We start from the raw sequence: 56981 nt of genomic DNA on the forward strand, positions 1-56981 counted from the left end.
CCTGCGAAACCGCTTTGCCCATGGTGCACCTCCGCATCCATAGGAATCAGACTTCAGTCGAAAAGGGAATCCCAACGATTCACCCTATTCGCCCGACGCTCTAATCTCCTAAACTCTACTCACTGTTTCAACAATCTATTTTCAAAATCTGTTTTTCAGAAAGGTAATTTTATGCCTGTCAATGTCTCTATTTCCGACCGTTCAATGATCGCCAAGAATGTGGCCGACATGGGTGATGCCGAACGAGAGTTGCTTCGTCGTCGTGCCCATGAGACTGCCGATGCCATCGAAGGGGCGCTCTCGCCAGAGTTCAGCCGCATGGTCACACTCGCTCTTCTAGAACGGGGTGGTGCGACCGACGAGGGAGCCGTCGAGCGGTACCTCGATTCGATCAAGGTCAATCAAAAGCCGGTCAACACCAAATCGATCTTTGCCCAAAAAGGCGCAAGTCGGAGCGCTTTCTGATGAAGGCGCGTTCTGTGCGCATAACGGAGGGTCCCCAGCGGGGGCTCTTCGTCGTGCATGTCCCGTTGTCGCGCTTCGGCAAAGACGAGGCTGTTCTTGAACTCTCAGCCTACAACGAACTCGTCGCTCTGAAGCTCTATCCCAATTGGTCGATCCTAGGCGGGGGCGTCTATGCCAGAGGCCCGAACGGTCTTCGTCTTCTCGTCGCTCGTGTCCTGACGGATGCCAAGGCTGGCGAGGTCGTGGAGTACCGTGACGGCAATCCGCTTAACTTGTGCCTGGAAAATCTCGCAGTACGGGACGGGTTCTCTACCAAGCATGACCGTGCACTACTCATTGAAGCGAGGGATCGGTTAGAGGCTGAGAATGCCGAGAGCATCAAAGCCGGTTCCTATCATCCGCGATTCCGAAAGCCGTTGATCTTCCGTCCTGACAGCGTGGTGAAGTCCCGTCGTCGTGGTCGTGTCGTCTATTCGCAGCCACAGGGAGCGGTCCCACGATGAGTTACCACCATGCCCCTGCGTCCTTCTACCCGGAAGTTGCTGAATGCGCTGACCAGATGTTTACGGCGCTATGACCGAGACCATCGTCGTCGAATACACTGGCAGCTATCGGGCTACCCATCGCGACAGTGGCACTACCATCGATACGTCTGACTCGGCATCCGGTCGGCGCACTTACAAAGACCCGCTCGGCCCACTCTGCCGTGTCATCCGCGATGAGGTAGGATTTTCGCCCGATACCCTGATCCATGTCGAGCGGGATGGCGTCCCTGTCTTCAAGCGGGATCACAGCCTTGCTTATTGGGCTGATCACGATGTTGTCGATGAACAAACCAAGGTGGCGAAGCGGATAAAATATCGGTCTTTTGATGTTCCCGCTGTCTCGGATCACCCGATCCCGTTGGATGCGCTGAAAGGCCACCACCACCACCCAAACAAAGGCATTTTAGACGCTGGGGTGACCGCATGATGGTCAAGCTAAACAAGGTCTGGGGGGTCGTCGTGCGCGGCGACTCCTTCATTCTCCAAAAGAACGGACGAGACTTCAGGGCCTACGGCTCCGTCCGCGAGCTTTGGGAGAACGGGCGGAACCTATTCGGCAAGGTAGACGACACTGCAATAAATCGCCTGTTTATACTCAGATCGGTCGATCCTGCCATAATCCCAGACGGCGAAATCAAACCGGTGAAGCTGGGTTACTGGCTTCATCCTGAACAACTGCCCAAGAGAAAGGAAAGCCACGTTGGCGATAAACGGATTTGGCGACATCGCGCATGCACTAGGATTGAATGAATACGAAGCTCCTGAAGTGAGGATTTATCAAGAGGGGTCCGATGAAAGCCCCGTGGGTCGGCACGTAGTGCCACTAGAGGAGCGAAGCTCCGACCGAAAGGTCGTTTACAGGGTCGATGGTGTCGAGATCGGAGGGGTCAAAGAATACCTCGCCTATCTCGCTTGGAGAGAGAGCCACAAGCGTCCCCACGCCACCCTTGCCGAACAGACGATGGATGACCTGCGCGAGACGTTCAAACGAAACGGCCATCAACCATCGACTGCCCAATGGGTAGGCTTGAAGGATTTGGTTTCCAGCCTTGAGGCAATGGCCGACGGCAAAGCCGAGAAACTCTATTACCTTTCCCCGCTGGACCCCGGCGTAGGCAAGTCTCAGTCGATAATCCATTTCTCCCGTCGTCTGCTTAGGTCAGAAGCCCACAAAAATGTTTCGGTCCTGATCTGTCTTGGCCGTCTGGCAGAGATCAAGCCAATGATCGAACAGATGGGATTGGATGACGGTGATTTTGCTGTCCTTATCCAAGAGGCTGACCAAGACAAGACGAATGAAAGGACGGTGCTCCTTCGAGAATTGAACAAAGCCGGCAATGCCGACAAACGCAGAGCTAGGGTGCTTTTCACGACACAACAGATGGTCGATTCCCGGACTAGGCGTCACGACAGCTTTGAGGCGACGGAGGATTTCCATTACCAAGGCAGACCGCGACAAGTCCGCATATGGGATGAGGCCATATTGAGGGCCAGGGAGATGAGAATTTCCGCTGCTCTGATTGGTGGGATGCTACCCGCTGCGACCTATAGCGAAAGCCTCACCAAGGCATTGAACACCGTCAAAGCCGGCATCGAGACCAAGGACCATGGGGCGGAATTCTGGGTTCCTGATCTGCCTGCGGAAACTGATCTAGACACAAACGACATCCTCGCCCGCTATGGGGACGAGAAGGATGCAATCAAGGAAGCCGCAAGCGACCTATGGGAGTTGTCGAACACTCCCGTGATTGTAGAGAAGATCGGAGCAACCAGCGCCGCTATCCACTACAAGAAACACCTACCCGATGACCTTAAGCCAATGGTCGTCTGCGACGCCTCAGGCAGGGTCAGGAAGACCTACCAGCATTGGGAAAAGGATGTTGGAAAGGAACTAGTCACCCTCTCTCACGGTGGCAAAAACTACCGAGACCTGACTGTCCACATTTGGAGGCGTGGCGGAGGCAAGGCTTCGTGGGATGAAGATGGCGCGGAGACCCTGCTAGAGGGTATTGTTAGGACCATTGATGAGAAGCCGGACGCAAGATTTCTCATCGTCCACCATAAGGCTTCCAAGCGTGTCGCCGATGTCGAGAAAGCGATTCGGAGACGGGTCAAGGATTCGAGACGACTGAAGTTCACGTACTGGGGTGGGTCCGATTTCAAGGCGACAAACCAGTATCGGGATATCGAGAACGTCATCCTCGCTGGAACGCTCTTCTATGACCAAGAGACCTATATCGCTAGAGCGAGGATGTCATCGGGTGTCCGGTCCCAAGAGCAGTTAGACAAGGCTAAGCTCGCGTCGATCAAACATGGCGAACATGCTGACCTGATCCTTCAAGCTCTGTGCCGTGGCGCGGTCAGGAAGAGCATCGACGGGGTTTGTGGGAAGTGTGACGCCTACATCATTGCCGACCCTCAGACAGGCATCCCTGCCATGTTGGAACACAAGGGCGATATCGACATATTCCCCGGATCGAAAGCCGTTGATTGGTCGCCGGTCGAGCGTCAGTTGACCGGCAAGGTCGGAGAGGCTGTCAGCTTCATAGTCCAGTTCTTCAGGGACAACCCCGGTCATGGGGACAAACTACCCGCTCCGCTGGTGGCGAACAAACTCGGCATGACTCGACAAGATTGGAGTAACGACGTTCTAAGTCACCGGGACTTCGAGGGGGCACTTGCTGCCCAAGGAATCCGCCTCGTGCGCATGAGAGGCAAAGGTGGAAGCCACTTCGCAAGAATGTAGGGAGAACAGGTTTCGACATCCCTCATGGTCTTGGTTTTTGATTGTTCGACATATAAGGAATCTAATGTAGGGATTTACTCATTATACTTAAGGGACATTTCCCTACATTAAACTCCTAGCTCCCGACAAGGGGTACTGAACTCCCGAAGGGTAGAGGACTTATCTCCTTCGATCTTTGGAGGTGGTTTACTCTAGTGAACCTGCGGTGCTTGTTTTGGCCCTCTAGCTCTCGCCTTCTAGCTCTGGCCTTCTAGCTCTCGCCTTCTAGCTCTGGCCCTCTAGCTCTCGCCTTCTAGCTCTGGCCCTCTAGCTCTCGCCCAAGAGGTTTGCCACCTGTTTGCAGACCGCTACGTGTTACCAAATTAGGAATAAAAACAAAGCTTTAGAAGACGTTACCTCTAGGTTATTCCCGGTCACACTTGTCACACTCTGGTCACAACGAGGACCCTGTTCGTCGTCATCCCGCCGGGGAACCAAGCAAGGGGATTTTCTCCCCGCTCCACGTCGAGGGTCCCGTTTTCCGGTAAATTCTTGGAGAAATTTTCAGGGGGTCATACCTTAAGTCTTGGCCGGGGGCTGCCCCCCTTGTACCCCCATCGGGCGAGCCTCAGTTAAGGGTCAGAACGTTAGTATTGATGCATCAGACATTGCTATTGATGTCATAAACATCATTCGGACAGGCCATCAAGACCTAGATATTTTTGTCGAACAAACGGCTGGTGTCTACGCAGCGAGGGCTTGCCCATATAGACAGCCCGGAGGGTGTCGTTGAGGGAGCGAACCTGAGAGCGACCGTCGCCGTCAGCGAGCAGACTTGCGAGCGATCATGACGGATAATATGGGCAAGTCCGATGCTGCGCGACAAGGGTTCCTCGCTCCGCGACTGGCGGAATTGGATTGCGATCCTGCCATGCAAGCCTCTACCTTGTGTTAATGAACTCTCCGTTGATCACGCCTCATTGACCGCATCGCCATAGCTGGCCCAGCCGACAATGCTTGCACTTGGCGGCAGCATGCGACATGAGAAGCGCCGCGGCCGCTCCTGGCCGCGCCGATCCTTTGGAGAGACAAAAGGTCATGGCCTTTCTTGCCGACACCCTTTCCCGCGTGAAGCCTTCCGCCACCATCGCGGTGACGCAGAAAGCCCGCGAGCTGAAAAATGCCGGCCGTGACATTATTGGCCTTGGCGCCGGCGAGCCGGATTTCGACACGCCCGACAACATCAAGAATGCGGCGATCGAAGCGATCCGCCGTGGCGAGACCAAGTACCCGCCGGTTTCGGGCATCCTGCCGCTGCGCGAGGCGATCGCCAGGAAGTTCAAGCGCGAGAACAATCTCGACTACAGGCCCGAGCAGACCATCGTCGGCACCGGCGGCAAGCAGATCCTGTTCAACGCCTTCATGGCGACGCTGAACCCTGGCGACGAGGTCATCATCCCCCGCCCCTACTGGGTCAGCTACCCCGAGATGGTGGCGATCTGCGGCGGCACTTCGGTGTTTGCCGACACCTCCATCGACAATGGTTTCAAGCTGACCGCTGAAATACTTGAGAAGGCGATCACGCCGAAGACCAAATGGCTGCTGATGAACTCGCCGTCCAACCCGTCGGGTGCCGCCTATACCGAGGCCGAACTGCGGGCGCTGGCCGACGTGCTGCTGAAGCATCCGCATGTCTGGACGCTGACCGACGACATGTACGAGCACCTGACCTATGGCGATTTCGTCTTCAAGACCATCGCCGAGGTCGAGCCGACCCTCTATGAGCGCACGCTGACCATGAACGGCGTGTCCAAGGCCTATGCCATGACCGGCTGGCGCATCGGCTATGCCGCCGGTCCGGTCCAGCTGATCAAGGCGATGGACATGATCCAGGGCCAGCAGACTTCGGGTGCCTGCACCATCGCCCAGTGGGCATCGGTGGAAGCGTTGAACGGCCCGCAGGACTTTATCGCCAGGAACAAGGCGATCTTCCAAGGCAGGCGCGATCTGGTTGTATCGATGCTCAATCAGGCGCGCGGCATCACCTGCCCGTCGCCGGAAGGCGCCTTCTACGTCTATCCGTCCTGTGCCCAACTGATCGGCAAGAAGACGAAAGCCGGCAAGGTGATCGGCACCGACGAGGCCTTCTGTTCGGAACTGCTCGAGGCCGAAGGCGTCGCTGTGGTGTTCGGCTCGGCCTTCGGCCTTGGCCCCAACTTCCGCATCTCCTACGCCACATCGGAGGCGCTGCTGGAGGAAGCCTGCACACGCATCCAGCGTTTTACGGCATCGCTGACCTGATCAGATAGGCCTGAGGAGGCGGCCGCCGTCTCCGGTCAGGACTCAGCTGCCATACTGCTCGCCGGAAACCGCTTCCAGCCAGTCGACATGGACGCCGTCGAGTGCCTCCTGCATGGCGATATGCGTCATCGCGGTTTTCGGCCCGGCACCATGCCAGTGCTTCTCGCCCGGGGCGAACGAGATGGTATCGCCAGCCCTGATCTCCTGGACCGGGCCGCCCCATGCCTGGGCAAGCCCGGCGCCCGAGGTGACATGGAGCGTCTGGCCGAACGGATGCGTGTGCCAGTGGGTGCGTGCGCCCGGCTCGAAGGCGACCAGCGTGGCCCTGAGCCGCGCCGGCACCTCCGTCTCGACGATCGGCGTCTGCAGAACCCGGCCGGTGAAATACTTTTCCGGCGCGATAATGGTCGGCACGCTGCCGCAAGCAATGATCTTCATCGTCTGGTCCTGAAACTGGTGGTGAAGCGACCGGCGGCAAATGCCGCTGCTGATCGAGGCGAAACACATTCTCGGCCGATATCGGCCGGCGCGCAACCGGCGGTTTCGCCCAGGTGAGGAAGATTCCGGTTTTTTCTCCTTAACCATGAATTTCCCCCGCATGGGGCCGAGAGGCGAAATGACGGCGAATTCAATGTCTTCTTAACGGCTGCGCACTAGCCGTGAGCCTGCATCGCGGGGGCTGGCGGATGAGCATACTGGCAACGATCAAGAACCACAGCGGCCGGATCTACCGCGGCATCCAGGCGCTGCTTGTGCTCAGCATCGGCGCGGCAGCGCTTGGCGCTTTCAATATCTCGCGGGACCTGCCGCCGGGCTGCGCCTTCGCCGTCTCGATCCTGGCCACGAGCCTCGCTTTGCTGGCGTTGATGTATATGCGCAGCAGCGTCGTCCATCGCTTGCGGTCGGCGGAGGCGGCGGAGGCGGAAAAACATCATTTCCTGACCAGGGACGCGATGACCGGGGCGATGACAAGGCGCTATTTTCTCGAAGCGCTGCGCGACAGCCTTGGCACCATGCGCGAGCGGCGCGAGGCAACCCTGCTGCTGATCGACCTCGACCATTTCAAGCAGCTCAACGACACGTTCGGACATCAGTTCGGCGATCTCACCCTCATGCATCTGGTCAAGACCGCCGAACGCATCTTTGCCGGCAGCATGGTCGGGCGCCTCGGCGGCGACGAATTCGGCGTCATCATCCCGCACGCAGACCTCAACGCCATCAACAAGAATGTCAGGCAATTGCTGGATGCCATGCGGGCGGGCAAATCGCATGAAGGCAAGATCATTCCGCTCTCCATTTCGCTCGGCGTGGCGCTGGCGCCCGCCCATGCCTCGAACACGACGGAACTGATGCTGGTTGCCGACCTGGCACTCTATGAAAGCAAGGCGGCCGGCCGAGGCCGCGTCACCGTGTTCGACGAGGAGATGCTGTCCGACAAGCGTTACCGCCGTCTGGTCGAACGGGAATTGCGCGCGGCGATCTATCTCGGTGAACTCGAACTGCACTACCAGCCCATCGTCAACCCGGACGGTTCCACCCATGCCTTGGAGGGGCTGATCCGCTGGCGGCACCCGGTTCGCGGCCTGATCTCGCCGGCCGAGTTCATTCCGATCGCCGAACGCTCGACCTTGATCGACATGCTCGGCGAATGGGTGTTCAAGCGGGCTTGCGCCGATGTCGGCTATTTCCCCGGGCGCCGCATCTCGATCAACGTCTCCGGCGAGCAGCTCAAGCGCGACGAAATCGTCACCATGTGCGACCGCGTGCTGAAGGAGACCGGCCGCCCGGCGGCGCAATTCATCATCGAGATCACCGAGACGGTGGCGACCGCGGCCACGCCCGAGATCCTGCGGCGCCTGGAAGCCTTGCGCGGCCTCGGCTTCCACATCGCGCTCGACGATTTCGGCACTGGCCATTGCGGCTTCAACTATTTGAAGGCCTTGCCCATCGACATCATCAAGATCGATCGCTCCTACATACGCAGCCTCGCCCATGACCAGGTGGCGCAGATCTTCGTCTCCGCGCTTGGGCAGATCGCGCGCATCCAGGACGTCACCATCGTGGCGGAAGGCGTTGAGACCGCGGAAGAATTCGCGCTGGCCAAGGCGGCGGGCTGCAACCGCTTCCAGGGCTATTATTTCGGACGGCCGACGCCGCGCGACAAGCTTGCTCCCGTTCGCACCGTCAATGTCGACCCCCTGGCGCTGAGCGCCTGACGCTGCCCGGATTTCTATTTTCCTTGCCCTGCCGGCAAACAAGTGGGACGATGCTTTTGGGCAGGTGGCGCTTGAAAAGAACCCCGCCCGCGACGGTCGAACAGGCCGGCCGCCGCTCGGGACCGATTGACCAAGCCTGAACCATGAATGCCAGTCGGTCCTACGGGAAACGCCTGAGTGGAGGTCAGTCATGGGTAATCGCGCCGGAGGACGACGCACGGGACCGAAATGCATTGCCATAGTCGGTCCCTTCGCAAGCGGTAAGACGACACTTCTAGAAGCCATATTGGCCCGCACGGGCGCCATCCCCCGCCAGAACCCGGTTTCCTCGGGCAGCACCGTTTCAGACCATTCGCCAGAGGCACGCGCCCACGCCATGAGCGTCGAGGCGACAATCGCCACCACCGAATTCATGGGCGAGCAGTTCACCTTCGTCGATTGTCCCGGCTCGATCGAATTCTCCTTCGAGGCCGAGCCGGTGCTGGCCGCCTGCGACGTAGCAGTGGTCGTGGCCGAAGCCGATGAGAAGAAGATCCCCGCCTTGCAGCTCATCATGCGCAAGCTCGACGATCTCGGCGTGCCGCGCATCCTGTTCCTCAACAAGGTCGACAAGGCGGTAGCAGGCGTGCGCGACACGCTGAAGATGCTGCAGCCGGCAAGCTCGGTGCCGCTCCTGCTGCGCCAGATTCCGTTGCGCAAGGACGGCGTCGTCATCGGCTCGATCGATCTGGCGCTGGAGCGCGCCTACATCTACCGCGAATATGCCGAAAGCGAGGTGGCTCAGATACCGGGCGACGACAAGGCGCGCGAGCTGGAGGCACGCTTCTCCATGCTGGAGACGCTGGCCGATCATGACGACCAGCTGATGGAACAGCTGCTCGAGGAGATCGAGCCGCCGAAGGACGCGGTTTTCGACGATCTGACCGCCGATCTGCGCGACGGCGTGGTGACGCCGGTGCTGATCGGCACCGCCGAGAAAGGCAATGGCGTGCTGCGCCTCCTGAAGGCGATCCGCCACGACGCGCCCGATATCGAGGCGACCCGCAAGCGGCTCGGTGCCCCGGATGGCAACGCCACCGTGGCCCAGGTGATGAAGACCATCCACACACCGCATGGCGGCAAGCTGTCGGTGTCGCGCATCCTGTCCGGCCAGGTCGCCGACGGCCTGGAGCTCTGGCTGCCGGGCGGCGGCACCGCCAAGGTCTCCGGCATCTACAAGATGCTGGGCAAGGACCAGGTCAAGCTCACCGCCGCCAAGGCTGGCGATACAGTGGCGCTCGGGAAGCTGGACGACGTCAAGACCGGCCAGACGCTGACCTCGGCCAAGGGCGGCACCAAACAGCTGTTCGATGTCGAGCCGCCACAGCCGGTCTTTGCCTTTGCGCTGCGCCCCAAGGAGCGCAAGGACGAGGTCAAGATGTCGGCCGCCATCCAGCGGCTGGCCGAGGAGGACCCCTCGCTCAGCCTGCGTCACAACCAGGACTCGGCCGAAACGGTGCTGTCCGGCCATGGCGAGATGCACCTGCGCGTCGTGCGCGAGCGGCTGGAGGGCAAGAACCAGATTGCGGTCGAAGGCCATGCGCCGGCCGTGCCCTATCGCGAGACGATCCGCAAATCGGCGCAACAGCGCGGCCGCCACAAGAAGCAGTCCGGCGGCCATGGCCAGTTCGGCGATGTGGTGATCGAGATCAAGCCGCTGCCGCGTGGTTCCGGCTTCCAGTTCACTGACACCATCACCGGTGGCGTCGTGCCGAAGACCTATATCCAGTCGGTGGAGACAGGCATACGCGACTATCTGAAATCCGGCCCGCTCGGCTTCCCCGTCGTCGACATCGCCGTCAACCTGTCGGATGGCTCCTACCACGCGGTTGATTCTTCCGACATGGCCTTCCAGATGGCAGCGAGGCTGGCGATGAAGGAAGGCATGGCTGCCTGCTCGCCGGTGCTTCTGGAGCCGGTGATGAAAGTGGAGATCGTCACGCCGTCGGACGCCACTTCCAAGATCATCGCGCTGATCCCGCAGCGGCGTGGCCAGATCCTCGGCTATGACGCGCGGCCCGACTGGCCAGGCTGGGACGTCGTCGAGGCGACCATGCCGCAGGCCGAGATCGGCGATCTGATCATCGAGTTGCGTTCGGCAACCTCGGGCGTGGCCAGCTATCGCGCCGCCTTCGACCACATGGCCGAACTCACCGGCCGCCTCGCCGACGAAGCGATGAACACCAACGGCAAGGCTGCCTGATTCTCATCCAATGCATGTCGCCCAAAATTGCGCAGCGGTTTGGGCGACGTGCATGAACAAGACCTCAAGCGCGTCGCTCTGATGCGAGGCGCTTTGGCGCAGCATCCGTTTTGTTCGGGGGACAAAACCAAAAACGACGCCCGGGGGGCCGGACGCCGTTTTGTTTGCGGACCGTTTTCTTGGGAGGAGAAACGGCAGGTCCGCCGCATGTGCAGTTGCCGATCTTCGGCGGAAAAGGTTCGGACGCGGTAGCCGCCTGAGCCCGGCCGTCCGAGTGATGCCCCCATCTCTCGTCCGAACCACACCGCGTCCTATCATCTACTTAGCAGGTCGAGGATGGCCTTGTCATGTTACCAGAGGTTACATGACACTGTTACGTGGCAATTCCGGCGAACTTTTCCGTCACCATGGTGGCATCCGGGCAACAAAAAAGCCGGATCAACGAAGATCCGGCTGAGTTTGATTGGAAGTGCCTGTTAAGGCTAACCTCCAGAGGGGAACACTCAAGGGCGCTAATGGGAGGAGAACGCGCCCAAGAGATGATCTATATATGTGCTCATCATGCCCAAGAAACAAGCATCTATTTTGCAACACACGCATGCAAAAAGACACAGGCTGTGGTCTAACCCATTCATGGTGCCAATAGGACCAGCAGATTCGTCAAAGATGGAGCACGCAACCGGGCAATTGCCGTCTTGAGAACGTCAATTCCGGACGACTTTGCTCGCAAATGACGAAAAACACCTGATGACCTGGAAAGAGGCAGTGGTCGTTTAATTCTGAGGCAGCCAGGCAAGGACATCCAATGCGCCCCTTTTCGGCGATCGCCGGCAGCGGCATCTTCCTGGTCGCGGCACCCGGCGTGGTCGCCGGACTATTGCCTGGCTCTGCGATCGCTGGGGGCCTGCCATTGTCAGCCATGCCTGGCTTTGTCCCTGCCGGCGGCGTTCTCATCGTTGCGGCAACCGGCGTGCTGCTGCATGCCTTCGCCCGTTTCGCGCTGGAAGGGCTGACGCCCTGGCGGGGCGGATAGACCACCACCGCCGGCGCTGCCCCCGTGGGCTAATAGGACCAGCTGCGCGCCTTGGCGATGATGAAGTCGCGAAAGACATGCAGCTTCGCCTGGTTCTTCATCGCGTCGGGATAGGCGAAATAGGTGTCGAAGGACGGCACTTCGGTTTCTGGCAGGAGCTGCACCAGGCCTGAGTCCTTGGAGATCACATAGTCGGGCAGCATGGCGATGCCGGCGCCGCCCTGCACGGCGCGCTTGATCGACAGGATGTCGTTGATCTGCAGCGTCGGCACACGCTGGCCGCCTTCGAAATCGCCGATCGTCTCCAGCCAGTTCAGCTCCGACAGATGCGAGGGCACCGGCACGCCGAAGGTGACGATGCGATGGCTCTTCAGCTCCGCGATCGAAGCCGGCTTGCCATACTTGGCGACATAGGATGGGGCCGCGTAGAGATGGAAATGCACGGTGAACAGGCGGCGCTGGATCAGGTCCGGCTGCTGCGGCTGGCGCAGCCGGATGGCGCAGTCGGCCTGGCGCATGGTGAGGTCGAGTTCCTCGTTGGCGAGGATCAGCTGCAGGCTGATCTCGGGATAGAGTTCGATGAATTCCTGCACGCGTTCGGTCAGCCAGCCGGCACCCAGACCCACCGTCGTCGTCACTCTGAGCACGCCGGAAGGCCGGTCCTTGGTCTCGGTCAGACGCGACTTGATGGTCTCGAGCTTCATCAGCACGTCATGCGCCGTGCGGAACAGCATTTCGCCCTGCTCGGTCAGCACCAGGCCGCGGGCGTGGCGGTTGAACAACGGCACGCCGACATCATGCTCGAGCGCGCTGACCTGCCGCGAGATCGCCGATTGTGAAAGATGCAATGTCTCGGCTGCGTGCGTAAACGACCCCGCTTCCGCCGCGGCGTGAAACACGCGTAGCTTGTCCCAGTCCAACGCCATGATACCCCTCGTTCTGTTTGGCGTCTGAATGAAAAATCAGGCTTTTACACGGCGTTTCTAAGCTGATTTTTTAACAATTTTACAAACGGCCTATTCCGCCGCCTCGCGATGCACCTCGATGCCCGCCAGATACTTCTCCGCCTCCAGCGCGGCCATGCAGCCGAGGCCCGCCGCCGTCACCGCCTGGCGGTAGACATCGTCGGTCACGTCGCCCGCCGCGAACACGCCGGGCACGTCGGTGCGGGTCGAATTCGGCGCCGTCCACAGATAGCCGTTCGGCTTCTGCTTCAGCTTGCCGACGAACAGCTCGACCGCCGGCGCATGGCCGATCGCCACGAACACGCCATCGACCCTGAGGTGCGTTTCGGCACCGGTCACCGCATGCTTGAGCTTGAGCCCTTCGACGGAAGGCGGCAACGGCGCCTTGCCGGGGCGCCCGGTGATCTCGTCGACGATCGTGTCCCAGATGACGCGGACATTGTCCTTCTGCAGCAGCCGCTCGCGCAGGATACGCTCGGCGCGGAAGTCCGAGCGCCTGTGGATGACCGTCACGCTCTTGGCGAGGTTCGACAGATAGAGCGCCTCTTCCACCGCTGAATTGCCGCCGCCGACCACGGCGACATCCTTGCCGCGATAGAAGAAGCCGTCGCAGGTGGCGCACGCCGAGACGCCGAAACCCATGAAGTCCTGTTCGGTCGGAATGCCGAGCCACTTGGCTTGCGCACCGGTGGCGATGATCAGCGCGTCAGCGGTGTAGGTCGTGCCGGAATCGCCCTTGGCGCGGAACGGCCGCACGTTGAGGTCGACCTCGGTGATGATGTCGTTGCTGATATCGGTGCCGACATGCTCGGCCTGCTTGAGCATCTGCTCCATCAGCCACGGCCCCTGGATCGGGTCGGCGAAGCCGGGATAGTTCTCGACATCGGTGGTGATCATCAGCTGGCCACCCTGCTGCAGGCCGGCGACCAGCATCGGCTTCAGCATTGCACGTGCGGCATAGACCGCCGCCGTATAGCCGGCCGGGCCGGAACCGATGATGAGAACGGGCGCGTGCTTGGTGGTCATTTGAAGCCTCTGCGGGGCAGACAGGGAGTGTGCCTTGGGAAATAGCATGGAATGTCGCGCCTAATGTAAGGGTTGCCAACCATGCCAGCAAGACGAACGGGCCGTCGTCCCCGGAAAGCTTCGGCCCGTGGGGTTATTCGCGCGATGGCCACTTTCGTTACCGGTCAAAAATCGCGTTGATGAGGGCTGGCGCCAACACAAAAGTCGTTTAATTACAAAATCGCGAAAGATTCTTGCGCCGAGCTGAGACAGCCATGCCCCTGAAAGCCGACCTCGACGCCATCGACTGGAAGATCCTGCGCGAGTTGCAGGCGGATGGGCGCATGACCAATGTCGAGCTCTCGAACCGGGTCGGCATTTCGGCGCCGCCCTGCCTGCGCCGGGTCAAGCGGCTGGAGGAAACCGGCATCATCCGCGGCTATCGCGCGCTGCTCAATGCCCCGGCGCTTGGCCTCGACGTCGTTGCCTTCTGCCTGGTCGGGCTGCACCATCAGGCCGATGCCGAGCTTCGTACCTTTGCCGAGCGCACGCGCGGCTGGCCGATCGTGCGCGATGCCTGGATGGTGTCGGGCGAATCCGATTTCCTGCTGCACTGCGTGGCAAGCGACCTCGGCGCCTTCCAGACCTTTGTCATCGAGGAACTGACCTCGACACCGAATGTGGACACGGTGCGCACCGCGCTCACCATCCGACGGGTCAAGGATGAAGGGCTGGTCTCGTTCGAGCGATCGTGAGGCCAGGCGACCGCCTGCGCGCCTGCCCCCGCGAATTCCTGGCCTTCGCCACACCGGCGCCGCGTTGGTGTTCGACAGACGCTCATGTACAAGGCTGGATCGCTCCGCCGACCTTCGCTGCGTGGTTGGTTTCTCAAGCAATTCCTGGAAAAATGTGTCACGGTTTTCCGCCCGGGACTGCGTAAGAACAGATAGCGCAAGCAGCGTTGTTCCGAGACGATCCGCCATGGAAGGGGACCATGACTCGATTTGCAAGCCCGGTCTCGGCGCTTATCATCTGCATGGACGAGGCCGATATGATCGGCCCGTGCCTGGAAAGCATCGATTTCTGCGCCGAGATCATCATCGTCGATTCCGGTTCGACGGACGGCACCGTCGAATGCGTGCAAAGCTATATCGCCAAGGGCTACCCGATAACGCTGCTGCACAATGACTGGCCGGGTTTTCCCCGTCAGCGGCAATTCGCGCTCGATCATGCCAATCAGCCCTGGTGTCTTTCCATCGATCCTGACGAGCGCGTCGACGACCGGCTGCGGCAGTCGATCGTGGCCATCACGCAATCGACCAACGGCAAGATCCGCGGCTGGTACATCCGCCGCCGAGACTGGCTGAAGGGCTACGGCTATGCGCACCGATGGGTGCTGCACAACAGGCTGATGCGGCTTTTCCGCCGCGAAGGCGCCATCATGGATCTCATCGCGCGGGTGCATGAATCCTTCGGAGTGCCGGGCGAAACCGGCACGATCGAGGACGGTTTCCTGCTGCATCGCCGCGAAATATCGGTCGAGGACGATCTTGCCCGGGCCAACGCCTATTCCAGCCTGAAGGCCGTCACGCTGGTCGAGAAGGGCAAGAAGCCCGGTCTGGTGCGGCTGGTGCTGTCACCGCTTGGCAACTTCCTCAAATTCTACCTGGCCAAGCGCTACTTCCTGTGCGGCCGGCACGGTTTCGTCTACTCGATGTCGGTGATGATCTATTCCTTCGCCACCGAGGCCAAGCTCTACGAAGCCTCGGAACGCCACGATCCTGTGTAAAGCGGCACGGTGCGCATGGCTTTGACCATCCGCTGCGTTAAGGACAGGGCCTTGTGGCGCTCGTCGGATGAACCTTAGGCCCTCCCAAGCTCAGCAACTGCATCGCAAAGCCTCCGATGATCATTGCCAGTCATCAGCTTCCGGGCGACAAAACTGCCGTCACCGGTCTTTCGATTGACCCTGCCGCCAACCAGCCAACCCTCGTGCAGCCCGGCCCGCCGTCCGGCTTCCATATCGTCGGCTTTGTCGCCAACGATGATGGATCGGCTTGTGTCCAAGTCCAACAGATCGCGAGCGCGCAGCAGCATGCCTGGACTAGGCTTGCGCATAGGATGATCGCCTATTGCCAGTTCACCCGTACCGCTCGAGTGGTAGGCACAGGCCAGCACAAGGTCGACCCGGCAATCGTGCGCCTCGAGCAGTGCCAGCAGCCGCGCATTGACCGCAGCGAATTCCGGCCAGCCGAAATAGCCCCGAGCGATACCGGACTGGTTGGACACGATGATGGCGGGAAGGTTACTAAGATTGGCCGTTCGGATCACTGGCAGCATCTCGGGCCGCAGGACTATTTGTGCCGGATCGCTTGGATAGCTGGTATCGACATTGATGGTGCCGTCGCGGTCGAGAAAAAGCGCCGGTCGACCGGCCGAAAAGGCTCTGCCTCCAATCCGCTCGACCCACAGGCCTGGCTCCGCGAGCGGATAGACTGAACCGCCGTCAGGCATTGCTGAGGCGGGCTTCCACCACCTCGCAAAGATGATGGTAGAGGCACAAATGCCCCTGCTGGATGATCGGCGTCGAGGTCGATGGCACGTTGAGCAGGATGTCGCACAGCGGCTTGAGCTTGCCGCCCGTGTCGCCGGTCAGGCCGATCACCGTCATGTCCATCATCCGCGCCTGTTCGGCGGCGGCGAGGATGCTCGGCGAATTGCCGCTGGTCGAGATCGCCAGCAGCACGCCGCCGGCCGAGCCATGCGCCTCGACCTGGCGCGAGAACACCGTGTCGAAACCGTAATCATTGCCCCAGGCGGTCAGCACCGCCGCATTGGCCGGCAGCGCGATGACATTGTAGGCCTTGCGCTCCTTGAGGAAGCGGCCGACCAGTTCGCCGGCGATGTGGATGGCATCGCTGGCCGAGCCGCCATTGCCGGCGATCAGAAATGCCTTGCCCGATGAAAGCGCCGTCACCACGGCGCTCACCGCGCGCTCCATCTCACTCGTCAGGTCACGCTCGACCATGGCCGTAATGGCGGCCGCCGAGCGGACCAGATAATCGTTCAAGTCCGACATGAAACCCTCAATTTGCCGAGCCGCCGGCGCGCATCTTGCCGATAGTGTTGGTGGTGCTCTTGCCGGCGACGAGATCGACCAGCACGACGCGCCCGCCGGCCTTCCGCACCACATCGGCGCCGACCACGGTGTCGATCGTGTAGTCCGCGCCCTTGACCAGAATGTCGGGAAGGAGCGCCTCGATCAGCGCCAGCGGCGTATCCTCGTCGAACACCACGACGGCGTCGACCGAGGCAAGGGCCGCGAGCACGCAAGCGCGGTCATGCTGGTCGTTGACCGGGCGGCCCGGTCCTTTCAGCCGCCGCACCGAGGCGTCGCTGTTGAGGCCGAGCACCAGCCGATCGCATTGGCTTCGCGCCGCGTGCAGCAGGCTGACATGGCCGGCATGCAGGATGTCGAAACAGCCATTGGTGAAGCCGACGCTCAGACCCTCCTCTTTCCAGACCGCCACCATGCGCGCGGCCGATGTGGCATCGAGGATGGCATCCTTGTGGGCCGTCGGTCCATGCGAGCGGAACAGCGCGCCGGTGAGTTCCTCGACTGTCAGCCGCGCGGTGCCGCGCTTGCCCACCACGACGCCGCCGGCGGCATTGGCAATCGAGGCCGCGGCGACAGGATCGGCACCGGCGGCAAGCGCCAGCGCGAAGGTCGCGATCACCGTGTCGCCCGCCCCCGAAACGTCGAACACCTCCCGCGCCTGGGTGGCGATGTGGCGCGCTTCATCGGGCCCGACCACGCTCATTCCCTTTTCGCTGCGGGTCGCCACCACGAAGTCGAAGCCATGCGCCGAGATCAGCTGGCGGGCGGCGGCGACAATCTCGTCATCGGCGAACACCGCATGGCCGACGGCCTCGCTAAGCTCCTTGCGGTTCGGCGTGATCGCGGTCGCCCCGGCATAGCGCGCATAGTCGCGGCCCTTGGGGTCGACCAGCACCGGCTTGCCGGCCTCGTGGCAGATGGCGATCAGTTCGGCGGCGACGCCGTCAAGCAGGATGCCCTTGCCGTAGTCGGACAGGATGACGATGTCGGCCTTCGCAAGTGCCGCGCGGAAATGCCGGATCAGCTCCGCCCGCTCCGCCTCGTCCAGCGGCTTGATCTCTTCCTCGTCGAAGCGCAGCACCTGCTGGTTGAGCGCGCTGAAGCGGCTCTTCGACGAGGTCATGCGGCCGCGTTGCTGCGCCAGACCTGTCGTGTCGGCGCCGAGTTCGCCAAGCATCCGCACCAGGGTGTCGCCGGCTGTGTCGGTGCCGATCACCGAGACCGGAACGGCACGCGCGCCAAGCGACACGATATTGGCCACGACGTTGCCGGCGCCGCCCATGGCGGAGGTCTCGCCGCGCCCGTGCAGCACCGGGATCGGCGCCTCCGGCGAAATCCGCTCGATGACGCCATTGACGAAGCGGTCGAGGATGATGTCGCCGACCACCAGCACGGCGACGTCGCCAAAGCGCGCAATGGCGCGGTGCAGTGGTTCGGGAGAAGGCGGATTGTGCTTGATCATGTCACTGGCAGCGCGCTGGGAAAACCGTCTCTGGACTATATGGGATCGGTTGGCGGGACCGATCGTTCGTGCCTGCCGATATACCGCAATTCGAGCCGGTGCAACGGCGGCGCCGCGTCAGCTCTTCTGCAGGGCAACGTGGACGCCGAGCCCGACCAGCACCGCGCCGCCGGCCCGCTGCATCAGCCGCTGCGCCCGGCTCGAACGCCGCAACCGGCCGATCACGAGACCAGCCAGGAAGACGCAGACGATGTCGGCCGAGGAGAACATCAGGTTGACGATGGTGCCGAGCACGACGAACTGCAGCCAGACCGGAAACGCCGCCGAGGCATCTATGAACTGCGGCAGGAACGCCATGAAGAAGATCGCGGTCTTGGGATTGAGCACCTCGACGGTGATGCTCTCGAAGAAGGCGCGGCGAGCCGACTTGCGCTCGATGACGGGCAACGCCGCGTCACCCTCCCCGCGCTTGCGAAACAGCGAGACACCGAGCCAGATCAGGTAAAGCGCACCGACCAGCTTGACCGCCATGTAAAGCGGCGGAACGGCGTGGAACAGCACCGACAGGCCGGCAGCAGCGGCAAAGACGTGCACATAGCCGCCCAGATGAATGCCGAGCGCCGCCGTCAGTCCCGACCAGCGTCCGCGCGCCATGGTCTGCGCGGCTGCGTAGAGCATGGCCGGACCGGGAATGTAGGCGAAGATCGCCGTGGTGGCGAAAAACGCGATGAGCAGTTCGGTCGACGGCATTCTGTTGTCCCTTATGATCCTGCCCTGTCCGATTGCAGACCTTTCAGTCAGCCCGTGGGGTGGCTTTGGATTGGCCTGCGCGAACAGCCGCAATGAAAGCCGATATGACTTTTTTTGTGGAACGACGGACTGAATGCGCCGATACGCGCACCCGGTTCGAAATAGGCCGACGATTCCAGAATATCATGGTTGTACTCGTCGACTATGACCCAAAGGGGGATAGGGTCAAGGCCGGCGCGGCGGCATTCAATTTCCGGAACGCCAACGGCGATGCGATCACGGCCCGGCTGCGTGGAGGTGATGGCAAGGATGAAAAGGTTCGTGCCTCCGGCTTTTCCGGGAAGAACGGCGACAAAGGCGACAGGCCTCATCTTGCGGCCTTCGGTCTGGCGGTCTCCATGTTGGCGATGCCACAGATATGGATATCGCCAGACGTCTGCGGCGACCGGTTTAGTCACCGTTCAGTTCCGCGGCGTACTCCTCCAGCATCTCGACATGTTCCAGCGGTGCATCCTCCGCCGCGTAGGCGCGACGGCTATCGGTGCCGAAGCGCGCTTCGTAGGTCTCGATGCTCATCAGGACGTATCTCGGCTTGTTGTGGCGAGTGATGGAGACCGGCTGCTGGCTGGCGGCCGCGAGCACGTCGCCGAGATTCTGTTTCAGATCAGTCGATGGATAGTGTTTCATTGGACACTCCGTTTTGCCCATAATAGACAAAATGGACAAAACAGACAAGCCCGAACGGGCGAGCCCGAGCGACCGCCTGCTTTGTCGACAGCCCGGCTGGGCTCCCTTATAAGGACCGGAATCGCAAGCAACCAGAGGCCTTCATGATCATCGTCACGGGCGGCGCCGGCATGATCGGCTCGAACATCGTCGCCGCGCTCAACGCCGAAGGCCATGACGACATCGTCGTCGTCGACGACCTCACCGACGGCCACAAGATCGCCAACCTCGCCGATCTCAAAATCGCCGACTACCTCGACAAGGACGATTTCCTGCCCCGCATCGAGGCCGGATCGCTCGGCCGCATCGAGGCCGTCTTCCACCAGGGCGCCTGCTCGACCACCACCGAATGGAACGGCAAGTTCATGATGGAGGTCAACTACGCCTATTCGAAGCGGCTGCTGCATGCCTGCCAGACGCTGCGCGTGCCCTTCCTCTACGCCTCTTCCGCGTCCGTCTATGGCGGCGGTTCCGAATTTCGCGAGGAGCCGGCGCTGGAGCGGCCACTCAACGTCTATGCCTATTCGAAGAAACTGTTCGACGACTATGTCAGGCGCACCGCCTTCGACATTGACCATTCGCAGGTCGCGGGCCTGCGCTACTTCAACGTCTATGGCCCGCGCGAGGCGCACAAGGGCGCCATGGCCTCGGTCGCCTTCCATCTGTTCAACCAGGTCGAGCGGGGCGAGAACCCGAAACTGTTCGGCGCCTATGATGGCTTCGGACCGGGCGAGCAGAGCCGCGACTTCATCCATGTCGGCGACGTCGCCGACGTCAATCTGTGGCTGTGGAAACGGGGGACTAGCGGCATCTTCAACTGCGGCACCGGCCGCGCCCAGCCGTTTCGCGCCATCGCCGAAACCGTGATCGACACGCTGGGCAAGGGCGAGATCGAGTTCATCGAATTCCCCGACCACCTCAAGGGCAGCTACCAGAGCTTTACGCAAGCTGATATGTCCCGTCTGCGCGCGGCCGGTTATAACGGTCAATTCCGGAGCGTCGAAACTGGCGTCAGAGACTATGTCGAATGGCTGAAAGCCCAACGATCCTCGTGATCGGCCCACGCTGGGTGGGCGATATGGTGATGGCGCAGTGCCTGTTCTCGGCGCTGAAGGAGCTCCATCCCAACGCCGTGATCGATGTGCTGGCGCCCGCCTGGGCCGCCCCGCTGGTCAAGCGCATGCCTGAAATACGCCAGCAGATCGACTTTCCGCAGAAGCCCGGCGCGCTCGAATTCACCCATCGCCGCCGTTTCGGCCGCCTGCTGCGCGGCCGCTACGACATGGCTTATATCCTGCCGGGCAGCTGGAAATCGGCGCTGATCCCGTTCTTTGCCCGCATTCCACGCCGTTTCGGCCATTTGCGTGAAATGCGCTATGGGCTGCTGACCGACATCGTGCCGCTGCCCGATGCCGTGAAACGGCGCACCGCGCAGGCCTATTTCGGCCTCGCCCAGGGCGGCACTTTCCGCGCGCCCCAGCTGACCGTGGATGCGCAAAACCAGGCTGTCCTGCTCGAGCGTTTCGGGCTGACGCCGCAAAAATTCGTGGCCCTCATGCCCGGCGCCGAGTTCGGCCCGGCCAAGCGCTGGCCGAGCGAAAGCTATGCCGGCCTTGCCCGCGAGTTCATGGGCAAGGGCTTGAAAGTCGCGCTGTTCGGATCGAAGAACGACCGCGACGTGACGGCGGAGATCGCGGCCCTCGCGCCTGGCGTCGTCGACCTCGCCGGCCAGACGCGGCTGGAGGACGCCATCGATCTGATCGCCGCCGCTAGGCTGGCTGTCTCTAACGACAGCGGACTGATGCATGTCGCCGCGGCTGTCGGCACGCCGATCGTTGCCGTCTATGGTTCGACCTCACCTGAAAACACGCCGCCGCTGGCGGAGCGCCGCGAACTGGTCTGGCTAGGCCTGTCCTGCTCGCCCTGCCACCGCAAGGTCTGCCCGCTCGGTCACCTCAATTGCCTGAAGACGTTGGAAGTCGGGCGGGTCGCGGCGGCGGCCGACCGGCTGCTGGAACTTCCGGCCACGGCATGAAGGTCCTCATCGTCAAGACGTCGTCGATGGGCGATGTCATCCACACGTTCCCGGCTGTCGAGGATGCCAGCCTCGTCAGGCCGGACATATCCTTCGACTGGTGCGTCGAAGAGGCGTTCGCCGGCATCGTGGCGCTGCATCCGGCGATCGGCAGGATCCATACGGTCGCCATCCGGCGCTGGCGCAAGGCGTTGTTCAATGGCGGCACCTGGCGCGAAGCGGCCGCCCTGCGCCGCACCTTACGCGCATGCCGCTATGACTTGGTCATCGATGCACAGGGCCTGCTGAAATCGGCGCTTGTGGCCCGGCAGGCCAGCACGCCGATTGCCGGCTTCGACCGGTCGAGCGCGCGAGAGCCTTCGGCCACGCTGTTCTATGACGTCACCTATAATGTGCCGCGTGACCTGCACGCCATCGAGCGGACAAGGCGGTTGTTCGGACTGGCGCTTGGCTACCAACCCGATCTTGCGACGCTCAATTCCGGCATTGTGCCCCCGGCTGGCACCATCGCCACCACCATCAGAGGCAAGACCGCCTTCCTGCTGCACGGCACCAGCCGAGAGGACAAGAAATGGCCGGTCGAAGACTGGATCGGAACCGCCCGGCTGCTGGTCGAACGAGGCATCACGCCGGTCACCACCTGGTCGAATGAGCGCGAGAAGATGGTGGCCGAGGCGATCGCCAAGGCCGTGCCACCCACGATGGTCATGCCAAGATCACCGCTCGCCGACATCGCCGGCGTCCTCGGCCGCTCGACGCTGGTCATCGGTGCGGACACCGGGCTGACCCATCTAGCCAGCGGCTTCGGACTGCCGACAGTCGCGGTGTTCCTGGCGACGGAGCCGGGGCTGACGGGGCCGCGCGGACCCTACGCGTCAACGCTGCTGGCCGCCCCCGGCGGTCGTGTTGCGCCAGCGGAAGTGATAGCGGAGGCGGAGAGATTGATGGAGCTTAGCCAGGCAAATATCGGCGAAGATTGATTTTTCGATCGAATCAATCGGAAAGGTCGGCGCAGCCCCTCATCCGCCTGCCGGCACCTTCTCCCCGTATAGTGACGGGGAGAAGAGAGCTGGCCGCAACCTTGGCGGCCTTCTTACAACGCTGGCGATTAGCGAAACGATCAATGACGGCGTTCCTTCTCCCCGTCACTATACGGGGAGAAGTGCCCGGCAGGGCGATGAGGGGCAGCGCCGACCTGGCTTGAAGCGCGGACAGGACGAAACCGCGCCGTCAAATTCGTTAAATGAACTGCACCTGGACGATCTCATAGCCGCGCGCACCACCTGGCGCATTGACCTCGATGGCGTCGCCGACTTCCTTGCCGATCAGCGCCCGCGCGATCGGCGAGGAGATCGAGATGCGGCCGGACTTCACGTCGGCTTCCTGGTCGCCGACGATCTGGTAGGTCTTCTTTTCCTCGGTGTCCTCATCGACCAGCACGACGGTGGCGCCGAACTTGACCTTGTCGCCGCTGAGCTTGGTGACGTCGATGACTTCGGCGCGCGCGATCAGGTCCTCGAGTTCGTTGACGCGGCCCTCGTTGAGGCTCTGCGCCTCCTTGGCGGCGTGATATTCGGCATTTTCGGACAGGTCGCCATGCGAGCGCGCTTCAGAGATCGCCTCGATGATGCGCGGCCGCTCTTCCTGCTGGCGCCAACGCAGTTCTTCCTTCAATGACGCGAACCCCTCGCCTGTCATCGGGACCTTGTTCATGATGCCTGACCTTTCTGCCGCCACCCCCCGCGTTTCGGGGGAAGCCTTGTCGTTGGGTACAAAAAGAAAACGGTCCGGCAGCCTCGGGCTAACGGAACCGTTTCACCGCAATTTCCCCCAATATAGCAATCTTCGCGAGTTTTTCACGCCCAAAAAAGTGGTTTTGCAAAAATCGTCACCGCTTTCGCGAGCCGGGTGACGGCGAGGCAAGGCGGCGACAAAAAACGGCCGCGATCGCTCGCGGCCGCTTCGAGAGCCTTGGAAGCCAGGTCAGCTCCGCATGAAATGGTTGATCTGCTCGGCCAGCATGCCGTATTCGCGCGACCCCTTGCCGGTACGCTTCTCGATCTCCACCAGCTGCTGCTGGGCGCCGGCCAGATCGCCAATCTGGAGATGCGCTTCGCCGAGATATTCCCGCACCAGCGTATAGTTGGGGTCGATGCGCAGGGCTTCCTCGTAATAGCCGAGGCCTACGGCGACACGGCCGGAATGACGGTGCGAATAGCCGAGATAGTTGAGGATGCGCGGATCCTGCTTGTTGGCGGCAAGGGTGAGCACCGAGATCGCCTCGTCATAGCGCCCGGCCATCGCCAGGTCGTGACCGGCTTCATAGATGCTGTCGTCGTCCAACATGCCTTCCTGGGGCGCGACGCACTTTTTCTTCTTCTTGTCCCAGACCTCGCCCTTCTTGCACTGGGTGACAGTCTGGCCGCCGCCCGAACTGTCGCCGCCCGCGGCGAACGCCGGAACGGCAAGAAACTGCAGAGCGATTAGCGCGCTCGCCGTCTGGATCAGCACTCTTTTATGCATCGAAGCCTCCTGGAGGGGTGAGAATAGAACACTAACGCCAAGTGGTTCGCGTTTCATCCCGGAAAAGCAGGCCTGGAGAACATGAGGTGACGGATGGCGCAAATTCGGTATCATCGCGGATCGAATGAAGACTGAGCCCACGGAGACGGCCCGTGCAGCAACGGCTTGAGAAGAACTGGGAACTTTCGATCGGCCCCGACACCGTGCGCCTGTTCATCCTCAAGGCCAAGGCGCTGAGTGCGGCCGTCAACGAGGATTATGCTGACGGTGCCGAACACGAGATCGAGTTCGATGGCGACACGCACGACAATCACCATCATGACGGCCTTGCCGAGGAGAGTTCGGAAAACCTGACCGAAGAGGAACTGCGCGAACTGATCAACGACCTCAATGTCGATGAAGCCGCCGAACTGATCGCGCTCGCCTGGGTCGGGCGTGGCGACTACGACCCCTCGGAATGGTCGGATGCCGTGACCGCGGCGCGCGAGCGCCCCAACAGGCGCACGGCAAAATACCTGCTCGGCATGCCGCTGCTTGCCGACTGGCTGGAAGAGGGGCTGGAAGCGATCGGCGCGTAACGCTGAAGTAACCGATTGTGATCGCCCGAAGCGGCCGCGCACGCAACTTCGGCATGCCGGTGCCGTTTCGGAGCGATGGCAACGCTGCGCTCTTCCCGAAGGTACCGGATCGCAATGGTCATGGCGGCGACAGTTCTGCTGGCGGCGCCGGCCGACGCCAAACATCGTCACAGGCATTACAAGCCGCTTTCACCGCGAGTGGAGCAGCCGCTGACGCCGCGGGTCGACCAGCCCCTGAAGCCGCGGGGGAAATCGCGGCGCAAGCAGCCGAAACCGAGGGGCGAGCAACAGATCACGCGCAGCCCCGCCCAGCAGACGACGCAGCCTCCGCTGCCATCGCCCGCCGATGTTCCCCTGCCGGAGCAACGTCCCGCAGGCTCGCCAAACACGGAAAAAAGCCCGAAAACGGAAGAACAGAACACCGAGGCCCCAAAGAGCGGCGGGGCTTCCAATCAGTTCAATGAAGAAAAATCCCGTTACAAGAAACAGGCGCTCCCCGAACCGCAAGCCAACATGGAAAGCGAGCCGGAGCCACCGGCCGTGGCGCCAATACCGACACCAAAGCCCGATGACCAGGAGCCCGAGGCCCAGCCGCCTGACGTCGCCCCGCAACCACCTCAGAAGCCGGCCGATAGCGGCGACCAGAAGATGCTTCCCGACCCGCGCTCGGCCGACCTGCCGGCGGACAAGATGCCCGCGGAGGAAGTTGCCTGCCGGGAACGGCTGAAGGCGCTCGGGGTCGAATTCGAGGAGCACAAGGCGGAAAGCAATCCCGAAATCGGCTGTTCGATTCCCTATCCCCTGGTGCTGAAGTCACTCGGCAAGTCGATCGCGATTGCCCCCGGCACCGAACTCAATTGTCCGATGGCCGAGGCGACGGCGCGTTTTGCCGCTGACGTCGTCCAGCCGGCGGCGAAAGCCGAATTCGGCGCCGACCTGAAATCGATCGGCCAGGCATCGGCCTTCGTCTGCCGGCCGCGACACGGCGCTGGGAAACTGTCGGAGCACGCTTTCGGCAACGCGCTCGACATCGCGAGCTTCACCCTATCGGACGGCAGGACAATCGAGGTCGGCCTGACCCCGCCGGAGAAGGAGGGCAAGTTCCTCGACGCAATCCGCAAGGCCGCCTGCGGTCCGTTCAAGACCGTGCTTGGACCCGGCGCCGACGCTGACCACGCCTTGCATTTCCATTTCGACCTCGAACCGCGCCGCCATGGCGGCACGTTTTGCCAATGAGCATTGGCTGTCAGCCGCACGTGCCGCAATTCAGCCGCAGGCATGAACGCGGCCGCTGAGTTTTCCTTTACCCTTGATCGTTAAAATACCGGATATCCGGACCATGATCCCGAAAACTGGAAACCGGTTTTCGGGAAAGATCATGATCAGGCAAAGGGTAGGACCTGGTCAGGATCAGGTTCGGGGACAGGATTCCGCCAATGGCCGGCAAATTTCGCGCCGTGTGTCTTCCCATCGCGCGCCAGCTGAAACCCGCGGTGCTGCTGGCTGCCGGCCTTGCGCTGGCCACGGTTTCGGCCTGCAACACCGGCAATGTGCTGTCGCTCGAACCGGCCGTCGACGTCGGCTCGCAGACCGCGGCCGTGCCGCAATATTCAGGGATGCAGAGGCTTGTTCCGTCCAATCCCTACATGACCCAGGCCGCCTATCCGCGCATGGATACCCCGATGTCACCGACCGAACAGATGCCGGCCAGCGAGACAGACTGCCGCCAGCAGCTGAAGCGCCTCGATGTTGCCTATACCGATCTGGCGCCGATCCATGAAGGCCAGTGCGGCATCGACTATCCGGTCAAGGTCTCGGCCATCGGCAGCGTCGAGATGAAGCCCGCCGCGACGCTGACCTGCGACATGGCCGCCACCTTCGCCGCCTGGACGAAGAACGAACTGGTTCCCTCCGCCCGCTGGCGCTACTTCTCCGGCGTCAAGACCATCCACCAGGGCTCGAGCTACTCCTGCCGCAACATCGCCGGCGAGGGCGTGCTGTCGGAGCACGGCAAAGGCAATGCGCTTGACGTTATGAGCATCGAGCTCAACAATGGCGATGATATCGACGTGCGCAAGCCCGGCCTGTTCGCCTTCCGCACGCGTGGCTTCCTCAACAATGTGCGTGCCGACGGCTGCCAGTATTTCACCACCGTGCTCGGCCCCGGTTACAACTACGACCACCGCAACCATTTCCATTTCGACATCAAGAACCGCAAGAACGGCTACCGCGCCTGCCGCTGATGCATGTCGCCCAAAAGTGACCTCGGTTTTGAGAAAACGACATGCATGAAAGCAAGAGTCCAAAGTGCGTCGGCCGCAATGGCGGTCGTGATCCCTACCCCACCGACGGCAAGGCAATCATCGGCGTGTTGAAGCAGCCGCGGTGACTCGCGTCACGTCGTGGCGATCGCGATCTTGCCGAATCGACAGCCCCACACATTGTCGTGCGCGCCGTCTGGCCGGTAACGCGCGCTCACGCCAAAGGTGCGGGTTGTCGTCTATGCCCTTGTCGAACACTTTTCGGCGCCGCCGTGAGACAAGGCCTGAAAGACACGCGTCATATTCTAAAAATGACGGCGGACTATTTTCGAGCGGCCCGACGCAATGCTATTGAGCCCTCATGCTATACGTTGAAATCGCTATCGTGGTCGTCCTCATTTGCGTGAACGGCCTTCTGGCAATGTCCGAGCTCGCCATTGTCTCGTCACGGCCAGCCCGGCTCAAGGCAATGATCGACCGCAATATCAACGGCGCCGGCCGTGCCCTGGCGCTCGGCTCCGATCCCGGCAAATTTCTGTCCTCGGTGCAGATCGGCATCACCCTGGTTGGTATCCTCTCCGGCGCCTTCTCCGGCGCCACGCTGGGGGATCGACTGGCGGTGTTCCTGGCCTCGACCGGCATCCGCGAAAGCATCGCCGACCCGCTCGGCGTCGGCATCGTGGTCGCCATCATCACCTATTTCTCACTGATTGTTGGCGAACTCGTGCCCAAGCAGATCGCCTTGCGCGATCCCGAGCGGGTTGCCGTCCGCGCGGCGCCCGCGATGACCATCCTTGCCACCGTTTCGGCGCCATTGGTGTTCCTGCTCGACATTTCCGGCCGGGCTGTCCTGTGGCTGCTCGGCCAGCGCGGCGAAAGCGAGGAGAAGGTCACCGACGAGGAGATCAAGATGCTGGTCGCCGAGGCCGAGCATCACGGCACCATCGAATCCGACGAGCGGCGCATGATCGCCGGCGTCATGCGGCTTGGTGACCGCGCCGTGCGCGCCGTGATGTCGCCGCGCACCGACGTCGACTGGATCAATCTGCAGTCCGACGATGCCACGATCCGCAAGCTTTTGATGGAGACGCAGCATTCGCGGCTGCCGGCCGGCGACGGCAGCGTCGACGCCATGATCGGCGTCGTCCAGACCCGCGACGTGCTGGCGGCGCTGCTTGCCGGCCGCGCGCTCGATCCGCGCAAACATGTGCGCGCGGCACCCATCGTCCACGACCAGGCCGACGCACTGGACGTGCTGCAAAAGCTGAAGGAATCCGACGTGCCGATGGCGCTGGTGCATGACGAGTACGGCCACTTCGAAGGCATCGTCACCCCTGCGGACATCCTCGAGGCCATCACCGGCGTCTTCCGCTCGGATCTCGAAGCCGGCGAGGAAGAAAACGCCGTCCAGCGCGACGACGGCTCATGGCTGCTCGCCGGCTACATGCAGGCCGACGAGATGGCCGAGGTCCTCGGCATCGACCTGCCGGAAAACCGCGATTATGAGACCGTCGCCGGCTACGTGCTGTCACACATGCATCATTTGCCAACGACCGGCGAATGCGTCGACGCTCAAGGCTGGCGCTTCGAAGTGGTCGATCTCGACGGCCGCCGCATCGACAAGCTGATCGCCACCCGTCTGCCGAGCGGCCACCGCGAGGTGGTACGCTGACAACGGAGGTCAAGCTGATCGAGATAGCCGCGAGGATCAGACCAGGGACCCTGCGGCTTGCCCAAGTTGCGTTAGCCGTCTGATTCGAGGGAACTCGCTCCCTCAAACCGTGGCTTCGATTGGTTCGGCAAGTCTGGGGTTTGAGCGCGTGGCGATCAGGCAGCTGGCCACGATGAGGCCTGCTCCGCCCAGCGTGGTCCAGGTCACCGCCTCGTCGAAGAAGAGGAAGCCGAGCGCGATCGCCCAGATGAAGGCCGAGTATTCCGTCGGGATCAGATATTGCGCTTCGGCGCGGGCATAGGCCCAGCTCATCAGGAATTGGCCGGCGAGTGACAGTGCCGTCACTCCGGCAAGCGGAAGCCAGAGATTGCCCGGCAAGGCAATGGCGAGCCAGGGCGCGGCAAAACCAAGGATCACCGCAACGCAAAGGTTCTGGAACAGCATGATCTCGATTGGCTTGGCCACCAGCGCCTGTTGCCGCGCAAGGATCAGATTGTAGGCGTAGAACACGGTCGACACGAGCACCGCGGCCGTCCCAAGCAGGGCATCGCCGGCATAGCTTCTCTGTCCGAACTGTCCGGCCACGATGATTGCGACGCCCGCCATCCCGGCCAAAGAGGCCCAGATCGCCTGCCGCTGTATCCGCTCGCCCAGCAAAAGCGCGGCCAGGAGAAGCGCAAACAGGGGCGCCACGAAACTAAGCCCGATCGCCTCTGCCAGCGGCAGCCTGGCAAGCCCCCAGAAGAAGGACAAAAGGACGATGCCGACAACAGCGGCCCGCAGCGCATGCAGCCTCAGCACCGAGGGAGCAGGAAGCGAGCGCGGCCCCGCCAACCAGCCCGTGCCCGCGACCACGGTCGCCAGCATGCTGCGCCACAGGACCGTGTTGTAGACGCCGACCGCGATGACCAGCACCTTCATCGCGGCATCCATGCCGGACAGGAGGAAGATGCCAAGCGCGCATACGAGCACCGGGATCATCGGGGAAACGGCGCCGGACAGGCTGGATGACTTCACGCGGGCTTACTCAGGTGACGGATGCAAGCTGACATATCAGGGCGAGATGGCTGGGCCAGATGGCAGCTCCGACCATATGGCGGTCCAACGATGCCGGCGCGCCTCGCGCTGCGCGGCCCGCACCGGCAAAGCGGGCCGATCCTGCTGCTCGACCAGACCGCAGCCGATGGAACTGGTCGCTGATCCGCCGCGATCTCGACGGCCTGAACCGCGCGATGACCCTGACACCGACACCCGGTCCCTATCTGCTGCAGGCGATGATCGCCGCCCGCCACCCCCGCGCGGTGACCGCCGCCGACACCGACTGGATCGCGATATCGGCCTATTACCAGGCTCTTGCCCTGGCCGGCTCGGCGCCGCCCCTCATCGCGCTGCCGGGCACTTCTCCCCGTATAGTGACGGGGAGAAGGCCGCTGTCATCGATGGTTTCGTCAAACAGAAACGTTGCAGAATATTAAGCCGAGATCGCGGTCAGCCCCTTCTCCCCGTCACTATACGGCGAGAAGATGGCGGCAGCCGGATGAGGGGCAGCGCGACGTTTGCTCGAGCAGCACTCATGGGGCCCCTCCAACGAAAAAGGGCGGCGCGAGCGCCACCCCATATCCCTTGGGAGGATAATCTCAAAGAGCGATCAGGCCGCCTTGATTTCATCGTCGACCACTTCGGCGTCGCGCGCCTTCTTCAGCGCCTTGGCCCACCAGGCGACATCGTTGACCAGCGCGGCGGCGGCCTGGTTCAGGTGCTCGAGATCCTCAAGCTTCTTCTCGCCCTGGCGCACGGCGAGGAAGTCGCCCCAGGCGATATGGACGGCGGACTTGACCGGCGCCATCTGCAGTTCGACGGCATGGAGGCGGAGCTGCTCGACGGCGCGGGCGCCACCGACACTGCCATAGCCGACGAAGCCGGCCGGCTTCTTGTTCCATTCGTTGGCGGCGTAGTCGATGGCGTTCTTCAGCACGGCCGTCGGGCCATGGTTGTATTCGGCGGCGGTGAAGATGAAGCCGTCATATTCGGCAACCTTCTTCTGCCAGCGCTGCGCCACCTCGTTGGTCGAAGGCACCCAGGCGGAGGAGGCAACTTCGTCGAAGAAAGGCAGCGGGAAGTCACGCAGGTCGACGACTTCCACGTCGATGTCGGCATGCGACTTGGCGATCTTGGCGATCCATTGGGTGGGCACATCGGCGAAGCGCGCGGCGCGCGTCGAACCAACGATAATGGCGATCTTGGGTTTTGACATGGGAGGCTCTCCATTCCGGTAAAAGCTGGTATCGTTTAGATACCGGCGCTATATGAGATACTGTCAACTCCAGACGCAAGGAGGCACCTTTTTGTTACTGAGGCACCCGCACCGCACCGAAGACTGCCGCGCCATTTCGGAAATCCTGCAGCGTGTCGGCGACAAATGGACCGTGCTCGTGGTCGGCAAGCTTGGTGATGGGCCGCTGCGTTTCAATGAATTGCGCGCCGCTGTCGGCGGCATCTCGCAGAAGATGCTGACCACCACCTTGCGCGGCCTGGAACGCGACGGTTTCGTCACCCGCACCGTGTTCCCGACCATCCCGCCGCGCGTCGATTACGAGCTGACCGAACTCGGCCACGAACTCCTGATTCCGGTCAGCGCGCTTGGCGAATGGGCACGCAGGAACACCCAGCGCGTCAAGGCGGCACGCGAAAAATTCGACGGCGTGCATGGCTGAAACCCTTGCGCGGCAAGGAGTCCGGTATTTCGCGATGAGCGACATTGCCTGACGGCAGGCGAACCCGTGACCTCTAAACGAGGCCGCCAAACTTTGCCTATCGCCGGCCAGCACACCCGCTACTTTGACGAGGATAGTCGTGAGCCTGAGGCAACCATTCAGGCTCGTGGCGCCATGTTCCCGCAAGGCGCCGGACTGCAGATCGCGCATGCCGCGGCTGGCACCCCGACGCCCTTGTCGCCCTGCAAGCAGGCGGTGCGTGGAAGGTCGTCTTTGACTTCGGCATAGGCGGTTACGCCGAGCAGGCAGACCAGAGCGACAAGGGCTGCCACGAGCCAGCCGTTCAGTATGTGTTGACGCATTGTCTCTCCTCCAACGCGGCAGAATCGGGCGTGAAGGGCAATCGTCGGATGTCGCGAAGCGCGGCGCCCGCACGGGCGATGTTACAATTTGGCCTGTCTGGAGAGAACGGGCTGTCGTCAACTCTCGGCGGGCACCGCCTTCGGCTTGCCCTCGCCGTCCAGCGCCACCATGACGAAATCGGCGTGCGTCACCTTTTCCATCAGGTCGGAGAGATAGCGCTGCGCCCAGGCCTCGACCTTGAGCGTCATGGACGTACGGCCGACGCGTTCGACATGGGTGTAGATGCACAGCGTGTCGCCGATCTTCATCGGCTTGGCGAAGGACATCTCCTTGACCGCCGCCGTCACCACGCGCCCCCTGGCGCGCTCGGCGGCGCGGATGCCGCAGGCAAGGTCCATCTGCGCCATCACCCAGCCGCCGAAAATGTCGCCGGCCGCATTGGCGTCCGAAGGCATGGCGAGCGTACGCAGCGTCAGGTCTCCGATCGGCCGTCCATCCGCGTAGTGCACCATGCGAGGAAATCCCTTGAGATCGATTGCCCTTGATCCCGTAGCGTCAGGGCGCAGGCACGTCAACGCGCCTTGGGACGGCGCGGTCCACGCCCGCCGCACCGGCGGCAAGGCACGCCTGTCCGTTAGAAGTAGCGCGCGAGGTTCGAGCGGATGCGATCAAGAACGGTATTTCCCGACATGTCGGGAACGAATGCCTTGCCCGTAATCGCCTCGTAGGCCTGCGTGTATATCCTGGAGGCCTGTTCGACGATCTCGTCGGGAATCTTAGGGATCGGATCCTTGTAGGGATCGCAGCGCGCCGCCACCCACGAGCGGATGAAATCCTTGTCGAAGCTCTCCGGCCGCGTGCCGCTTGCGAGCGCCTGTTCGTAACTCGCCGCGATCCAGTAGCGACTGCTGTCGGGCGTGTGGATTTCGTCGGCCAGGATGATGGTGCCGTTCCTGTCGGTGCCGAATTCGTATTTCGTGTCGGCCAGGATCAGGCCGCGCTCGGCGGCGCGTTCCTGGCCGCGCGCGAACAGCTTCAACGCGTAGCTCGAAACGGTATCCCACTGCGCCTCGGTGAGCAGGCCCTGCTCGATGATCTCGGCCCTGGACAACGGCTCGTCATGGCCGCCATCCGCCGCCTTGCTCGTCGGCGTGATGACCGGCTCGGCCAGCTTTTCATTGTCGCGCAGGCCGTCCGGCAGGCGCATTCCATACATGTCCCGCTCGCCGCGCCTGTAGCGGGTCAGGATCGAGGTGCTGGTAGTGCCCGCCAGATAGCCGCGCACGACGATCTCGACCGGCAGGATATCGAGCCTTGTGCCGACGACGACATTGGGATCGGGATATTCGAGCACATGGTTCGGGCAGATATCGGCGGTTTCCTCGAACCAGTAGCGGGCCGTCTGGGTCAGTATCTCTCCCTTGAACGGGATCGAGGTCAGGATGATGTCGAAGGCGCTGAGGCGGTCGGTGGCGATGATGATGCGCCGTCCGTCGGCCAGGTCGTAATTCTCGCGGACCTTGCCCTTGTAGTGACCCGGCAGCTCGGGAATGAAGGCATCCGACAGGGTCCGCATCTGATTCCTGCCTTCCGCAGAGTGGCCAGAGCATGGTTCCGAAAAGTTGCAGACTTTTCGGAAAAAATCATGCGCCAAGATAATTCCATCGCATAAGCTGTCGAGCCCATTCGTATCAAGCGCGATTGTCGGTATTCCCCGCAATCCGGCCCGGCATCGCGGTCGCTTTTTTCACAACCGATGCCGGAAGGCACGGCGACGCGGCAAGCCCGCCGCGTCTAGGCTGCGGCCAGATTTTCGGAGCCGCTTATTTCCATCATGCAGACTTATGACTTCATCATCGTCGGCTCCGGCTCGGCCGGCTCGGTGCTCGCCGACAAACTGTCGGCTTCGGGCCGCTTCTCGGTGCTGGTGCTCGAAGCCGGCGGCACCGACCGGCGCTTCTACGTGCAGATGCCGCTGGGTTACGGCAAGACCTTCTTCGATCCCAAGGTCAACTGGAACTACAAGTCCGAACCCGACCCCGGCCTTGGCGGCAATGTCGACCACTGGCCGCGCGGCAAGCTGCTCGGCGGCTCGAGCTCGATCAACGCCATGGTCTGGATCAGGGGCGCGCGCGAGGATTTCGACGACTGGCGCGCCGCCGGCAATCCCGGCTGGGGCTACGACGATTTGCTGCCGGTCTTCAAGGCGATCGAGGACAATGAGGCCGGCGCCGACCAATGGCGCGGCACCGGCGGCCCGCTGCACATCACCGACACCACGAAGGCCGTCCACCCGCTGACGAAGCGCTATCTCGCCGCCGGCCAGCAGGCCGGCCTGCCGCTCAATCCTGACTTCAACGGCGCGGCCCAGGAAGGCGTCGGCATCTACCAGATCTCGACTAGGAACGGCCGCCGCATGTCGGCGGCCCGCGCCTTCCTGCGCCCGGCGATGAAGCGCGGCAATGTCCGCGTCGAGACCAACGCGCTGGCAAGCCGCATCCTGTTCGAAGGCAAGCGCGCTGTCGGCATCGAATATCTTCAGAACGGCCAGACGAAAACGGCCCGCGCCGGCCGCGAGGTGATTCTTTCCACCGGCTCGATCAACTCGCCGCAGCTCATGCAGCTCTCCGGCATAGGACCCTCGGAGTTGCTGAAGCAGCTAGGCATCCCGGTCGTTCATGCCAACGAGAATGTCGGCGCCAATCTGCAGGACCATGTCGGCATCAACTACACCTTCAAGGGCAAACTGCCGACGCTCAACCAGATCCTGCGTCCCTGGTGGGGCAAGCTGCTGGTCGGCATGCAGTACATCCTCACCCGTTCCGGCCCGCTGTCGCTCTCGATGAACCATGGCGGTGGTTTCTTCCGCACCGACCCGGCGGCCACGCGGCCCAACATGCAGCTCTATTTCCAGGCGTTCTCGACCATCATTCCAAAGAGCGGCGAACGTCCGATCCTGACTCCCGATCCCTGGCCGGGCTTCTCCATCGGCCTCTCCAACTGCCGCCCGTCCAGCCGTGGCGAGATCATGATCCGCTCCAGCAACCCGCTGGATCATCCAAAAATCGTCGCCAACGCCTATTCGACCAATGCGGACATCGACGAAATGCTGGCGGCGGTGAAATTCGTGCGCAAGATCGCCTCGATGCCGGCCATGGCCGAGATCATCGCCGAAGAGGTCTTGCCCGGCCCTTCGATCGAGTCCGACGCCGACCTGATCGCGGATTTCAGGAAGCGCTCGGGCACCGTCTATCACCCGGTTTCGACCTGCCGCATGGGCCCCGATCCCTCGCGCGCCGTCGTCGATCCGCGCCTCAGGGTGCATGGGCTCGAAGGCCTGCGCGTCATCGACGCGTCGATTTTCCCGGACAACATCACCGGCAACACCAACGCCGCCTCCGTCATGACCGGATGGAAGGGCGCCGAACTGGTTCTGGAGGACCACAAATGAAGATCACCGACGTCAAGACCTGGGTTGTCGGCAACCCGCCGCCCGGCATCGGCGGCAAGTATTTCATCTTCGTCAAACTGACCACCGATGGCGGCGTAGTCGGTTATGGCGAGGCTTACAATGCCACCTTCTCGGCCCATGTCACGGCCAGGATGGTCGAAGACATGGCCGAGCGTTATCTCGTCGGCCGCGATCCGCACGACGTCGAGAACTTCTTCCGCCGCGCCTATTCCTCCGGCTTCACCCAGCGCCCCGACGTGTCCGGAATGGGCTGTTTTTCCGCGCTCGAAATGGCCTGCTGGGACATTATCGGCAAGGAGGCGAACAAGCCGGTCTACAAATTGCTTGGGGGCCAGGTGCATGAGACGCTGCGCTCCTACACCTATCTCTATCCGCACACCGGCAGCGTCCATTCCGAGGATGCGCCGGACGGCAGGAACGTCTACAACGATCCCGACCTGGCGGCGGCCTGCGCGCTCGAATATGTCGAGCAGGGCTTCAATGCCGTCAAGCTCGACCCGGCCGGCCCCTATACCGCCTTCGACGGCCACCAGCCGCGCCTGCTCGATATCGACGTCTCCACCCGCATGATCAGGGCGATCCGCGAGGCGGTCGGCACCCGCGCCGACATATTGTTCGGCACGCACGGCCAGTTCACGGCATCCGGCGCACTACGGCTCGCCCGCGCCATAGAGCCCTATGATCCGCTGTGGTTCGAGGAGCCGGTGCCGCCCGATATGCCCGAAGTGATGGCGCAGGTCGCTCGCGGCACTTCCATCCCGATCGCTACCGGCGAGCGGCTGACGACAAAGTCCGAATTCGCCCGCGTCATCGAGAACCGCGCCGCGACCATCCTGCAGCCGGATCTCGGCCGCTCCGGCGGCATTCTCGAAACCAAGAAGATCGCCGCGATGGCCGAGGCCTATCACATCCAGATCGCGCCGCACTGCTATTGCGGACCGATCGTCGGTGCCGCCAACATCCAGCTGGCGGTGACGCTGCCCAACTTCCTCATCCTCGAATCGCTGAAGCAGTGGGACGGTTTCCACGCCACGCTGCTGAAGAAGAAGATCGAGTGGCAGGACGGCAATGTCATCCCGTCGAAGGAGCCTGGCCTCGGCGTCGAGCTCAACGAGGACGTCTGCGATGCGCACCCCTACACCGGCAAGGACCTGCATCTGCAGATGATGCAGACTCCGTTGATGCCGTGAGCGAAAGCTACGCCTTCATCGGCCTCGGCCATCTCGGCGGCAACCTTGCCGCCAGCCTGGTCCGCAACGGCTTCGCGGTCACCGTCTTCGACCGCGACCCTGCCGCCGTCGAGCGCCTGGTAGCGCTCGGCGCCACATCGGCGAACAGCCCCGCCGAGGCCTCGGCGCAGGCCGGCAATGCCGTCACCTGCCTGCCCTCGCCCAAGGTCAGTGAAGCGGTGCTGGCCGACCCCGGCGGATTGCTGGCGGGCCTGCCCAAGGGCGGCACCTGGATCGAGATGTCGACCAACGGCCGTGATGAGATCGTGCGCCTCGCCGCCCTCGCCTCGGCCAAGGGTGTCGAGACACTGGAATGCCCGGTCACCGGTGGCGTGCATCTGGCGGCAGCGGGCAAGATCACCGCGCTGGTTGGCGGCGATGCCGCGCTTTACGAACACCATCGCGCTGCAATCGAAGCCATGTGCGCGCGCTCCTTCCTGATGGGCCCGGTTGGCTCTGCGGCGGTGATCAAGGTGATCACCAACATGCTGGCCTTCATCCACCTCGTCGCCGCCGGCGAGGCATTGATGCTGGCCAAGCAAGGCGGGCTCGACCTCGCCCAGTCCTATCACGCCATCGTCGCCTCCTCTGGCAACAGCTTCGTCCATGAGACCGAAAGCCAGCTCGTTCTCAACGGCTCCTACGATATCGGCTTCACCATGGACCTGGCGCTGAAGGACCTTGGCTTCGCGCTCGGCATGGGCAGGGATTTCGGCGTCCCGCTCAAGCTGGCCTCGCGCGTCAACGCGATTTTCGAGCAAGGCAAGCAAGCCTATGGCGGCGGTGCCTGGTCGACCCAAATCGTCAAGCTGCTCGAGGACGCCGTCGGCACCGACCTGCGCGCGGCTGGTTTCCCGGCCAAGCTGGCCATGAGCAAGACTAACTAATAAATGAAATCAAGACGTTGGGCAAGAATCTAGAATCATAGCCGCAACACCTTGAATCAGAACAGCAACATCTCGACTGGTTTCTCGGGCGAGTTGAATCGGACAACATGCCTCGGTGATTGGCGGAAAACACCCCTTCCCCTTCGTCATCCTCGGGCTTGCCCCGAGGATCCATGCCGTAATATCAAGGCGATGCAACGGTGCCGACTTCTCCTCCACCGCACTCCTCGGCCAAGGTCACGGCATGGATCTCAGGGTCTCCGCGACGGAGCTTCGCTCCTGCTTCGCCCTAGGATGACGACGTTGCGCGACGCGGCATTGCCGGGCAACGCCTTGATTCAATATCTGAGCGTCAGGGCGCCGGGCAGGATCTCGAAGGTCGCCGGAATGCGCCCGGGCGACTCGCCGTCTATGTCGACCAGCGCACCGTTCTCTGCCCCATCGCCAAGCGGTTCGACAACCACTTTCCTGCCGCGCAATATGGTGATCGCCGGGTGGTTGCGATGCCGCCCGCCATAGAGGAGGCGGATGTCCCAGATCAGTTTCAGCTTGCCCGCCGCGCGCAGGATGACGATGTCGAACTGCCCGTCGGTCAGTTCGGCATCGGGCGCGATCATCATGCCGCCGCCGAAGAACTTTCCATTGGCCACCGCCACCAGCGCCATGCGTGCCTCAACCGGGGCGCCGTCATCGACGGTGATCCGGACATGCTGGAAGCGATAACGGATGAACTCGACCACGGTGCGCCACAGGAACAGCGTCCTGGCCGACATCCTGCCCTTGCGCTTGTCGGCGTTGACGGCGCGGTTGGTGGCGCCTGACAGGCCGAGGCTGGCGATGTTGATGAAGTGACGGCTGGCCAGCGCGCCATGGTCGTCGATGTAGCAGATGCGGCCGGCATCGACGGCCCTCGCCTTCGCCTCGGCGATCCGCTTCAGGGTCGCATCCACCGCCCTCGGCAGGCCGAGCCCGCGCGCGAAATCGATGCCGGTGCCGCAGGGCAGCAAGCCGAGCTCGGTCTTCCGCCCGCCTTCCTCGCCGGCCTGCAGCAGCCCGTCGGCCACTTCGCTGGCGGTGCCGTCGCCCCCGGCCGCGATCACCAGATCGAAGCCATTCACCGCGAGATCGATCGCCAGCCGTTCGGCATCGCCCTCGGCCTGCGTCTCGCGCAACTCGAAATCGCCGAAGTGTTTTCTCAGCGCGGCGGCGACATCAGGCCAATGCCGTTTCAGCCGGCCGCCACCCGCAATCGGATTGAGCACCACCCCGACTTTCAAATGCTCGCTCTCCCCGGCACCGAGCCTATGTGTTCGATCCTTTGCCGGCATTGAAGCCCGCGTCCATCGGCGGAGCAAGAGGGACCTTCGATCGGAGCGTGGAAAAGCAGGGGCGGGCTGTCTAAAGCAGTCAGGGCCGAAATTCCGGGCCCAGTGGCAAATGCTCCCCGATAATCCCACTATCCACAGGCCCGGGACCATTTCCCGGAACCCTTACCCGGCGTAAGTTCAACCCATCTCAGGCGGCTACCGATCATCGAGCCGAAAGGCGAAAGTGAAAGGCGGATTTCCTGAGGCCCGTACGGCCCGGATCGAGAACAGGCTTGCCTGTGCGAGGGACGGAAGCCGAGCTACGGGGCCGCGGAAAGCGTGCCAACGCCGACGGCGGACCGATGCTGCCATGAAGGACGGCAAAAACCTTCGATGGCACGCAGGGCAAGCCCGCAAGGGCCAAGCCCAGCGTGGTCTGGACGGATGCCGCCCTTGGGTGGCCTCTGGCAAGACCGTCAAAATCAAGGCCGGCATGGCGCGACGACTGTAGGGAAGTTGCTGCCGCGACCGCGTCCTGATCTGACAGGGAGGCGCTGGGAGAAATCCCGGCGCCGACTGTCTTGCGCCCCTCCAACTTCTTTCCCGGCGACGTTGCGGGTGCCGCTCGATCGGTAGGCCCCGCCATGCGTCGACTGATCCGGATAGACACGTGCCGCCACCTACATTCCACAATCGAGGCCAAAATCCCGCCTTGATCGACGCGCGATGGAGGATCGCGTGTCGCCTGGAACGCGGCATGCACCTGACTGGGCTGCCGGGGGCATCTCGAAGGGACAAGACCGTGATCAAGACCGCCCTTGTCGCCATGACCATTGTGGGCTGCGACTGCGACGCGAAGCTGTGTGAATATATCGGCGAGACGCCGGCCAAATGGTCGACCATCGCCGAGTGCGAAGCCGCGATGAAGAGCCAGATCCTGCGCCAGCATAATTTCAACTATCCCCTGGTGTCCGGCATCTGCCGCACCAAGGGCTCGGCGTCCTCCTCGCAACTGGCCGCTACGGCATCCCGCCCGGAACTGAAGCCCGCCGACCGGACCGTTGCGCCGGAACGGCCGCTGCCGCCGGAACTGAGCCACCGTCCGAGCGTCTCGGTCGGCTCGCCGACGACGGCCATGGATGCGGCCGCCGCGCGGCCCGTCGCCTATGAACAGGTGGTCGATGGTGGAACCGGCACGCTCTATCGCACCAAGAATGGCTACGCCGTGGTCAAGACCGATCTTGGCCGCGCCGCTTCCGCGACCGCCGACGCGGCAAAGCGTTCGGTGAACTGGCTGGCCGGCCTTGTACCAACGGGACTTTAAGTCCCTACAGTTTGACCTTCAGGCTCTCCCAGAACTTGTCGATCAGCGGCTTTTCGGTGGCTGCGTCCTCGCCGGCGACGCGTGTGATGAACAGCAGGCCCTGATCGGCAAGGCCGAAGCCGACGATCTCGAAATAGGCGGTATCGGTGCGCGTCTTCACCTCGGCGCGGATGCCAGTCAATTCCTTGCCGTTGCCGAGCTTGCGCGTCGTCGGCTGCTGCGTCAGTTCGGCGCCCGCCTGCACGGATTCCTTGGTCATCTCCTGCAGCATGAGCTGGTTGAGCGACACCGGATTCATCTTGCCGTATTCCTGTACCACGACGATCGTGCCCAGCGCCGAGGCCATCAGATACTGTGTGATGTTTTCGCCGAGATCGGTCTTGGTCACCGAAATGTCGCTCGGATGGACGAAGGAGAAACTGCCGCCCGAGAAGGTGGCGAAGTCGTTTCGCTCGAGCGTCACCTTGCTCTTTTTGCCGCCGGGCAGCGTCACATCGGCGGTGTCGCCGGGATCGATGTCGACCGTCACGCCATCGATGGTCAACCTGAAGGCCTTGAGGTCCTCGGCTCCGGCCGGTCCAGCGCACAGCGCGATGAGAGTGAGGGCTGCCGCTGATACCATCCGCATGGTTGTTCTCCTGCCTCCGACGCCACCCTGCTCAGCGCCTTGATGGCACGGTAGACAGTCGAGGAAAACAGTTCCGTCGGGTCATATTGCCGTTTTGCCGCCAGGAAGGCCGGCAGCTCGGGATAGGATGCCAGCAATTCCCTGGCCGTATAATGCAGCTGGTAGGGCAGGAAGAAGCGCCCGCCATGCTTGATCGTCACGACGCGCCCGGCGTTCTTTAGCCCCGAAGGCCCGCGCGCCAGCCGCGCCATGGTGGTGTCGCCCCAAGCACCGCGCCGCCGACCACCGCGGCACCGAGCAGCAAGCGCCGCGACAGGCGAAACCCTTTCTGTTCCTCGGCCATGAATATCCCCCGTCGGCCAAGGGATAGCGCGGCTCTTTGGCAAAAATCATGGCGGCGCTGCCGGAACGGCGTTCCACCACCCTGGTCGGCCAGCGGTGAGCGACCAACAATATGAAAATGGCCGATCCCCTAGGGAATCGGCCAGCATTGGAGCAGGGTCTGAAAGGTCAGGTCAGCAGGTCCGCCGACGCGTGACGTTCATGTCTATGAAGCCTTCTTGATCGACGTCACCATGCCGGTCTTGTCGTCCACCGTCACCGCTACCTTGGCGCCGACCTTCAGTTTCCCGAGCGCCGCTTTTGGCGACAGCTGGTAGATCTTGCCGTCGTCGAGGGTGATCGATTTGGTCGTCGGATCGACGGCCTGGATGGTGCCCTGAACGGTCGCGGCATAGGCCGTGCCGAGGAAGGCGAGCAGAGCGGCGGTGGTTGCGAGGGTCTTCTTCATCGATAGCACTCCGTGCTGTTTCGGTTTCGTCCGGTTGCCTTGATGGCCGTCGCCTTGGGAACGACGGCACCGAACGAGCCGAGACTGGAATGGAAGACCTGCTTCCTGCAAATCACATTGAGTGAATTTTAGCAAAGGAAATCATAGGCTTAATTCTGACACATTGCTTCCAGCCGACGTGGTTTCCTGATGTTTCGCCCTTCCCAATGAGCCCACTTCTTTCCACGAAAAGAGTCGGTTAGCCGATTGTGGCTGGCGGGTTGCGGGCATCACGCAGCCGCCGCAATCCGTCTGGTGCAGGATCACGAAACAGTCTGGCGGCGTCCCACAGGGTCAAATTTTGTTTCATGGGATCAGCTCGAATGTCCCTTGAGCGGATGAGGCTCGCGTGCCGGTTGCAAACCCGAAATGGATGCGGGATGGTGGCGGTTACTATGGTGAGGGGCCCTCCATGAAACGTGCAGTCCGGACCATGATATCCCTGGTGCTGGCGTTTGCTCCGGGATTGGCCGGCGCACAAGGCGCGGACCCGGGCGACGACAAAACGGTCATCTTTGCTCCGGGCGATCCGGAAATGACGGCCGCCACCGCGCGGGCGCTCGCCAGGCTCGATGGATTCCTGGCCTTGGCAGAAGCGCCTCCCTCCGGCACGGACAGGTTCAAATTGAAGGTCCAGGTGCGCGACGGCAACGTCACCGAGCACTTCTGGGTCATCCCTTTCCGCGGCACGGAAAGCGGATTTGTCGGCATATTGGCGAACCAGCCGGAGCAAGTGCACAATGTGGTGCTCGGCCAGAATATCGAGTTCACGCGGGACGATATTTCCGACTGGGGCTACACCAGGGACGGCCGCCAGGTCGGCAGCTTCACCGTCTGCGTGATGTTCAAGAAAATGTCGAAGGAAGAAGCGGACTATATGCGCGGCAAATACGGCTTCGACTGCTGAGCCGCCCAGCTTTTGTCTTGACGCGCATCATTGTGCCGAACTGGGTAACCGCATCATGTCAAGGCTGCGGAGGATGCAGTCTCGACGCGTGGCGAAGAGATTCAAGGGTGCCTCGCACCTGTCGTGCGCCGCGAGGCCGCGCCTTTCGGGCAAACGCTGGCGCCGACCCACCTGGGCGATAGGCAAATAGGCCGGCCTTCAGTTGCAAGACTATGGAAAGACCGCCCTCAACCGCCCCTCGACCTTTCCCCTCATCGCACCTGCCAACGCCTCGACCCGCACCAGCCGTTCATGATCTCCGTCCCGCAGCCGAACAAAGGGATGCAGCCGGTAGGATGCAATGGCACCACGCGTCCCTTCATCGGCGCTGACGTCGACGGCGAAAATCCCGCCAATGCGACCCGGCCAGGGCTGGCGGGCGAAAGCGGTGCCGAGGAAATCACCGAGCCCATAGGCGACGACCGTCCCGCCGATCCGCTCCACCGGCTGAACCACATGGGCGTGATGGCCGGCGATCAGCCCTATGCCCCGCCCCGCCAGGCGCCTGGCCAATGCCCGCGTCGCGGCGCGCGGAAAGTGGCGGAACTCCCAGTCCCAATGCGGTACCGCGCAAAGGAGGTCGAGGCCATCGCGCTGCCAGCCTGTCGGGTCGCTATCCATCGACACGCGCCCGGCAAACAGATCTTCATCGGCATTGCGCCACAGCGTGAAGGCGGCGAAGCCGACACTCAACGGTCCAACTTTGACAGCCTGCACCAGGCCGTCGGCGGCAAGGCCAATGGTGCGGATGCCGAGCCGCTTCAGCGCCGCCACCGTCTCGTCGAAACCGGCGACACCCTGGTCGAGGACATGATTGTTGGCCAGCGACAGCACGAGTTTTTCGCGCGCGATGCCGACCGCCGCCAGCGCCTCGGCCAGAAACCGTTCGCTCATCGCATGATGCGTGCCGAGCTTTGTTCCCAACACGGCACTCGGCCTGTCCACGACAGGGCTTTCGCAATTGCCGATCACCAGATCGGCGGCGCCAAGCAGCGCCTTGATCGCCGGATCGCAGTCCGGCGCGCTGCTGTTGGCCACCGCCGAGATGTCGCCTATGAACGCAAGCCGCACCGACTGCTTCGGCCGCCGCTCCATCAACGTCCCCGCCATCGGCGCAAACCCGCTGGCGTCGCCGCCGAGCGACGGTTTCAGGAATCGCGGCAGCCAGGACAGTTTGTAGGAGAGCGGATAGTTCGACACGCAATGCCCAATCGTTTGCCTTGTTTAGACTTTCCAGCGGGCGGGTTGAAGCTGTCGACGCTCAACGATGTGGACAGCGCGGCGGCCCTGACAGGCGCGGCATCGCAAATTTGTGTATGGTCACGCCGGACGACACCGCTTGGGAGGAAAAGATGACACGAATAGCAATCCTGCTGGCATCCGCCTTCATTGTCCTTGTGCCCCTGTCTTCCGCCAACGCCGCCATGCCCGAAGCGGCAACCGCGCTTTTCCAGGCGAAGACCGTGGCCGCGCGCGACAGCGCGCTGTCGACGCTGGAGGCGGCCGCGCCGAAGGATCCCGCATCGGCCTATGCCGCCGGCGCCGGCGAGTTCTTCACCGCGCTGGAGTTGCTGGCCAGCGGCCTGCACCGCCATGGCTTCGAGAGCCCGCGATCCTTCATGCTGCCGCTGATGCAATTGCCGGTACCAGAAAATCCCAACCCCGAGCCGCTCACCTATGAGCAGTTCCGCGCCATCCTGGTCGCCTTCCGCGACCGGCTGGAAAAATCCGCCACCACGCTTGGTTCGGTGCCGGCCGATGCCGATATCGGCATGGTCATCGACCTCACCCATGTCGGCATCGACCTCAATGAGGACGGCGCGATCGCGCCCGACGAAAGCATGGCGGCCATCATGGCCGCGCTGTCGCGCGGCAGCATCTCGCAGAGCGACGCCACGCCCGCGCTGACTTTCCGCTTCGACCGCGCCGACGGCTATTGGCTGCAGGGCTATGCCGAGTTCCTGATGGCGCAGGCCGATTTCTGGCTGGCGCATGATTTCAGGGGCATGTTCGACGGCTCCTTCCACATGCTGTTCCCACGCGCCAAACTGCCGTTGCAGGACATTCTCGTGCCGCCGCCGAGCGACGTGGGCAGCAACATCTTCTCCTCGGAGTGGCGCATCGCCGATTTCATCTCGATGGTGCATCTCGTCAACTGGCCGGTGGTCGAGCCGGAGCGCCGCAAGACGGCGCGTCGGGAACTGCTCGAAATGATCCGGCTGTCGCGCGAGGATTGGAAGGCGATCCGCGCCGAAACAGACAATGATCGCGAATGGCTGCCCGGCCCGCAGCAGAAGGGTGAGAACCCGCTCACCGGTCTCGAAGTCGGCGAGGAACAGGTGCAGGCCTGGCTCGCCACCTTGACCATGGCCGAGGATCTGCTGGAAGGGCGTGTGCTGCTGCCGCATTTCCGCATCACCGGCAAGGGCATCAACATGAAGCGCTTCTTCGACGAGCCCAAGCCTTTCGACCTCGTTCTGTCGATCACCGGCCCCGGCATCGCGCCCTACCTCGAAAGCGGCAAGATTCTGACCAGCGAGGATTTCGACCAGATCCAGCGCGAGTTCGGCGGCGGCGGGTTCTTGACTTTCGCGCTCTGGTTCAACTGAGGCTTGGCTTCCTCCGCAGTTGGCGCCATTGCCCCGCCGCACCTACGGGCACGCAGCACAAGGAAGGCAGAAGCCTTGAGCCTGCCGGCCCGAAATTGTGGCAGTATGGCGACGGTTTAGCGGGGTGCCGCAGGCGTTTTCAGCGACCAGGCGGACAGGGAAAGGCGTGCCCGATTGCCGCAGGCACCGCCGAACCGCCTTACTACAAACATTAGCAGAGGCTGTTTTGCTTGACTTGGCCGGCAAAAACAGGCAGCAAAACACCCTTGGAAGGGCTGCAATACCGCGTGCATGGTCGTGGACAAGCCTTTTTCGGCACAAAGTCCACGTCTCTCGGTTGGTTTTGAGAGGGATTGGTTAACCAACTTTGTCCATATTTTAAAGCAATCGGCAACTAACGACAGGCGCGGCAAACGCGTCGGGGACCACCTGGGATCACTCACAGAATGGTCGTCGCGGCTATCACGGCCGCGGACGTGGGAGCCGATTGGAGCAAGATTGGTTGCATGGCGTTCTTGAGTAAGAAAATCGTCGGGGACAAGCGTTGGGACGGCGAGACCGCCTGCGACGCGCCACGTGCCTCATCCTTCAACCCTGAACGGATCGTCCGCTGGGTGGCGGTGCCCGGCGTCGGTGCTGCCGTAAGCCTATGGCTGGTCGGCACGATGGTTGGCCTCAGCTCCGTCGGCGCTTCCCTGTCGTCGACGTCAAGCGGCCTGCCGCCGACGCTGTCCATGCCGGGCTCGCTCGCGCTCGCCGATCCGCTGAAACAACATTTCCTCAGTTCTTCGGCGCCTCTCGTGCTGGCCAACGCCCATGGCGGTGCCCATGCCCTGCATGACCATGCCGTGCAATGCGGTGCTGGCTGCTTCAGGCTCGCCGCGGTGAGCCCCCGGGCGGAGAAATCCACGCGCCTTGTGGCGCGGGCAAAGCCGGTACCTGCTGTCGCCCCGCCGACCGTCAAGTCGAAGTCGCAGGAGCGTTTCGAACGCATGGAAGCGTCGCTGTCGCCGTCCAGGCTCGCTGCGGCCTTCGCCGGCGCCGGGAAGCCGGCTGCCGCCCCCAACGCCCGTCCCGTGATTTCCAGCGCCACGCCGCAAATCACCGAGGCATCGCTGGTGCCATCCGTCCAGGTCGTGGCCAGCCTGTCGGATGACATGCCGCCCCCGGCGGCGGAGCGCTTCGCCCGTATGGACACGGGTTCCGTTGTCGTCCAGACCGCGCCGGCGCCGATGGGCTTTGCCCAGTCGGAAACGCCCGATAACGCGCAGCTGGCGCTTGCCCTCGTGCAGTCGATGCCGGTCGAGGACGAGGCATTCGCCTCGCCGCTGCCGATGACCGAATCCTCTGCGGACGTCGCGGTTGCCCCTGTCGAGACCCGGCAGGAACAGCCTGGCGATGCTGCCTCGCTGCCGGACGCGCTCACCGACGACGTGCCGCTGCCGACGCGTCGCCCGCAATATGACGCGCCGCAGCCTAAGGCTGTGGAGCAGGACAAGCCGGCTCCACAGCCCAGGATCGTGGAGCAGAAGCCGGCTCCACAGTCCAGGACCGTAGAGCAGAAGCCGCTTCTGCAGGCCAAACCGGTCCAGCAGGCCAGACAGCCGGCCCGGCAAGGGCGGTCTGGTGATGGCGGCGACGCGTTGGCCTACGCCAAGCCCGACACGCCTTCGGGCGGCCTCGGCCAGGCGTTCAGGAACCTGTTCAGCGGGCCGAGCGCCGGAAGCGGAGCCGGCCATGGCGTAGCCGTCTACGACATCTCGGCCATGACCGTCTACATGCCGGATGGCCAGCGGCTCGAGGCGCATTCGGGCCTTGGCGCCATGGTCGACCAGCCGCGCTATGTCCACGTGAAGGATCGTGGTCCGACGCCGCCCAACACCTATAATCTGTCGCTGCGTGAGTCCCGCTTCCATGGCGTCGAGGCCATCCGCCTGACACCGGTGGGCGGCGGCAACAAATACAACCGCAACGGCCTGCTCGCCCACACCTACATGCTGCGCGGCGGCCGCGCCGAGTCCAATGGCTGCGTCGTGTTCAGGGACTACGCGCGCTTCCTCGCCGCCTTCAAGAAGGGCAAGGTCACACGACTCGTCGTAGTGCCACGATTAAGCGGATCGCCGACTCAGGTGGCGTCGGATAACGCACGCGGTGCCTGAGGACTGAAAGGCGGCGCCGGGCAATTGCCTCCTCCTGACAGCCTGCTGTCAGGAGCCGGAGCAGGCGCAGCGCCTCGCTCCATCCCGCTCTTTCCATTTTCGCCAGGAAATCCCATATTCGGGACATGGCCAAATCCCCCGACAAAAGAACGCCGCCGACGGCGAATGACGACCGCGCCGCGCCGAAGCGGCGCAGCCCGCTGACCGATTTCCTCGACGCTTCGGAGCCGCTGCACAAGGGCGGCTTCGCCGAGATGCCGCAGCCGGAACTGTCGGGCACCCTGCTGACCGGTTCGATCTCCGATTGGGCCGAGCAGATCGAGCAGGAAGCAGAACGCGAAGGGCGCCAGACCGGCAAGGGCGACGGCGGCAAATCGCCAAAACCGGCGAAGAAGATTCCCGAGCGCTCCGCCGCGCCGGGCCGAACCGCACGCGGCACCTCGATGGGTGGCGCAGCCACCGCCCGTGAACGCGCGGCAGTCGGCCTCAATCCGGTAGCCGGCCTCGACATCTCGCTGGAAGAGGCGGAGACGATGACCTCCAGTGGTGTCACCGCCACGGTGGCCGCGCTGTCGGCGCTGATCGAATCTGGTAATCCGCTGCACAAGGACGGCGTGCTGTGGACGCCGCATCGCCCTGCCCGCCCGGAAAAATCCGAAGGTGGCATCGCCATCAAGATGGTGTCCGACTTCGAGCCGGCCGGCGACCAGCCGACCGCCATCAAGGACCTGGTGGAAGGCGTCGACAACAACGACCGCACCCAGGTGCTGCTCGGCGTCACCGGCTCCGGCAAGACCTTCACCATGGCAAAGGTGATCGAGGAGACGCAGCGCCCGGCCCTGATCCTGGCGCCGAACAAGACGCTTGCCGCACAGCTCTATTCCGAGTTCAAGAAGTTCTTCCCCGACAATGCGGTGGAGTATTTCGTCTCCTACTACGACTACTACCAGCCGGAAGCCTACGTCCCGCGCACCGACACCTTTATCGAGAAGGAATCCTCGATCAACGAACAGATCGACCGCATGCGCCATTCGGCGACGCGTTCGCTGCTCGAACGCGACGACGTCATCATCGTCGCCTCGGTGTCCTGCATCTACGGTATCGGCTCGGTCGAGACCTATACGGCGATGACCTTCCAGATGCAGATCGGCGACCGGCTCGACCAGCGCGCGCTGCTCGCCGACCTCGTCGCCCAGCAATACAAGCGGCAGGACATCAATTTCGTCCGCGGCTCGTTCCGCGTGCGCGGCGACACGATCGAGATCTTCCCCGCCCACCTTGAGGACCGCGCCTGGCGCATCTCGATGTTCGGCGACGAGATCGAGGCAATCACCGAGTTCGATCCGCTGACCGGCCAGAAGACCGGCGAGCTGAAAAGCGTCAAAATCTACGCCAACTCGCACTATGTGACGCCGCGCCCGACCCTGAACCAGGCGATCAAGTCGATCAAGGAAGAGCTCAAGCTGCGGCTGGTCGAACTCGAACGCGCCGGCCGCCTGCTGGAGGCGCAGCGGCTGGAGCAGCGCACCCGCTTCGACCTGGAGATGCTGGAAGCCACCGGTTCCTGCGCCGGCATCGAGAACTATTCGCGCTATCTGACCGGCCGCCAGCCGGGCGATCCGCCGCCGACATTGTTCGAGTACATTCCAGACAATGCGCTGGTCTTCATCGATGAGAGCCATGTCACCGTGCCGCAGATCGGCGGCATGTATCGCGGCGACTTCCGGCGCAAGGCGACGCTGGCCGAATATGGCTTCCGCCTGCCGTCCTGCATGGACAACCGGCCGCTGCGTTTCGAGGAATGGGACGCCATGCGTCCACTCTCCGTCGCCGTGTCGGCGACGCCCGGCGCCTGGGAAATGGAGCAGGCCGGCGGCGTCTTCGCCGAGCAGGTCATCCGCCCGACCGGGCTGATCGATCCGCCGGTCGAGGTGCGCCCGGCCAAGAGCCAGGTCGACGATGTGGTCGGCGAGATCCGTGAGACCACCAAGGCCGGCTACCGCACGCTGGTGACGGTGCTGACCAAGCGCATGGCCGAGGACCTGACCGAATATCTGCACGAGCAGGGTGTGCGCGTGCGCTACATGCACTCCGACATCGACACGCTGGAGCGCATCGAGATCCTGCGCGACCTGCGCCTCGGCGCTTTCGACGTGCTGGTCGGCATCAACCTCCTGCGTGAGGGCCTCGACATTCCCGAATGCGGCTTCGTCGCCATTCTCGACGCCGACAAGGAAGGTTTTTTGCGCTCGGAGACATCGCTGATCCAGACCATCGGCCGCGCCGCCCGCAACGTCGACGGCAAGGTCATCCTCTACGCCGATCAGGTCACCGGCTCGATGGAGCGGGCTATGGCGGAAACCAACCGCCGCCGCGAAAAGCAGATGGAATGGAACGCCGCCAACGGCATCACGCCGGAATCGGTGAAGTCGCGCATCTCGGACATCCTGGACTCGGTCTACGAGAGAGATCACGTCCGCGCCGACATCTCGCAGTTCACCGACAGTGCCGGCGCCATGATGGGCAACAATTTCAAGGCCCATCTGGATGCGCTGGACAAGCAGATGCGCGACGCCGCCGCCAATCTCGACTTCGAGAAGGCGGCCCGCATCCGCGACGAGATCAAGCGGCTGCGCGAGATGGAACTGTCGATTTCGGACGATCCGCTGGCGCGCGAGGTGGAAGGCCAAAGCCCCGCCTCGGGCCGCGAAAAGGGCAAGCACAACAAGGGCGTGGCCAAACATCGTACGGCTGAGGAACAGGAGCGTTTCCGCAAGCTCGACGAAGCCGGTGCCGCGGAGGAGGCTGCCAAAGCCGCCCGGTCCAACCTATTCCGCAAGCCCGCGCTCGACGAGATGGGCGCCGACGGCGCCGTGCCGGTGAAGAAGCCGCTATTCGCCAAGCCATCGATCGACGACATGGCCCCCGGCACCGACATGCCAACGCCGGCGGGCGCCGTCTCGCGCTCCCTGTTCAAGAAACAGTCGGCCTCCGAAGCGCACGGCTCCGATTTCGGCATTCCCGGCGAGCCGACAAAACCATTGTTCAAGAAGAATTCGCTGGACGAGATGACCGTGCGGCGGACCGAAACGCCCGTTGAAGGAAAGAAGCCGGCCAGGCCCCAGCCAATCTCCCCCCTTGTGGGGGAGATGTCCGGCAGGACAGAGGGGGGCGCGAAGGAGCGCGACAATTCCGCCAAACCCATTGTCCGTCAGCGCGCCGGCATCGGCTCTTATGAGGATCCAGGCGACGCCCGCCGCGAAAAACGCCGGCCAGGCAAGACAGGTCGGCCGGGACGATAGGTCAGAGAGTTCAGCGCGTGGCTTCTGAACCGAGCGTCGCGCTGCCCCTCATCCGCCTGCCGGCACCTTCTCCCCGTAAACGGGGAGAAGTCGGCTGGCCGCGAGCGCGCCGCCCGTCTTGCAACGCTGGCGATTGGCGAAATATAAATTGGCAGCGTCCTTCTCCCTGTCACTAAATGGGGAGTTGAGAAGTGGTCCGCGCAGCGGACGAAACGCCAATTGCTTGGCTTTTGGAACGACGAACGCCCGGCAGGGCGATGAGGGGCAGCGCAAACCCCGGCAGTCCGGCTCGTCGTGCCTGCGCTTGCCACCTTCCGGCGGAAACGATAAGCCGCAGCAAGCCGCAACAACCTTCCCCACCAACCATGAAACCCAGAGACATCGCCGCCTACGTGTTTCTGGCCGTCACTTGGGGGCTGTCGTTCCTGGTGCTGCTCAAGGTGGTGCATGCTTTTGGCTGGGTCGGCGCGGTCACCTTGCGGTCGCTGGTCGCGGGCATCACGCTCTTTCTGTTTGCCGCCTCGACGAGACGCAAGCTCGATTTCAGCGCCGGCTGGCGGCCCTTCGCGATGGTCGGCGCAACGACGGTAGCGGCACAGCTGATCGGCCTGTCTTATGCCACGCCGCGCATCGGCACGGCGATGGCGGCCATCCTTGTTGCTGCCATCCCGCTGTTCTCGATGATCATCAGCCAATTGTGGGGGCTTGAGCGCATAACCGTTCGCGGGCTGGCGGGACTGTTGCTCGGGACCGCCGGTATCATCGTTCTGGTCGGCTTTCCCGCCGTCCCGATCACGGCGCCCTTCGCTTTTGGCTGTGCCGCGTCCCTGTTCAGTTCGTTCTCGGCAGCCTTCGGCAGCAATTACGCCAATCGCCATCTGCGCTCTGCAGGCTCGTGGGAAGTCACCAGTGCCGCCTTCCTGTTCGGCGGCCTGATGACGCTGCCGCTGCTCCTCGCCGTGCCGGTACCGGCCCTGCCGCGCGCGGTCGACTTCCTCTACCTCGCTATCCTCGCCTGCGTGATGAGCGCGATGACCTACGTCGTCTATTTCCGGCTGGTGGCCAGCATCGGCGCGACCAGGGCGATCAGCGTCGAATTCGCCGTAACTACGATCGCGGTGCTGGTTGGCACTGTCATGCTCGGCGAGGCGCTGACCATCATCCAGGCTTTCGGCGCGGTGGCGATCATCGGCGGCTGCGTGCTGGTGCTGGACCCATTCCCGCGCAGCGCCAAGGTAGTGCCGCAGGCGGCCTTGCCATCCGCTCCGCCTTTGGTGTAGCCAATCCCCACACTCGAACGTCTGAAAGGAGGGCTCACGTGTTTACGTTCTATCGTCACCATCGTCAGCGTGGCCCGATTTCCGCCCTGCGAGCTTGCTTGCAGGGCTGACCAGGGACGGTCCGGGTTTTTCCCGCTTCGATTTTTTGGTCTGCCCTTCGTGGTGCGCAATGCCTGAGCCTGACGGCCGGCACACGCACCGTCAAAGTGCATCGAACCGGAGTTTGCCTCCGGACAGACCAGAGAAATCACAATGGCCCTGATCAGCCTCAAATCCCTCGGCGTCACCATGAGCGCGCCGCTCTTCTCCAATCTCGACCTCACCATTGGCAGCGGCGACAGGCTTGGCATCGTCGCCGCGAACGGCCGCGGCAAGTCCACCCTGCTGAAATGCCTGACTAGCGAGATGGAACCGACATCAGGCGACATCACCCGCACGCGCGGCCTGCGCGTCGGCCATGTCGAGCAGTCGGTTCCCCCTGCCCTGCTTGGCCGCACCTTCCAACAGGTGGTGGCCGATGCCTTGCCGCCCGGGCAGGCCGACAGCGAGATGTGGCGTGTCGACGTCGTTCTCGATTCGCTCGACGTGCCCGAGGACATGCGCGGGCGACCCATGCAGGCGCTAAGCGGCGGCTGGCAAAGGCTGGCGCTGATCGCCCGCGTCTGGGTCACCGACCCGGATGTGCTGCTGCTCGACGAGCCGACCAACCACCTCGACCTCGCCCGCATCAGCCAGTTGGAAACCTGGCTCAACGCGCTGCCGCGTGAGGTACCTGTGGTGATCGCCAGCCACGACCGGGCCTTCCTCGACGCGACCACCAACCGGACGCTGTTCCTGCGCCCGGAACAGTCGCCGGTGTTTTCTCTCCCCTATTCACGGGCCAGGAATGCGCTGGACGAAGTCGACGCCTCGACGACCCGCAAGTTCGAGCGCGACATGAAGGTGGCCCAGCAACTGCGCAAGCAGGCGGCCAAGCTCAACAACATCGGCATCAATTCCGGCAGCGACCTGCTGACCGTCAAGACCAGGCAGCTCAAGGACCGCGCGGAAAAGCTGGAGGACGCGGCTGTCGCGGCGCATCGCGAGCGCTCGGCCGGTACCATAAGGCTGGCCAATCGCGGCACGCACGCCAAGGTGCTGATCACGCTTGACGACGCGGCCGTCGAAACGCCCGACGGCACACTGCTGTTCAGGACCGGCAGGCGCCATATCTGCCAGGGCGACCGCATCGTGCTGCTCGGCCGCAATGGCGTCGGCAAGTCGCGTTTCGTCACCTTGATCCGCAACGCCATCCTCGAGCCTGACACCGCGCGGAATGTGAAAGTGACGCCTTCCACGGTGCTCGGCTACAGCGATCAGGCCCTGTCGGGCATCAGCGGCGACGACACGCCACTGGCGATGGTTTCGCGCCGCCATGATGTCGGCGAGCAGCGCGCCCGCTCGCTGCTCGCCGGCGCCGGCGTCAGCATCGACGTGCAGGAGCGCAAGATCGGCGTGCTGTCCGGCGGCCAGAAGGCGCGGCTGATGATGCTGGCGCTCAGGCTCGCCGATCCCAATTTCTATCTGCTCGACGAGCCGACCAATCATCTCGACATAGACGGCCAGGAAGCGCTGGAAGCCGAACTGCTGGCGCACGAGGCAAGCTGCGTGCTCGCCTCGCATGACCGCTCCTTCATCCGCGCCATCGGCAATCGCTTCTGGCTGATCGAGAAGCGGAAGCTGACCGAGGTCGAGGACCCCGAGGATTTCTTCCGCCAGGTGGCACAGGCCGCGGCCTGAGAAACGTAGCCGGCCCGTCGAAAACAACGGGCCGGCGCACACCCGTACAGAAAATTCTGCCCGATCTGTCGGACCGCCGCCCGATGCCACGTCCTTGGGACGCCGACACGATGATGCCGGCGCCAACCCAGGGAGAATGTATCATGTCGGTTCTTTCATCCATCGGACGCATTGCGGCCCGTTATGCGGCGGCGCGCGCCCGCCACCGCAGCGAGCGCATCCTGCTTTCGCTGCCGGCCGAATTGCGCAAGGACGTCGGCTTTCCGGAACTCTTCGACGCCAAGAACAGCCGTCGCGCGGCCACCTTCTCTGCCAAGGTCATATGACCACGGCCAGTCAACCATGCGTCAAGCCCGCCGGCGGCCCGCCTCTCCAGGCTCGGTCCGCGAGAAAAATTTGACGGCCGTGTAGGATAGCCGTCACCTCATGCGTCCTATGATTGGCGAGGCCCAAACCGAACGTAAAGAGGAGCAAGACATGACTGACCAGACCCCAGTTCAGCCAAGGGCGAAAGTGCTCGGCGGATTGACCCCCTATCTCCAGGTGGACGGCGCCTTCAAGGCCGCGGAATTCTACAAGAAGGCTTTCGGCGCCGAGCAGGTCTTTTCCTATCCGGCGGACGAGAAGGGCCGCACCATGCACATCCATCTCCACATCAACGGCTCGACGCTGATGCTGGGCGACGCCTATCCCGAACACGGCCATCCACATCAGGCGGCGCAAGGCTACACGCTGCAGCTTCATCTCGGCAGCGACGATATCGATGCCTGGTGGAAGCGTGCCGTCGACGCAGGCTGTGAGGTCGTGACGCCGCTGCAGGTCATGTTCTGGGGCGATCGCTGGGGCCAGGTGAAGGATCCCTTCGGCGTTGCCTGGGCGATGAATGCACCGGTCAAGTAAACTGGCGAGCCGGCGCCCCTCCCCAAGGGCGTGATGCGCTCACCTGCGCCGGGCTGCATCCCTGCCGACCCGGCGCTCCACTTCAACAAAGGAACCCACAATGTCCTATGTCGATGGTTTCGTGCTGGCCGTGCCCAAGGCAAAGCTCGATGCGTATAAGAAAATGGCTGAAAATGGCGGCGCCATCTGGAAGGAGCACGGCGCGCTCGCCTATGTCGAATGCGTCGGCGACGACGTGCCTTACGGCGAGCTGACCTCGTTCCCACGCGCCGTGCAGGCCAAGGACGACGAGGTCGTCATCTTCTCTTGGGTGGTCTACGAGTCGAGGCAGAGCCGCGACGCGGTCATGGCCAAGGTGATGGCCGATGAACGCTTGAAGATGGACTGGTCGTCAATGCCGTTCGACGGCAAGCGCATGATCTTCGGCGGCTTCCAACCGTTCCTGGAGCTTTGAGGAGCGACGGAACGCTATCGCTTCGTCATCCTATGGCGGAGCAAGGAGCGCAGCGACGCGGCGCAGACCATAGGATCCATGCCGTGACGTTAAAGCATTGAAAACGGTGCAGAATTCTGCGCCGTTGCATCCTTCGATCGACGTCGCGGCATGGATCCTCGGGTCTTCGCGACGCCGCTTCGCGGCTGCTCCGCCCGTGGATGACGAAGCTGGGTGGGCTTCGGCTAATCCATAAGGAGGGCGCTAATCCAGCTTGTCGAGCAACGGTTTCAGCCTGTCGCCATAGCGCTTCCACAGGTCGACCGAGCCTTGATACATCGGCTGGCGCACTTGCGCGGCGGAAGCCGTGCGCACCGGCCGGTCGGTCTCGTGAAACGACAGCACGGCATCGTCCCAGGGCAGCCCGAGATAGTCGATGAGCGCCCGGCTCTGCCCTTCCTGGTCGGCGACGAAATCCTCGTAGTGCAAGTCATGCACGACACCGGGCAGCACCTTGTGCCAATGCGCCATGATGTCGGTGTAGAGATTGTGGAAATCGGCGAGTTCGCCCAAGTCATAGCCATAGCGATGGCTGTCGCCCCGGAAATGCACCTTGTAGATCGACAGGCAGGTTGCCGCCGCATCGCGGGCGCAGTGGATGACCTTGGCCTTTGGCATCATCATGTGGATGAAGCCGACGAGCAGGAAGTTGCCCGGCATCTTGTCGGTGACGTGGCGCATATGCGGGTAGCGGGTGTGCAGCATGTCGAGATAGGCCTGCCCCGCCTCGGCGAAATCCGCGTCGTCCGCGTCGGATACGCCCCAGGGGAAACCACCCGGCATGTTCGACGGAAACTGCTTGCCCACCGCCTTCTTCAGAATGCTGAGCTCACCCGCGCCATAGACCTGCGGATGGCTGGCGATGATCTGTTCGACCAGCGTCGTGCCCGAGCGCGGCATGCCGACGACGAAGATCGGCGCGTCATCGGCGATCGCGCTCGGCCTGTGCCTTTCGAAGAAGCCGGCATCGAATACCGTCTTCATCGCCTCGAACTCGGCGCGTGTCTTCAAGGGATCGTAGTCGATGCCCTTGCGGCGGATGGCATTGCCTTCGGCGAAATAGTCGAAGGCCCTGCTATAGTCCTTCAGATCGTCGTTGGCCTTGCCGAGGCCGAAGGACAGCTGCATGCGGGCCAGGCTGTCCTGCGGCGCCTTGGCATGCTGGGCCTCCATGCCGGCCAATTCGGCGTCGCGCTCCTTCTGCCGCTTGACCTGCGTCAGCATCAGCCAGGCACGGGCCATGGCGGGCTGGACCTCGACTGCTTGCCGGAACAGATCCGTCGCCTCGTCGAGCTGGCCCTTTTCCATCAGCCCGACGCCGAGCCCGTGCAACAGGTCGGCATCCTTCGGGCGTATCGCGAGCGCTTCGCGGAAAGCAGACAGCGCCTCGTCCAGCCGCCCTGCTTCCTGCAGGGTTTCGGCAAGCCCGATGCGGGCGCGCACATGAAATGGATTGCGCGCGACCGTGCCGCGATAGACCTCTTCGGCCTCCTCGAACTGGCCGAGCTGCTTCAGCGACGAACCGAGGTTGTCGCGCGCCGCCAGCTGTTCCGGCCGCAGGTCCACCGCGCCTCGGAAGAAATCGATCGCCGCCGCGACGCGGCCAAGGTCGCGCATCACCGTGCCGAAATTGTTGAGGAAATCGGGATTCGTCGGCTGCAGGCTCACAGCCTGTTCGAGGAGTTCCAGCCCCTCTTCGCTACGCCCGGTCTGATGCAGCAGCAATCCCAGGAAATGCGCGGCCGCCGCGTGTTTGGGCTGACGCGCCAGCACCTGCCGGTAGATTGACTCAGCCTCTTGCCGGCGCCCGGCCTGGTGCAGTTGCAGCGCCTGCTGCACATACTGGTCGAGGCCCAGCGGCGGCTGGCCTCCCGCGCCAGACTTGGCCGCGCCAGACCTGACTCCCGCACCCGCCGCTCTTCTCTGATCTCTGTTAATGGGAAACCTGCCGTGTTTGTCCGCCTGCCGCGATCTAGGCCATTGGCGCCAAAGGTTCAAGGCTTTGCTTGTCTGCCTCGGCCATTGCGTTGCCGGCAAATGGGCTCGCTCGCAAGCGGCGCCTGCCTTCTTCCCTGCTGGAAGGAAGAGGGCAACAGCCTCTCAGCACGGCCCGCCGCCAACGATGCGGTAGTCCGCGG

At 63.0% G+C, this 56981-nt stretch carries 54 protein-coding genes and 1 pseudogene (1 of these 55 running past the window's edge); 32 read left to right on the top strand and 23 right to left on the bottom strand.

The window, feature by feature from the left end:
• From FJ548_RS30140 to FJ548_RS03485, 5 genes are all read left to right on the top strand, one after another.
• A partial coding sequence (locus FJ548_RS30140) for a hypothetical protein (RefSeq protein WP_210242638.1) occupies window positions 1–465 on the top strand: 465 nt, incomplete at its 5' end.
• Complete coding sequence (locus tag FJ548_RS03465; RefSeq protein WP_140776845.1) at window positions 465–968, top strand: hypothetical protein; 504 nt, start codon at window positions 465–467, stop codon at window positions 966–968. The genes FJ548_RS30140 and FJ548_RS03465, both read left to right, overlap by 1 nt.
• Before the next feature lie 70 nt (window positions 969–1038).
• Window positions 1039–1437 (top strand): hypothetical protein, encoded by a 399-nt coding sequence (locus FJ548_RS03470; RefSeq protein ID WP_140776847.1) that lies wholly within the window; start codon window positions 1039–1041, stop codon window positions 1435–1437.
• A gap of 273 nt (window positions 1438–1710) precedes the next feature.
• Window positions 1711–3756, top strand: coding sequence for a hypothetical protein (locus FJ548_RS03475; protein WP_140776849.1), 2046 nt, complete (start codon window positions 1711–1713; stop codon window positions 3754–3756).
• Between the two features lie 1077 nt (window positions 3757–4833).
• The gene (locus tag FJ548_RS03485) at window positions 4834–6036 is read left to right on the top strand and encodes a pyridoxal phosphate-dependent aminotransferase (protein ID WP_140613121.1); all 1203 of its coding nucleotides are present in this window, start codon (window positions 4834–4836) and stop codon (window positions 6034–6036) included.
• Between the two features lie 42 nt (window positions 6037–6078).
• Here FJ548_RS03485 and FJ548_RS03490 read toward each other — a convergent pair whose 3' ends face one another.
• Window positions 6079–6474, bottom strand: coding sequence for a cupin domain-containing protein (locus FJ548_RS03490; protein ID WP_140613120.1), 396 nt, complete (start codon window positions 6472–6474; stop codon window positions 6079–6081).
• A gap of 248 nt (window positions 6475–6722) precedes the next feature.
• On the opposite strand from FJ548_RS03490, the gene FJ548_RS03495 reads away from it, so the two are divergent.
• The 3 genes from FJ548_RS03495 to FJ548_RS03505 all read left to right on the top strand — a co-directional run bounded on the left by FJ548_RS03495 (window position 6723) and on the right by FJ548_RS03505 (window position 11527).
• Window positions 6723–8252 carry an EAL domain-containing protein gene (locus FJ548_RS03495; protein WP_140776853.1) on the top strand — a complete coding sequence of 510 codons (1530 nt, stop codon included), beginning with the start codon at window positions 6723–6725 and terminating at the stop codon, window positions 8250–8252.
• Window positions 8253–8442: 190 nt separating this feature from the next.
• On the top strand, window positions 8443–10494 hold the full coding sequence (locus FJ548_RS03500) for an elongation factor G (protein ID WP_140776855.1): 2052 nt from the start codon (window positions 8443–8445) through the stop codon (window positions 10492–10494).
• An 805-nt stretch (window positions 10495–11299) separates the two neighbouring features.
• A complete protein-coding gene (locus FJ548_RS03505; RefSeq protein ID WP_181165765.1) occupies window positions 11300–11527 on the top strand; it encodes a hypothetical protein in 228 nt (75 codons plus the stop codon).
• Between the two features lie 29 nt (window positions 11528–11556).
• Here FJ548_RS03505 and FJ548_RS03510 read toward each other — a convergent pair whose 3' ends face one another.
• Entirely contained in the window at window positions 11557–12453 is an 897-nt protein-coding gene (locus FJ548_RS03510) for a LysR family transcriptional regulator (protein WP_140692270.1), read from the bottom strand.
• 90 nt (window positions 12454–12543) lie between these two features.
• A complete protein-coding gene (trxB, locus tag FJ548_RS03515) occupies window positions 12544–13518 on the bottom strand; it encodes a thioredoxin-disulfide reductase (RefSeq protein ID WP_140776857.1) in 975 nt (324 codons plus the stop codon).
• Between the two features lie 254 nt (window positions 13519–13772).
• Here trxB and FJ548_RS03520 point away from each other — a divergent pair, with 254 nt between their 5' ends.
• Window positions 13773–14252, top strand: coding sequence for an Lrp/AsnC family transcriptional regulator (locus FJ548_RS03520; protein ID WP_140613115.1), 480 nt, complete (start codon window positions 13773–13775; stop codon window positions 14250–14252).
• A gap of 239 nt (window positions 14253–14491) precedes the next feature.
• Window positions 14492–15286, top strand: coding sequence for a glycosyltransferase family 2 protein (locus tag FJ548_RS03525; RefSeq protein ID WP_140763423.1), 795 nt, complete (start codon window positions 14492–14494; stop codon window positions 15284–15286).
• Window positions 15287–15360: 74 nt separating this feature from the next.
• Here the strand turns inward: FJ548_RS03525 and FJ548_RS03530 are convergent, their stop codons facing one another.
• The 6 genes from FJ548_RS03530 to FJ548_RS03555 form a co-directional block, all read right to left on the bottom strand.
• Complete coding sequence (locus FJ548_RS03530; RefSeq protein ID WP_140776859.1) at window positions 15361–16011, bottom strand: HAD-IIIA family hydrolase; 651 nt, start codon at window positions 16009–16011, stop codon at window positions 15361–15363.
• A complete protein-coding gene (locus tag FJ548_RS03535; protein WP_140776861.1) occupies window positions 16004–16576 on the bottom strand; it encodes an SIS domain-containing protein in 573 nt (190 codons plus the stop codon). Before FJ548_RS03535 ends, FJ548_RS03530 begins: the two co-directional genes overlap by 8 nt.
• Window positions 16577–16583: 7 nt before the next feature.
• Window positions 16584–18077 (bottom strand): D-glycero-beta-D-manno-heptose-7-phosphate kinase, encoded by a 1494-nt coding sequence (rfaE1, locus tag FJ548_RS03540; protein ID WP_140763420.1) that lies wholly within the window; start codon window positions 18075–18077, stop codon window positions 16584–16586.
• A gap of 117 nt (window positions 18078–18194) precedes the next feature.
• Window positions 18195–18827 (bottom strand): LysE family translocator, encoded by a 633-nt coding sequence (locus tag FJ548_RS03545; RefSeq protein WP_140763417.1) that lies wholly within the window; start codon window positions 18825–18827, stop codon window positions 18195–18197.
• Window positions 18828–18874: 47 nt separating this feature from the next.
• Entirely contained in the window at window positions 18875–19285 is a 411-nt protein-coding gene (locus FJ548_RS03550) for a hypothetical protein (protein ID WP_226890384.1), read from the bottom strand.
• On the bottom strand, window positions 19278–19514 hold the full coding sequence (locus FJ548_RS03555) for a type II toxin-antitoxin system Phd/YefM family antitoxin (protein ID WP_140763414.1): 237 nt from the start codon (window positions 19512–19514) through the stop codon (window positions 19278–19280). The genes FJ548_RS03550 and FJ548_RS03555 overlap by 8 nt, the downstream gene beginning before the upstream one ends.
• 143 nt (window positions 19515–19657) lie before the next feature.
• Between FJ548_RS03555 and rfaD the strand changes: the two genes are divergently transcribed.
• The 3 genes from rfaD to waaC are packed head-to-tail and all read left to right on the top strand — an operon-like array spanning window position 19658 to window position 22568.
• Window positions 19658–20608: an ADP-glyceromanno-heptose 6-epimerase gene (gene rfaD, locus FJ548_RS03560; RefSeq protein WP_140763411.1), complete on the top strand. Its 951-nt coding sequence runs from the start codon at window positions 19658–19660 to the stop codon at window positions 20606–20608.
• On the top strand, window positions 20581–21588 hold the full coding sequence (gene waaF, locus FJ548_RS03565; RefSeq protein WP_140763408.1) for a lipopolysaccharide heptosyltransferase II: 1008 nt from the start codon (window positions 20581–20583) through the stop codon (window positions 21586–21588). The genes rfaD and waaF overlap by 28 nt, the downstream gene beginning before the upstream one ends.
• On the top strand, window positions 21585–22568 hold the full coding sequence (gene waaC / locus FJ548_RS03570) for a lipopolysaccharide heptosyltransferase I (protein WP_140763405.1): 984 nt from the start codon (window positions 21585–21587) through the stop codon (window positions 22566–22568). Before waaF ends, waaC begins: the two co-directional genes overlap by 4 nt.
• A gap of 259 nt (window positions 22569–22827) precedes the next feature.
• Here waaC and greA read toward each other — a convergent pair whose 3' ends face one another.
• Together greA and FJ548_RS03585 are read right to left on the bottom strand one after the other, a co-directional pair.
• The gene (gene greA / locus FJ548_RS03580; protein ID WP_008877613.1) at window positions 22828–23301 is read right to left on the bottom strand and encodes a transcription elongation factor GreA; all 474 of its coding nucleotides are present in this window, start codon (window positions 23299–23301) and stop codon (window positions 22828–22830) included.
• 270 nt (window positions 23302–23571) lie between these two features.
• Entirely contained in the window at window positions 23572–24111 is a 540-nt protein-coding gene (locus FJ548_RS03585) for a tetratricopeptide repeat protein (RefSeq protein ID WP_140763402.1), read from the bottom strand.
• Between the two features lie 152 nt (window positions 24112–24263).
• On the opposite strand from FJ548_RS03585, the gene FJ548_RS03590 reads away from it, so the two are divergent.
• The 4 genes from FJ548_RS03590 to FJ548_RS03610 all read left to right on the top strand — a co-directional run bounded on the left by FJ548_RS03590 (window position 24264) and on the right by FJ548_RS03610 (window position 28622).
• Window positions 24264–24689, top strand: a complete 426-nt coding sequence (locus FJ548_RS03590; protein ID WP_140613012.1) for a DUF3775 domain-containing protein — start codon at window positions 24264–24266, stop codon at window positions 24687–24689.
• 198 nt (window positions 24690–24887) lie between these two features.
• Window positions 24888–25925, top strand: coding sequence for an extensin family protein (locus FJ548_RS03595; protein WP_226890702.1), 1038 nt, complete (start codon window positions 24888–24890; stop codon window positions 25923–25925).
• Between the two features lie 200 nt (window positions 25926–26125).
• Window positions 26126–26932 carry an extensin family protein gene (locus FJ548_RS03600; protein WP_140776863.1) on the top strand — a complete coding sequence of 269 codons (807 nt, stop codon included), beginning with the start codon at window positions 26126–26128 and terminating at the stop codon, window positions 26930–26932.
• A gap of 379 nt (window positions 26933–27311) precedes the next feature.
• Window positions 27312–28622 (top strand): hemolysin family protein, encoded by a 1311-nt coding sequence (locus FJ548_RS03610; protein ID WP_140613009.1) that lies wholly within the window; start codon window positions 27312–27314, stop codon window positions 28620–28622.
• 102 nt (window positions 28623–28724) lie between these two features.
• Here the strand turns inward: FJ548_RS03610 and FJ548_RS03615 are convergent, their stop codons facing one another.
• Complete coding sequence (locus FJ548_RS03615; protein ID WP_140692486.1) at window positions 28725–29603, bottom strand: DMT family transporter; 879 nt, start codon at window positions 29601–29603, stop codon at window positions 28725–28727.
• Window positions 29604–29698: 95 nt separating this feature from the next.
• On the opposite strand from FJ548_RS03615, the gene FJ548_RS30280 reads away from it, so the two are divergent.
• Window positions 29699–30097, top strand: coding sequence for a hypothetical protein (locus FJ548_RS30280; protein WP_246678549.1), 399 nt, complete (start codon window positions 29699–29701; stop codon window positions 30095–30097).
• Window positions 30098–30270: 173 nt separating this feature from the next.
• Here FJ548_RS30280 and FJ548_RS03630 read toward each other — a convergent pair whose 3' ends face one another.
• Window positions 30271–30876, bottom strand: a complete 606-nt coding sequence (locus FJ548_RS03630) for an NADPH-dependent FMN reductase (protein ID WP_140613008.1) — start codon at window positions 30874–30876, stop codon at window positions 30271–30273.
• A gap of 91 nt (window positions 30877–30967) precedes the next feature.
• Here FJ548_RS03630 and FJ548_RS03635 point away from each other — a divergent pair, with 91 nt between their 5' ends.
• Window positions 30968–31336, top strand: a complete 369-nt coding sequence (locus FJ548_RS03635) for a helix-turn-helix domain-containing protein (protein WP_181168704.1) — start codon at window positions 30968–30970, stop codon at window positions 31334–31336.
• Window positions 31337–31494: 158 nt separating this feature from the next.
• Here FJ548_RS03635 and FJ548_RS03640 read toward each other — a convergent pair whose 3' ends face one another.
• The 3 genes from FJ548_RS03640 to FJ548_RS03650 form a co-directional block, all read right to left on the bottom strand.
• The gene (locus FJ548_RS03640) at window positions 31495–31698 is read right to left on the bottom strand and encodes a hypothetical protein (RefSeq protein WP_140776865.1); all 204 of its coding nucleotides are present in this window, start codon (window positions 31696–31698) and stop codon (window positions 31495–31497) included.
• Window positions 31699–31815: 117 nt separating this feature from the next.
• The gene (locus FJ548_RS03645; protein WP_140613005.1) at window positions 31816–32211 is read right to left on the bottom strand and encodes an acyl-CoA thioesterase; all 396 of its coding nucleotides are present in this window, start codon (window positions 32209–32211) and stop codon (window positions 31816–31818) included.
• Between the two features lie 122 nt (window positions 32212–32333).
• Window positions 32334–33275, bottom strand: a complete 942-nt coding sequence (locus FJ548_RS03650; RefSeq protein ID WP_140613004.1) for a phosphoribosylaminoimidazolesuccinocarboxamide synthase — start codon at window positions 33273–33275, stop codon at window positions 32334–32336.
• Between the two features lie 258 nt (window positions 33276–33533).
• Between FJ548_RS03650 and FJ548_RS03655 the strand changes: the two genes are divergently transcribed.
• Genes FJ548_RS03655 through FJ548_RS03665 form a run of 3 tightly spaced genes read left to right on the top strand, consistent with a single transcriptional unit; the run spans window position 33534 to window position 37287 of the window.
• Window positions 33534–35150 carry a GMC family oxidoreductase N-terminal domain-containing protein gene (locus FJ548_RS03655; protein ID WP_140613003.1) on the top strand — a complete coding sequence of 539 codons (1617 nt, stop codon included), beginning with the start codon at window positions 33534–33536 and terminating at the stop codon, window positions 35148–35150.
• Window positions 35147–36361 carry a mandelate racemase/muconate lactonizing enzyme family protein gene (locus FJ548_RS03660; RefSeq protein ID WP_140613002.1) on the top strand — a complete coding sequence of 405 codons (1215 nt, stop codon included), beginning with the start codon at window positions 35147–35149 and terminating at the stop codon, window positions 36359–36361. Before FJ548_RS03655 ends, FJ548_RS03660 begins: the two co-directional genes overlap by 4 nt.
• Window positions 36358–37287 carry an NAD(P)-dependent oxidoreductase gene (locus tag FJ548_RS03665; protein ID WP_140776867.1) on the top strand — a complete coding sequence of 310 codons (930 nt, stop codon included), beginning with the start codon at window positions 36358–36360 and terminating at the stop codon, window positions 37285–37287. Before FJ548_RS03660 ends, FJ548_RS03665 begins: the two co-directional genes overlap by 4 nt.
• Window positions 37288–37625: 338 nt before the next feature.
• On the opposite strand, the gene FJ548_RS03670 is transcribed toward FJ548_RS03665, so the two are convergent.
• Window positions 37626–38564: a diacylglycerol kinase family protein gene (locus tag FJ548_RS03670; RefSeq protein ID WP_140776869.1), complete on the bottom strand. Its 939-nt coding sequence runs from the start codon at window positions 38562–38564 to the stop codon at window positions 37626–37628.
• An 832-nt stretch (window positions 38565–39396) separates the two neighbouring features.
• Here FJ548_RS03670 and FJ548_RS03675 point away from each other — a divergent pair.
• Window positions 39397–39918, top strand: a complete 522-nt coding sequence (locus FJ548_RS03675) for a hypothetical protein (RefSeq protein WP_140612999.1) — start codon at window positions 39397–39399, stop codon at window positions 39916–39918.
• Between the two features lie 4 nt (window positions 39919–39922).
• Here the strand turns inward: FJ548_RS03675 and FJ548_RS03680 are convergent, their stop codons facing one another.
• From FJ548_RS03680 to FJ548_RS03690, 3 genes are all read right to left on the bottom strand, one after another.
• Entirely contained in the window at window positions 39923–40546 is a 624-nt protein-coding gene (locus FJ548_RS03680; protein WP_140776871.1) for a hypothetical protein, read from the bottom strand.
• A gap of 217 nt (window positions 40547–40763) precedes the next feature.
• Window positions 40764–40889 (bottom strand): hypothetical protein, encoded by a 126-nt coding sequence (locus tag FJ548_RS30685; RefSeq protein ID WP_281407048.1) that lies wholly within the window; start codon window positions 40887–40889, stop codon window positions 40764–40766.
• Window positions 40890–41093: 204 nt separating this feature from the next.
• On the bottom strand, window positions 41094–41336 hold the full coding sequence (locus FJ548_RS03690) for a DUF1344 domain-containing protein (protein ID WP_140612997.1): 243 nt from the start codon (window positions 41334–41336) through the stop codon (window positions 41094–41096).
• A gap of 451 nt (window positions 41337–41787) precedes the next feature.
• On the opposite strand from FJ548_RS03690, the gene FJ548_RS03695 reads away from it, so the two are divergent.
• Window positions 41788–42282, top strand: a complete 495-nt coding sequence (locus tag FJ548_RS03695) for a DUF2314 domain-containing protein (RefSeq protein ID WP_140776873.1) — start codon at window positions 41788–41790, stop codon at window positions 42280–42282.
• Between the two features lie 210 nt (window positions 42283–42492).
• Here FJ548_RS03695 and FJ548_RS03700 read toward each other — a convergent pair whose 3' ends face one another.
• Window positions 42493–43521 (bottom strand): CapA family protein, encoded by a 1029-nt coding sequence (locus tag FJ548_RS03700; protein ID WP_140776875.1) that lies wholly within the window; start codon window positions 43519–43521, stop codon window positions 42493–42495.
• A 152-nt stretch (window positions 43522–43673) separates the two neighbouring features.
• On the opposite strand from FJ548_RS03700, the gene FJ548_RS03705 reads away from it, so the two are divergent.
• The 8 genes from FJ548_RS03705 (at window position 43674) to FJ548_RS03745 (ending at window position 54804) form a co-directional block, all read left to right on the top strand.
• On the top strand, window positions 43674–44930 hold the full coding sequence (locus FJ548_RS03705) for a hypothetical protein (RefSeq protein ID WP_140776877.1): 1257 nt from the start codon (window positions 43674–43676) through the stop codon (window positions 44928–44930).
• 506 nt (window positions 44931–45436) lie between these two features.
• Window positions 45437–47089, top strand: a complete 1653-nt coding sequence (locus FJ548_RS03710) for a tlde1 domain-containing protein (protein ID WP_140776879.1) — start codon at window positions 45437–45439, stop codon at window positions 47087–47089.
• A 125-nt stretch (window positions 47090–47214) separates the two neighbouring features.
• On the top strand, window positions 47215–50391 hold the full coding sequence (gene uvrB / locus FJ548_RS03715; protein WP_140776881.1) for an excinuclease ABC subunit UvrB: 3177 nt from the start codon (window positions 47215–47217) through the stop codon (window positions 50389–50391).
• Window positions 50392–50756: 365 nt separating this feature from the next.
• Window positions 50757–51671: an EamA family transporter gene (locus FJ548_RS03725; RefSeq protein WP_140776883.1), complete on the top strand. Its 915-nt coding sequence runs from the start codon at window positions 50757–50759 to the stop codon at window positions 51669–51671.
• A gap of 252 nt (window positions 51672–51923) precedes the next feature.
• Window positions 51924–53450: an ABC-F family ATP-binding cassette domain-containing protein gene (locus FJ548_RS03730; protein ID WP_140776885.1), complete on the top strand. Its 1527-nt coding sequence runs from the start codon at window positions 51924–51926 to the stop codon at window positions 53448–53450.
• Between the two features lie 143 nt (window positions 53451–53593).
• The gene (locus tag FJ548_RS03735; RefSeq protein WP_140776887.1) at window positions 53594–53776 is read left to right on the top strand and encodes a hypothetical protein; all 183 of its coding nucleotides are present in this window, start codon (window positions 53594–53596) and stop codon (window positions 53774–53776) included.
• A gap of 151 nt (window positions 53777–53927) precedes the next feature.
• Entirely contained in the window at window positions 53928–54350 is a 423-nt protein-coding gene (locus FJ548_RS03740) for a glyoxalase/bleomycin resistance/extradiol dioxygenase family protein (protein WP_140692209.1), read from the top strand.
• Between the two features lie 100 nt (window positions 54351–54450).
• Window positions 54451–54804 carry a DUF1428 family protein gene (locus tag FJ548_RS03745; RefSeq protein ID WP_140692206.1) on the top strand — a complete coding sequence of 118 codons (354 nt, stop codon included), beginning with the start codon at window positions 54451–54453 and terminating at the stop codon, window positions 54802–54804.
• Window positions 54805–55047: 243 nt separating this feature from the next.
• Here FJ548_RS03745 and FJ548_RS03750 read toward each other — a convergent pair whose 3' ends face one another.
• Complete coding sequence (locus FJ548_RS03750; RefSeq protein ID WP_140776889.1) at window positions 55048–56682, bottom strand: tetratricopeptide repeat-containing sulfotransferase family protein; 1635 nt, start codon at window positions 56680–56682, stop codon at window positions 55048–55050.
• Between the two features lie 261 nt (window positions 56683–56943).
• Window positions 56944–56981 (bottom strand): annotated as a pseudogene (locus tag FJ548_RS03755) (Kazal-type serine protease inhibitor domain-containing protein) (it continues 366 nt past the right edge of the window).

Origin of the sequence: Mesorhizobium sp. B2-4-17, from assembly GCF_006441275.1 — a bacterium.
Classification (GTDB): Bacteria; Pseudomonadota; Alphaproteobacteria; order Rhizobiales; family Rhizobiaceae; genus Mesorhizobium.

Coding starts and splice junctions, on each gene's coding strand:
- FJ548_RS03465 (WP_140776845.1), top strand. CDS start 465: ATGAAGGCGCGTTCTGTGCGCATAACGGAGGGTCCCCAGCGGGGGCTC.
- FJ548_RS03470 (WP_140776847.1), top strand. CDS start 1,039: ATGACCGAGACCATCGTCGTCGAATACACTGGCAGCTATCGGGCTACC.
- FJ548_RS03485 (WP_140613121.1), top strand. CDS start 4,834: ATGGCCTTTCTTGCCGACACCCTTTCCCGCGTGAAGCCTTCCGCCACC.
- FJ548_RS03490 (WP_140613120.1), bottom strand. CDS start 6,474: ATGAAGATCATTGCTTGCGGCAGCGTGCCGACCATTATCGCGCCGGAA.
- FJ548_RS03495 (WP_140776853.1), top strand. CDS start 6,723: ATGAGCATACTGGCAACGATCAAGAACCACAGCGGCCGGATCTACCGC.
- FJ548_RS03500 (WP_140776855.1), top strand. CDS start 8,443: ATGGGTAATCGCGCCGGAGGACGACGCACGGGACCGAAATGCATTGCC.
- FJ548_RS03505 (WP_181165765.1), top strand. CDS start 11,300: ATGCGCCCCTTTTCGGCGATCGCCGGCAGCGGCATCTTCCTGGTCGCG.
- FJ548_RS03510 (WP_140692270.1), bottom strand. CDS start 12,453: ATGGCGTTGGACTGGGACAAGCTACGCGTGTTTCACGCCGCGGCGGAA.
- trxB (WP_140776857.1), bottom strand. CDS start 13,518: ATGACCACCAAGCACGCGCCCGTTCTCATCATCGGTTCCGGCCCGGCC.
- FJ548_RS03520 (WP_140613115.1), top strand. CDS start 13,773: ATGCCCCTGAAAGCCGACCTCGACGCCATCGACTGGAAGATCCTGCGC.
- FJ548_RS03525 (WP_140763423.1), top strand. CDS start 14,492: ATGACTCGATTTGCAAGCCCGGTCTCGGCGCTTATCATCTGCATGGAC.
- FJ548_RS03530 (WP_140776859.1), bottom strand. CDS start 16,011: ATGCCTGACGGCGGTTCAGTCTATCCGCTCGCGGAGCCAGGCCTGTGG.
- FJ548_RS03535 (WP_140776861.1), bottom strand. CDS start 16,576: ATGTCGGACTTGAACGATTATCTGGTCCGCTCGGCGGCCGCCATTACG.
- rfaE1 (WP_140763420.1), bottom strand. CDS start 18,077: ATGATCAAGCACAATCCGCCTTCTCCCGAACCACTGCACCGCGCCATT.
- FJ548_RS03545 (WP_140763417.1), bottom strand. CDS start 18,827: ATGCCGTCGACCGAACTGCTCATCGCGTTTTTCGCCACCACGGCGATC.
- FJ548_RS03555 (WP_140763414.1), bottom strand. CDS start 19,514: ATGAAACACTATCCATCGACTGATCTGAAACAGAATCTCGGCGACGTG.
- rfaD (WP_140763411.1), top strand. CDS start 19,658: ATGATCATCGTCACGGGCGGCGCCGGCATGATCGGCTCGAACATCGTC.
- waaF (WP_140763408.1), top strand. CDS start 20,581: ATGGCTGAAAGCCCAACGATCCTCGTGATCGGCCCACGCTGGGTGGGC.
- waaC (WP_140763405.1), top strand. CDS start 21,585: ATGAAGGTCCTCATCGTCAAGACGTCGTCGATGGGCGATGTCATCCAC.
- greA (WP_008877613.1), bottom strand. CDS start 23,301: ATGAACAAGGTCCCGATGACAGGCGAGGGGTTCGCGTCATTGAAGGAA.
- FJ548_RS03585 (WP_140763402.1), bottom strand. CDS start 24,111: ATGCATAAAAGAGTGCTGATCCAGACGGCGAGCGCGCTAATCGCTCTG.
- FJ548_RS03600 (WP_140776863.1), top strand. CDS start 26,126: ATGGCCGGCAAATTTCGCGCCGTGTGTCTTCCCATCGCGCGCCAGCTG.
- FJ548_RS03610 (WP_140613009.1), top strand. CDS start 27,312: ATGCTATACGTTGAAATCGCTATCGTGGTCGTCCTCATTTGCGTGAAC.
- FJ548_RS03615 (WP_140692486.1), bottom strand. CDS start 29,603: ATGATCCCGGTGCTCGTATGCGCGCTTGGCATCTTCCTCCTGTCCGGC.
- FJ548_RS30280 (WP_246678549.1), top strand. CDS start 29,699: ATGGCAGCTCCGACCATATGGCGGTCCAACGATGCCGGCGCGCCTCGC.
- FJ548_RS03630 (WP_140613008.1), bottom strand. CDS start 30,876: ATGTCAAAACCCAAGATCGCCATTATCGTTGGTTCGACGCGCGCCGCG.
- FJ548_RS03640 (WP_140776865.1), bottom strand. CDS start 31,698: ATGCGTCAACACATACTGAACGGCTGGCTCGTGGCAGCCCTTGTCGCT.
- FJ548_RS03645 (WP_140613005.1), bottom strand. CDS start 32,211: ATGGTGCACTACGCGGATGGACGGCCGATCGGAGACCTGACGCTGCGT.
- FJ548_RS03650 (WP_140613004.1), bottom strand. CDS start 33,275: ATGCGGACCCTGTCGGATGCCTTCATTCCCGAGCTGCCGGGTCACTAC.
- FJ548_RS03655 (WP_140613003.1), top strand. CDS start 33,534: ATGCAGACTTATGACTTCATCATCGTCGGCTCCGGCTCGGCCGGCTCG.
- FJ548_RS03660 (WP_140613002.1), top strand. CDS start 35,147: ATGAAGATCACCGACGTCAAGACCTGGGTTGTCGGCAACCCGCCGCCC.
- FJ548_RS03680 (WP_140776871.1), bottom strand. CDS start 40,546: ATGCGGATGGTATCAGCGGCAGCCCTCACTCTCATCGCGCTGTGCGCT.
- FJ548_RS30685 (WP_281407048.1), bottom strand. CDS start 40,889: ATGGCCGAGGAACAGAAAGGGTTTCGCCTGTCGCGGCGCTTGCTGCTC.
- FJ548_RS03690 (WP_140612997.1), bottom strand. CDS start 41,336: ATGAAGAAGACCCTCGCAACCACCGCCGCTCTGCTCGCCTTCCTCGGC.
- FJ548_RS03695 (WP_140776873.1), top strand. CDS start 41,788: ATGAAACGTGCAGTCCGGACCATGATATCCCTGGTGCTGGCGTTTGCT.
- FJ548_RS03705 (WP_140776877.1), top strand. CDS start 43,674: ATGACACGAATAGCAATCCTGCTGGCATCCGCCTTCATTGTCCTTGTG.
- FJ548_RS03710 (WP_140776879.1), top strand. CDS start 45,437: ATGGCGTTCTTGAGTAAGAAAATCGTCGGGGACAAGCGTTGGGACGGC.
- uvrB (WP_140776881.1), top strand. CDS start 47,215: ATGGCCAAATCCCCCGACAAAAGAACGCCGCCGACGGCGAATGACGAC.
- FJ548_RS03725 (WP_140776883.1), top strand. CDS start 50,757: ATGAAACCCAGAGACATCGCCGCCTACGTGTTTCTGGCCGTCACTTGG.
- FJ548_RS03730 (WP_140776885.1), top strand. CDS start 51,924: ATGGCCCTGATCAGCCTCAAATCCCTCGGCGTCACCATGAGCGCGCCG.
- FJ548_RS03735 (WP_140776887.1), top strand. CDS start 53,594: ATGTCGGTTCTTTCATCCATCGGACGCATTGCGGCCCGTTATGCGGCG.
- FJ548_RS03740 (WP_140692209.1), top strand. CDS start 53,928: ATGACTGACCAGACCCCAGTTCAGCCAAGGGCGAAAGTGCTCGGCGGA.
- FJ548_RS03745 (WP_140692206.1), top strand. CDS start 54,451: ATGTCCTATGTCGATGGTTTCGTGCTGGCCGTGCCCAAGGCAAAGCTC.